This is a genomic window from Nonomuraea sp. NPDC049649 (assembly GCF_040675175.1).
Taxonomy (GTDB): domain Bacteria; phylum Actinomycetota; class Actinomycetes; order Streptosporangiales; family Streptosporangiaceae; genus Nonomuraea.
In genome coordinates this window covers 1-56,855 of the sequence record NZ_JBFAOH010000031.1, presented here as the reverse complement: position 1 = coordinate 56,855, position 56,855 = coordinate 1, and the positions used below count along the sequence as shown (strand labels likewise).

The following is a 56,855-nucleotide window of genomic DNA, read 5'->3' as shown; positions in this document are numbered from 1 at the left end:
GCCCGGCACATGCGCACGTCCAATCTGATCGGCATCGCGGTGTCTATCTCGGTCTGCCACATCTCGCCATAGTCCTTGGGGATCGTGAAGCGGATGGTGTCGTGGTGCGCGTTGAACAGCAGCAGGAACGAGTCGTCGGTGATGGGCCGGCCGCGCCGGTCGGGTTCGGTGATGGCCTCGCCGTTGAGGAAGACGGCCAGGGACTTGGCGTAGCCGACGTTCCAGTCGCTGTCGGTCATCTTCTCGCCCGACGGGGTGAGCCAGGCGATGTCGCTGAGCCCCCGTACCGGCTTGCCGTAGAAGAACCGCCTGCGGCGGAAGACCGGGTGTTTCTTGCGCAGCGCCGCCAGGCTCTGGGTGAACTCCAGCAGCAGCCAGTTCTCCCTTATGTCGGACCAGTCGACCCAGGTCAGCTCGTTGTCCTGGCAGTAGCCGTTGTTGTTGCCCTGCTGGGTGCGGCCCAGCTCGTCGCCGTGGGAGAGCATCGGCACCCCCTGCGACAGGAACAGCGTGGTGAGGAAGTTGCGTTTCTGCTGCTCGCGCAGCGACTCGACGGCCCAGCCCGCCGGGCCTTCCTCGCCGCAGTTCCAGGACCGGTTGTCGTCGGTGCCGTCGCGGTTGCCCTCCTTGTTGGCCTCGTTGTGCTTGTGGTCGTACGAGACGAGGTCCTGCAGCGTGAAGCCGTCGTGGCAGGTGACGAAGTTGATCGAGGCGGCCGGGCGGCGGGTGTCGGCCTGGTAGAGGTCGCTCGACCCGGTGAAGCGGGAGGCGAACTCGGGCATCGTGGCCGGCTGGCCGCGCCACAGGTCGCGGATGGTGTCGCGGTAGCGGCCGTTCCACTCGGTCCACCGGGACGGGAAGTTGCCCACCTGGTAGCCGCCCGGCCCGACGTCCCACGGCTCAGCGATGAGCTTGACCTGCGACAGCACCGGGTCCTGCTGCACCAGGTCGAAGAAGGCGCTCAGCCGGTCGACCTCGTGCAGCTCGCGGGCGAGCGTGGAGGCCAGGTCGAAGCGGAACCCGTCGACGTGCATCTCGATGACCCAGTAGCGCAGCGAATCCATGATCATTTGCAGCACGTGCGGCGAGCGCATGAGCAGGCTGTTGCCGGTGCCGGTGGTGTCCATGTAATAGCGCTTGTCGTCGTCGACCAGCCGGTAGTAGTCGGGGTTGTCGATGCCCCGGAAGCTCAGCGTCGGCCCCAGGTGGTTGCCCTCGGCGGTGTGGTTGTAGACGACGTCCAGGATGACCTCGATGCCGGCCTCGTGCAGCGCCTTCACCATCGCCTTGAACTCCAGCACCTGCTGGCCCCGCTGCCCCGTGCTGGAGTAGCGGTTGTGCGGCGCGAAGAAGCCGATCGAGTTGTAGCCCCAGTAGTTCGCCAGCCCCCGTTCCTCCAGGACGTGGTCGGTGACGAACTGGTGGACCGGCATCAGCTCCAGCGCCGTCACGCCCAGCTTCGTCAGATGATCGATGATCACCGGGTGGCCCAGCGCGGCGTAGGTGCCGCGGATCCGCTCGGGGATCTGCGGGTGGCGGATGGTCAGCCCCCGCACGTGCGCCTCGTAGATCACGGTGTCGTGGTACGGGGTCGCGGGCGGCCGGTCGTGACCCCAGCCGAAGAACGGGTTGATGACGATCGAGCGCGGCACGTACGGCGCCGAGTCGAGGTCGTTGCGGGTGTCGGGATGCCCGAACCGGTACCCGTACACCGCCTCGTGCCAGCGGACGCCGCCCTCGATGGCCATCGCGTACGGGTCGAGCAGCAGTTTCCTCGGGTTGCAGCGCAGCCCCCGCTCGGGCTCGTAGGGGCCGTGCACCCGGTAGCCGTAGCGCTGGCCGGGGCCGATGCCCGGCAGGTAGCCGTGCCAGATGAAGCCGTCGACCTCGGTGAGCTTGACCCGCTGCTCGCGGTTCTCCTCGTCGAACAGGCACAGCTCCACCGCGTCGGCGACCTCGGTGTAGAGCGAGAAGTTCGTGCCGGCGCCGTCGTAGGTAGCCCCGAGCGGGTAGGGATCTCCCGGCCAGATTTCGATCATCGAGGCTTCCTCCCGGTCCCTCCCATGTTCTGTCCCCCCGCCCTACCGGACAAGCCCGGTCTCGATACCCGATAACGCGACCAGTACCTTCCCCGCCTTTCCCCCCGATCACCTCACGGACGGAGACGGAGCGCAGACAGCGAGGTTTGACCTGGGCTTGACCGGCTACATACCGCTCTTATGGGTGGGTTCAGAAAATTTCTGCTGCGCGGCAACATCGTCGAGCTGGCCGTGGCCGTCATCATCGGCGCCACGTTCAGCGGGCTGGTGGAGGCCCTGGTCCGCGACCTCATCACGCCGCTGATCGGGGCCGTCACCGGAGGGCGGCAGCCCGACTTCGCCGACTACTCGTTCACCGTGAACGGCAGCGAGTTCAAGTACGGCGACTTCCTCAACCACCTGATCACCTTCCTGATCATCGCGGCGGTGGTCTACTGGCTGGTGGTGCTGCCGATGACCCGGCTGATCAGCCTCTTCGACCGCGACAAGGCGGCCACCACCAAGGAGTGCCCGGAGTGCCTGGGCGAGGTCCCCATCCAGGCGCGGCGCTGCATGCACTGCACGAGCGAGCTCGTACCCGAGACGGAGAAACCCGCCGCAACGGGATAGGCGACGCCACGCGGGCGATCGGCGGTCAGGTCGCGGATTCGGCAATGTTCCTGCTCGTACCCATCAAAGTGCGTCCGGGGTCCGACAAGATGGACGGGTGAGCGTTGAGTTGATGGTGTGGGACGAGCCTGTGCCCGTCTCCAGAGACCAGGCGCGGGCCACTTACCTGGAGGCCCGGAAGGGCGAACCCCTCCAGGGAGAGACGCCGAAGATCGCCGAGGAACTGCCGGGAAACGTCACCGTCCACGGAGACCACGTGCTGGTGACGATGGACCTGGAAACCATGGACGAGATGTCGGCCCAGGTGTTCGAGATCGCTCGCACCCACGGGCTGGTCTGTTACGACCCGCAGCGCGACCTCGTGCACAACGTGGCGCCGCTCGGGGTCTACCAGGGCATGCAGCTCCACACCGGCGACGGGCTGGTGGTGCGCGATCCCGATCTGGGCCTGGTGCACGACGTGCTCGGCACCATGTCGCCGCAGAACCCGTTCGTGGCGCTGGTCAACTACGGCCGCCACTTCATCCAGGTCTCGCCCGGCTACGAGCTGGAGTACAAGGAGAAGTCGATGGTGCGCGCCGACGTGGCCGAGCTGGAGGAGGTGCGTCGCGCCTTCCACGAGTACGCGACCGGCGAGCGGGGCTTCCTCAGCCGCCACTCCTGGTCAGCCGTCTGACCTGGTCGGGGCCGCCGAACCGGGCGTAGAAGTGGCCGCGGGCCAGCCGGACGACCGGGGTGACGGCGCCGACCAGGAGCAGCGTCAGCAGCGGCGCGAGCGTGATGCCGAGCACGAACCCGGCGAGCACGTCGTGCGGGTAGTGGACGCCGACGAACACCCGGGAGAACGCCATCACGGCGGCCAGCGGCACCACCACCCAGCCGATCGCCCGCCAGGCCAGCATGAGCGTGCCCGCGGCCCCGGCGGCGATCACCGAGTGGTTGCTCGGGAACGACCAGTCGTCCAGCGGCGGGCAGGCGGCGATCGTCGGGATTCCGCCCCGGCACGGCCGGTCCTCGCGGATGACCAGCTTCAGCAGCTCGCTGAAGATGTAGGCGCCGACGATCGCCGCCGGCCCGGCGATGGCGATGGCCAGGTCGCGCGGGGGCGCGTGGCGCTCCCGCCACCAGCAGACGACGAACAGCGCCGCGAAGATGAACAGCCCGGCGTCGGTGCCGATCTCGGCCAGGGTGTGCACCCAGGCCGGGGTGGCGAGGGCGAAGTCGACGATATCGCGGTACACGGGTGTCCTATCCGTTAACAGGTGATGGACCAGATGTTACGAGGAGATGAAGCGCACCGCCTCCACCTCGGGAAACAAGATCGTCCCGTTGCCGCGCCCGGCGTGACCCCTGCCCGGACCGGGTACAGAGGCAGGCGTGATCGGAGAGCACGTGATCGTCGGCTACACGCACGACGCGGGCGGGCGGGAGGCGCTGGCCCTGGGCAGCACCATCACGCGGGTCACCGGCGGCGAGCTCACGGTGGCCGCCGTCTACCCGCCCGGCAGCCCGGGGCGGGCGGTGGAGGCCCAGGCCAACCTGGCGGAGGCCGGGGTGGCGCTGGAGGACGTGCCGTCCGAGTACATCGCCTTCGAGAGCCGGGGCGCCGGGCGCGGGCTGGGCGTGCTGGCCAGTCGCATCAAGGCGGATCTGATCGTGGTCGGGTCGGCGAGCGGCGGGCAGCACGGCCGCATCGTCCTGGGCAGCACCGGCGACCACCTGCTCCACCGGTCGCCGCAGGCGGTCATGATGGTGCCGTCCGGCTACGTGCCGGCCGGCGGTCCGTCCCGGCTGACGCTCGCGTACGTGCACCGGCCGCAGTGCGACGAGGCGGTGCCGCGGGTGGCCCAGGCCGCGCTCCGGCTGGGCGTCCCGCTCCGGCTGATCACCTTCGACCTGCGTACGGACGACCCCGGGCGCATCCGCGACGACCTGGCGCTGGCGGTCCGGCTGGCCTGGGAGACCACGGGCATCGAGGCCGAGCCGGACGTCGCCGAGGGCCACGACCCGGCGGCCGCGATGGAGGCGGCCGGCTGGCTGCCGGGCGAGCTGCTGGTCTGCGCGGCGAGCGAGGACGCCGAGCCGCACCGGGTGTTCCTCGGCGAGGTGGCGATGAAGCTGCTGCGCGCCGCGTCGATCCCGGTCACCGTGCTACCGCGCGGCTTCTCCTGATCGTCCGCTCGTACAGCTCCAGATAGCGGTCCGCCATGACGGCGGGCGAGAAGCGGCGCGCGGCCTCGCGGCGGCACTCCTCCGGGTCGATCTCGTCCACCCGCAGGATCCACTCGGCGAGCTCCTCCTCGGTGTCGGCGAGGCTCGACGACGGCGGTGCCGCCCAGTTCGTCCCACTGGATCGGGAAGAGCGATGCGCGGGCGGAGGCGTAGAGCCAGTCGCGGTCCTCGCCGCCGACGGAGCCGACCCAGGCTGCGCGGTCGCCGTCGAGGTAGGGCGCGACGTGGTCGTGGACGAGGTCGATGTCATCGCGGCGGCGCAGCTCCGCCGCCACGCGCGCCTGGTGGGCGTGGGCGATGCCCATGACCTGGTTGTACGGTTTCTGCAGGTGAGGGAATTGGCCCGTGGCGTAGACGCTGATCAGCTCGTCCACCTCGATGGTGCTCTCGCCCACGGAGGCCGGCACCACGTGGACGCCGCGGGCGCGCAGTTCGGGGATGAGGGTGGCGACCACGTTCTCGATGCCGCCGTAACCGGGGGGCGGCACGGGCAGCCAGGGGCCGGAGTTCAGCAGGATCCTCACGCGACGTCCTCCTCTAAGACGAGGGAGGCGAGCGGGGGGCGTTCGGCCACGGCCATGTCCACCAGCTCGGGCTGACCGTCCAGGGCGAAGCGCAGCATGGTGTGGGCGGGCTCCTCGGCGGAGACCAGGCGGCCCTGGCGTTCCAGGCGGGACCAGGCGGTGAGCATGATCTGCCCGGCCATCCGGCCGAGCGCGTGCACCGACTGGTGGGTGTGGATGCGCACGCCCAGGTCCACCTGGGCCATCGCGTCCAGGCCGACGAGTTCCAGCAGGTCCACCAGGAGCCCGAACTCGACGCCGTACTCGGTGACGAAGGGGACCTGCTCCAGCGACTCGCGGCGGCCCGCGTACTCGCCGCCGAGCGGCTGGGCGAAGCCGGACAGCTCCGGCCAGAACATGTTGAGCAGCGGGCGGGCCACCAGCTCGGTCACACGCCCGCCGCCGGGGCGGGGCACCCCGTCGTCGCCCGTGTACGGGCGTTCGTAGGCGCCTTTCACGAAGTGGATGTCACGGTCCACGAGCAGCGGCCCGAGCAGGCCGGTGACGAAGTGCGAGCCGAAGTCGCGCAGGTCGGCGTCCACGAACACGACGATGTCGCCGGACGTGGCGGCCAGGCCCTTCCAGAGCGCCTCGCCCTTGCCGGTCAGCGGCGGCAGCTGGGAGAGCACCGCCTCCTGCGCGACGACCCGGGCGCCGGCCGCGGCCGCGCGGGCGGCGGTGGCGTCGGTGGACAGGGAGTCGACCACGACGATCTCGTCGACGAGGTGCGCCCGCTCCACCAGGTCGCGGCGGATCTCGGTGACGATCTCCCCCACCGTCGACTCCTCGTTGTGGGCCGGCAGCACCACGCTTACCGTGGTGCTGCCCTTGGCCAGCAGGAGGGCGTCGACCGGCCATTCGGCGGCCGTGCTGAAGTGGGGCCCGTACCACTCCCGGACCCTCGCCAAGGCCCCCAGATCTGTTTCCATGCAGTCAACCCCGATCTTTGGAGGTCAGGTCGGCGACACCTTCCCCTGCGATGACTCTTCGAACATGTTCGTTTGTTCTCCGAGACAGGTGGGATATGCCGGGTTATGTCTCCCGACACCACCCGGGTGGGCATCGTCGGAGCCGGTAATGTCGCCGCCCGTCATGCCCACGTCCTATCAGGTTTCCCCGACGTGACGATCGCCGGGATCGCCCATGGAGCGGCTGTCGCACGAGAGCATCGCCCTGCTCACCGCCCTGAGCTGCTATCGGGTTCGTCCGCAATGCTCCGACCTTCAGCCCAGAGCTGAAGCGGACTTTGCCGCGTAGCGGGACAGGGCGAGCCGATTCGCCGTCAAGGCGAACCGCGTCTTGACGGTTCAGGCCGGGCGGTTCTGCTGCTCGATGTACTGGCGCAGGACGCTGATCGAAGCGCCGCCCACGCTCCCCGCGAAGTAGGAACCCGACCACAACTTGTTCCCCCGGTTGGGTGCCAGTGAACACCGGATGCCGGAACTACTTCGCGTCGGCGTCCGGGAAGCGGAGAGGGCCGAAGGTCGGCGACATTCCGGTGAAGTGGTCCCGCCGCCTCCCGTCCGAGCCCTCCAGCGTCACTGTGATCAAGGACGCGGCGGGCCGGTACTTCGCCTCGTTCGTGGTCGAGGCCGCCACCGACCCGCTGCCGGATAGCGTCGCCGAGGTGGGCATCGATCTGGGGCTGACACACTTCGCGGTGCTGTCGGACGGCCGGAAGGTCGACAACCCCCGGTTTCTGCGCCGCGCCGAACGGCTGCTGCGCAAGTCGAAGGGGTCGAACAACAGGAAAAAGAAGGCCGTCGTCAAGGTCGCCCGCGCCCACGCGAGGGTGGCTGATGCGCGCCGGGACTTCACGCACCAGCTCTCCACGACGATCATCCGCGACAACCAAGCGGTGATGGTGGAGGACCTGTAGGTGAAGGGCCTGGCCCGCACCCGGCTGGCCGGGTCCATGCCGCTGAACGTCCGGGCCTGGGCCTGCCCGTGCGGGGCGGCACACGACCGGGACGTCAACGCCGCGCTCGACATCCTCGCCGCCGGACGGGCGGAGAGGCTGAACGCCTGCGGAGGGACCGTAAGACCCGCCGCCTAGCGGAGGGCAGGACCCGGTGGAACAGGAAGCCGCAGAGGTGCCGCACGCGCGGCACGGCCTGAATCCCCGGCCTGCACTGCGGGCCGGGGAGCGCGTCAAGCCGGCACGTGATCACCGATGTGGTCGGCTTCGCCGCGGGCCCCCGCCTGCTGGCCCAGCTCGCGAGCCGTGAGCGGCACGCCCTTCAGGCCGTGCTCAGCGATGACGTCCACGACCAGGGCGGCTGACCAGCTGAAGTCGCCGGACCCGTGCCCGCGCAGGGTGAAGGGGTCGAAGTACTCGTGGAAGCCGGACGTCGTGACCGCGCTGATCATGCCGTCGGCGAGGATCGCGGCCAGGTCGGGCCGGCGGTCCTTGAGCCCCTGCCAGACCAGCCAGGCCAGATTGATCCAGCTCGGCCCCCGCCAGTAGCGGACCGGGTCGAACTCGGGGGCGGCCGGGGCGAAGCTCGGCAGCACGCCGTCCTTCAGGCCGAACAGGTCGAGCCCGGTGCCGATGAGGGCGTTGGCCACGTCGCGGGGCAGCCCGGGCAGGATGAGCGGGGTGAGACCGGCGGCGCTGCCCGAGCGGATCAGGCACCCGGTGATGGCGTCGCGGGGGTGGAACAGGCCGTCCTGGTAGAGGTGATCCACCATCGCGGCGGTGATCCGCTCCGCCTCGGCGCGGTGCGGCGCGGGGTCGTGGCCGAGCACGGCCGCGATCTCGGCCAGCGTGTGCTCGGCCATCCCGTACGCGGTGTTGAAGAGCGGGTCCTCGACCTGGAAGGCGCAGGTGCCGCGGTAGCCGGTGTCGCGGTAGGCGCGGGCGAGCGCGATGTAGCGCTCGTAGTCGCGGTCGGTGGGCCGCTCGGCCGGGCTGATGTGGGCCAGGTCGCGGCGGCACACGCCGTCGGGCATCGGCTCGACGGCGTTGAGCGGCAGGTCCCAGCACGGACTGTTGTCCATGCCGGACTCCCAGGGGTGCACGATCGAGATGAGCCCGTCGATGCCGCGCCGCTGCGTACGCAGGAACTCCTGCTGCGCGACCAGCCGCGGGTAGATCCGGGCCAGGAAGCCGTGGTCGGGCTCGGCCAGGTGCGCCCGCCAGGCGGCCATCGCGTGGACGGGCGGCTGCACGATGCCGGAGGTGGCGTAGCCGGACGGCGACCGCGTCGCCCAGAACTCGGGGCCGGGGAAGTAGGCGGCGTCCGGCACCGCCGGGTTGAACACGATGTGCGGCACCCTGCCGTCCTCCCACTGGGCGCCGAAGAGGCTGAGCAGCTCCGTCCTGGCCCGCCGGGGCGACCAGCGGGCGTGCCCGATGGCGATGAAGGCGGAGTCCCAGCTCCACTGGTGGGGGTAGAGCGTGCGGGAGGGGACCGTGTAGCTGCCGTCCCAGTTGGCGATCAGGACGCGCAGCGCGTCGCGGAGGATCATAGATATTTCCTGATGAAGGCGGCTGTCTGGGGAAGAACGATCTCGGGCTCGCCGCGCAGGCGGCATTCGAGCGCGAGATAGCCGTCGTAGCCGACGGCGTCGAGCGCGGCCAGCTGGGCGGCCCAGTCGAGGTGACCGGTGCCCGGCTGGTTCCGGTTGGAGTCGCTGATCTGCATGTGCGCGAGGTAGGGAGCGGCCTCGGCCAGGGAGCGGCAGGGGTCGTCCTCCTCGATGTTCATGTGGTAGGTGTCGCCGACGACTCTGATCGAGTCCATCGAGCAGTACGAGACGGCCTCGCGCAACGTGTTGACCATGTGGTTCTCGTACCGGTTGAGCGGCTCCAGCATGATCAGCACACCGTTGCGCTGGGCGTGCTCGCCGAGGATGCCCAGCGCCTCGGCCAGCACCTCGCGGTCCTCCTCGGGGCTGCGCGGCGGGGTGAACGGCGGCAGCCGGAGCGAGAACCGGCCCCAGGAGGCCGGGGTCATGACGCCGATGCCGCCCAGCTCGCCGATGACCGACAGCTGGGAGCGGAGCTGCTGGATGGCGTCCGTGCGCTTGGCCGGGTCGAAGTCGCCGATGAAGTGCGGCATGTCGACGCAGACGGTCGGCATGACCACGCCGTCGGCCTTGGCGCGTTTCAGCTCGGTGAGACGGCCCGCGAAGTGGAAGTCGCCCTTGCCCCGGAGCTCGATGGCGTCGAACCCGGCCTCGACGGCGAAGGCGAACTTCTCCTGCAGAGACCTTCCCGGCAGGAGTTGCTCCTGGGCGGCGAGCTTCACTGTGACTCCTCGAAGGTGAACACGAGCTGGAGCACCTCGGACTGGTGCTCGTCGATGAGGTCGAAGGCGGCCGGAGCGTCGTCGACGGGCACGACATGGCTGACGAGGTCGCCGACGTCGAGCTCGCCCCGGTGCACGACCTCCATGAAGGTGCGCTGGAGCCGCTCGACGTCCCACCGGTGCGCCAGCCAGGAGGCGACGCCGCCGATCTGGGAGGAGACGAGCTGCACCTGGTTGTGGTGGAACTCCTCGCCCAGCCGGAGCCCGGCGCCCTCACCCTGGTAGAAGCCGGCCGCGACGACCCGGCCGCCGCGCCGCACGGTGCGGATGGCCTCCTGCAGACCGTGGTGGCTGCCGCTCAGCTCGATCGCGGTGTCGGCGCCCTCGACCCGCTTGCGCGTGAACTCGGCGACCGACCCCGCCCGCACGTCGAACGTCTCGGCGGCGCCGTACTTCCTGGCCAGCTCCAGCCGGGCCGGGATGGCGTCGGCCGCGACCACCCAGCCACCGCTGAGCACCGCCAGCCGGGTGGCGAGCAGGCCGATCACGCCCTGACCGAAGATCGCGACCTGGTCGCCGAGGTGGATGTCGGCGGCGTGCACGGCGTTGAGCGCGATGGCGCCGACCCGGGCGAAGACTCCGTGCAGCGGCGTCGCGCGGGGTGGCATCACATGGCCGGCGAGCCGGTCGGCCGGGACGACTGCCTCGGCGCGGTGACCCCAGATCCCCCAAACTATGTCGCCGACGGTGAGCTCGGGCGCGGCCTCCACCACCTCGCCGACCTCCTGGTAGCCCCAGCCGGTCAGCGGGTAGGCGTGCGTCCGGCCGTCGAGGAAGAGGCGTCGCTCGGTGTCCCGCTTGCGGTGCAGGTAGGGGTTGGTGCCGCGATAGGCGGTGAGCTCGGTGCCCGCGGAGACGCCCGAGTACATCGTACGAACGCGCACGCTGCCCGGCACGAGCTCGGCGGGCGGCTCCAGGGCGGCAGAGACGCGGCCCGGTTCTTCGAAGGTGATGACGCGCATTCCCCAACACTTACGCTTATTGATCAGTCAAAAGTCACGGGTTTAGTACTTCTCAGCACTCGATAGTCGTGCTCGGATCACTCTAAAGTCTACGACCCTCATGAGAGAAGCTTTGGTAAAAGGGGTTTCAGCCATCCAGTTTTGGAAAGTGACCATACCCCCTTTTTAGGACATGTCGGTCCAAGCAGGGGCTCCCGGCGCCGGGACCAGCCGGAACCGCCCCACCCGATGATCGGAATCCGATCAGATTGATCCCTTTCCGCGCTGTCTGCCGCGTCTGCCACTGACCAGGTTTTCGCCGAGGCCGGGCACTCGCTTTAACGCGCCGGGCACGCCCGGATCGCCGCCCGACGTTGCGCGACCTGATCGGCGGGTAAGTGGCGGCATATCCCCGAGCGGAGGAGCGCGCACATGCCGAAGAAGGTGACCGCCGTCCTCTCCGTCGCATTCCTGTCGGCGACCTGCCTGACGGCCTGCGGTGGCGGCAACGAGCAGGAAGCGGGCAACAAGATCACCGTCTGGACCGAGGAGAACCTCGAGGACCGGATGGCCGTCCAGGAGCAGATCATCGAGGAGTTCACGCGGCGGACCGGCATCCAGGTCGAGCTCGTGGGCATCGCCGAGGACCAGTTCAGCCAGGTCATCACCACGGCCGCGGCCGCGGGCGACCTGCCCGACGTGATCGGCGCGCTGCCCCTGGCGTCCGTCCGCGAGCTGGAGGCCAACGACCTGCTCGACACCGAGACCCCCGGCAAGATCGTCGATCAGCTCGGCCGCGACACGTTCTCCGCCCGCGCGCTGGAGCTCGACACCGGCGACGGCGAGCTGCTCGCGGTGCCCAGCGACGGCTGGGCCCAGCTCATCCTCTACCGCAAGGACCTGTTCGAGAAGGCGGGCCTGCGGCCACCGGACACCTACGAGACGCTGGAGGCCGCCGCGGCCAAGCTGAACACCGGCGGCGTCGCCGGCATCACGCTCGCCGTCGCGCCCAAGGACTCCTTCACCGCGCAGAGCTTCGAGCACGTGGCGCTGGCCAACGGCTGCGAGCTCGTGGACGACGCCGGAAACGTCACGCTCGGCTCGCCGCAGTGCGTCCAGGCGTTCGCGTTCTACACGAACCTGGCCAGGAAATACTCGGTCAAGGGCAGCCAGGACGTCGACTCCACCCGGGCCACCTACTTCGCCGGCAAGGCCGCCATGACCATCTGGTCGTCGTTCATCCTCGACGAGCTCGCGGGGCTGCGCAACGACGCGCTGCCGAGCTGCGAGCAGTGCCGCGGCAACCCGCAGTGGCTGGCCGAGAACACCGGCGTGGTGACCGCGCTGAAAGGCCCCGCCGGGAGCGCCCCCGCCCAGTACGGCGAGATCGTCTCCTGGGCGATCATGCGGGACTCCGCGACGGACCCGTCGGCCCGGTTCGTCTCGTACATGATGAACGAGGGCTACGAGCGGTGGCTCGGCATGGCGCCGGAGGGCAAGTTCCCCACCCGCACGAACTTCGCGGAGAAGTGGGAGGCGCTGGAGGCGGGCGTCGACACCAAGAAGCCGCTGGGCGACATCTACCCGCCCGAGGTGCTCGACGCGCTGCGCACCGCCCCCGACACGTTCGACCGCTGGGGCATCCCGCAGGGCCAGGGCAAGCTCGCCGGCGCGGTCATGGGCGAGCTGCCCGTGCCCACCGCGCTGAGCGCGGCCGTGGCCGGCTCGATCACCCCGCAGCAGGCGGCGGCCCAGGCCACCCGCGAGGTCGAGACCATCAAGCGCGGGATCCGCGAATGAGGCGCGGGCGCACCCTGCCCGAGCAGGAGGGCAGGGCGGGGCTGACGCTGATCTCCCCCACGCTGGTCATCACCCTGGTCGTGGTGGTCGTGCCGCTGCTGTGGGCGATCATGCTGGCGTTCCAGGACGTACGGCTGATCAACATCCGCCAGGCCGGGATCTTCGGCAACTACACGCTGGAGAACTTCACCTACGTGCTCACCGAGCCGGGGTTCTGGTCGGCCCTGGTCAACACGCTCGTCTACACGGTGGCGGGCACGGTGCTGTCGATCGCGATCGGGCTGGTGGCGGCGCTGGCGCTGCGCGACCGGTTCCGCGGGCGGACGCTGGTGCGGGCCTCGATCCTGATCCCGTACGTGGCGCCGGTGGTGGCCGCGACGTTCCTGTGGGAGACGATGCTCAACCCGCAGTACGGGATCGTCAACACCTGGCTGGCCGAGCCGGTCGCCTTCCTCACCCAGGCTCGCGGCACGTTCCTGGGCGTCGAGGTGCCGGTGGCGCTGCTCACGGTGATCGCCTTCGAGGCGTGGCGGTACTTCCCGTTCGCGTTCCTGTTCATCCTGGCCAGGGTGCAGGCGCTGCCCTCGGAGCTGGAGGAGGCGGCGCTGGTCGACGGGGCCACGCCGACCCAGCGCTTCCGCCACGTGATCCTGCCGCAGCTCTGGCGGATCATCGCGCTGCTGTCGGTGCTGCGGTTCGTGTTCACCTTCACCAAGTTCGACGACGTCTACCTGCTGACCGGCGGCGGGGCCGGGACCGAGGTCGTCAGCGTGCGGGTCTACAACTTCCTGACCGCCCGCGGCGACCTCGGGGCCGCGGCCGCGCAGGCGATCGTGCTCGCGGTGGTGATGGTCGTCTTCCTCGTGCTGTATCTGCGGTTCTTCGGCGGGAGTGAGCGCGATGAGCAGGGATAGGTTCGAGCGGGCGCTGCTCGGGGTGCTCCGGCCGGTGGTGATCGCGGTGCTCTTCCTGGTCACCGCGTTCCCGTTCGGCTACATGGTCATGCTGTCGTTCCGGGACGTGCAGGAGCTGATCCTGGATCCCGGGTCGTTCTGGCCGCGGGAGTTCACCCTCGCCACGTACGCGGACGTGCTCGGGCCGCAGGGGTTCCTCACCTTCATGCGCAACAGCGGGATCGTGGCCGTGGCGTCGGTGGCGGTCACGCTGCTGATCTCGATCCCCGGGGCGTACGCGGTCGCCCGGCTGCGGTTCTTCGGGCGGCGGCAGGTGCACTTCCTGTTCCTGGCCGTCTACCTCTTCCCGGCCATCGTGCTGGCCATCCCGCTGTTCGTGCTGTTCACCATGCTGGGGCTGCGCGGGTCGCTGGCCGGGCTGATCCTCGTCTACATCGCGCAGACCGTGCCGGTCGCGGTATACATGCTCCGCAACTACTTCGAGACCGTGCCCCAGAGCGTGGAGGAGGCGGCGGCGATCGACGGCTGCGGGCGGCTGTCGACCATCTGGCGGGTGGTGCTGCCGCTGTCGAGGCCCGCGCTCATGGCCACCGGTCTCTACGCGTTCATGATCGCCTGGAACGAGTTCCTGTTCGCCCTGCTCTTCCTGGTGGAGAAGCGGGGAAGCTGGACCGTCTCCCTCGGGCTCTCGCAGCTGGCGGGCAGCATCGAGATCCCGACGACGGTGCTCATGGCAGGATCTGTGGTGCTGACACTACCCATCGTGATCATCTTCTTCGCCAGTGAGCGGCTGCTGACGGAGGGGCTCACGGCGGGGGCGGAGAAGGGATAGACCATGCTGACGGCAGGGCAGATCCTCCAGCTCATCCGCGACCGCACCTGCCGCACCCGCAAGGAGCTGATCGAGTTCACCGGGCTGTCGCGGTCGACCGTCACCGACCGGGTGGACCGGCTGATCGAGGCCGGTTACATCCACGAGTCCGGCGTCGGGGTCTCCGGGGGCGGCCGGCCTCCGTCGGTGCTCGACGTGGACGCCACCAGCCGCCTGGCCCTGGTCGCCGACCTCGGGGCCAGCCACGCCCGGGTCGCGCTGACCGACCTGGCCGCCCGGCCGCTGGCCGAGGAGCACGTCGAGATGCGCATCGACCGGGGCCCCGAGGCCGTGCTGACCTGGGTTCGGGAGGCGTTCCAGCGGCTGCTGGACACGACCGGCCGCCCGCCCCGGCAGGTGTGCGGCATCGGCGTGAACCTGCCGGGCTCGGTCGACCACGCCTCCGGCCGGATGATCCGGTCGTTCCTCATGCCCGGCTGGGACGACCACCCGATCACCGAGGAGCTGCGGGCCGGGTTCCGGGTGCCGGTCCTGGTGGAGAACGACGCCAACGCGATGGCGCTGGGCGAGTGGTGGTCGTCCTGGCGCGGCTGCGCCTCGCTCGTCCTGGTCAAGGTCTCCACGGGGATCGGCACCGGCATCGTGCTGGGCGGCCGGATCTACCGGGGCGTCGAGGAGGCGGCCGGCAACCTGGGCCACGTCCGGCTCTCCGAGACCGACGACCGGGTCTGCACGTGCGGCTCGCGCGGCTGCGTGGCCTCGCTCGCCAGCGGCCAGGCGATGGCCGCCGACCTGGGCCTGGCCACCAGCCGCGACGTGGTGCGGCTGGTCGGCTCCGGCGACCCGGCGGCCATGGCACGCGTCCAGGAGGGCGGGCGGACGCTCGGCATCGTGCTCGCCACCGCGGTCAGCCTGCTCAACCCCGGCGTGCTGGTGCTGGCGGGCGACATGGCCGAGGCCGGCGAGCACTATCTGACGGGCATCCGGGAGAGCGTCTACCGCAGGAGTCTCCCGTACACGACCCGGAACCTGAAGATCGTCACCAGTTCGCTGGGTGCCCGGGCGGGCGTCGTCGGCACCGCGGTGCTCGTCATGGAGCACGTGCTGTCGCCGCAGGCGGTGGACGCCGCGCTGGCGCGCGCCGGCGCCGTCACCTGAGCGCCCGCTCCAGCTCCGCCCTGGCCTGTACGAGCGAGGGCCCGTACCAGGTGAGCAGCCTCCCGCTGACCGGCACCGAGCGCAGGCCGGGGAAGCACTCGGGGCCGTCGGTGTCGCTGAACGCGTACGGCTCGTCGGGCAGCACCACCAGGTCCGGACGGGCGGCCACGAGCTCGTCCAGCGGGATCTTCGGGTAGCGCTCGGGATGGCCCGCGTACAGGTTGTCGACGCCGAGCCGGGCCAGCACGTCGCCGGTGAAGGTGTCGCGGCCGACGACCATCCAGGGGCGCCGCCAAATGGGGATGACCGCGGTCCGCCGCGGGCCGCGGTACGGCTCGCGCCAGACCTCCTCGGCCCTGGTCAGCCAGGCGGGGACGGCGGTCCGGCAGGCGTGGGTGAACATCCGGGCCAGCGAGCTGAAGGCCTGGTCGAGCGTCTCGATCCTGGTCACCCAGACGGGCACGCCCGCCGCGCGCAGCGCCTCGATGTCGGGGGCGCGGTTCTCCTCGGCGTTGGCGAGCACGACGTCCGGGCGGAGCCGCAGGATGGCGTCGAGGTCGGGGTTCTTGGTGCCCCGCACCCGGGTCACGTCCAGGCCGGGCGGGTGCGCGCACCAGTCGGTGGCGCCGGTCAGGGCGCCCGGCAGGGTGGCGGCGACGGATTCGGACAGCGACGGGACGAGCGAGACGATCCGCGACACCGTGCCCGGAACCGGAACCGGGACTCCTGTGTCATCTTGCTTGTCAGAATTGTCATCCGTAAAGACAGACATTCTCACCACACACCGCGTCTCCTGCACTTAGAATCTTGGAAAGTTTCTCATCTCCGGATGTGGGGGGCCGCCGGTTGGAGCCAGAGTCCGCGGGGTTCGATCCGAACACGCCCAACGTCGCGCGCATGTACGACTACTACCTCGGCGGCAAGGACCACTTCCCCGCCGACCGCGAGGCGGCCGAGAAGATCCTCGCCCTCGTGCCGGAGGCGAGAGTCGCCGCCCGGGCCAACCGCGCCTTCCTGGGCCGGGCCGTACGCCACTTGGCCCAGTCCGGCATCCGCCAGTTCCTCGATATCGGCACCGGCCTGCCCAGCCAGGGCGCCGTGCACGAGGTGGCCGACAGCGTCCTGGGCACCAGCCGGGTGATCTACGTCGACATCGACCCGGTCGTCATGGTGCACGCCAGGGCGATGCTCGACGGCCGCGACAAGGTCGCCGTCCAGGGTGACGTCCGCAAGCCCCAGCAGATCCTCGACCACCCGGAGGTCCGCCGGGTCATCGACTTCCGGGAGCCGGTCGCCGTCCTGCTGCTCGCGGTCATGCACTTCGTCCAGGACTCGGAGAACCCGCGCGAGATCATCGCGACGCTGCGCGAGGCGATGGCCCCCGGCAGCTACCTGGTCCTGAGCCACGCCGCCAGCGACTCCCGGCCGGACGCCGTCGAGGGGGGCACCGAGGTCTACAAGAAGTCCACCTCGCAGGTCGCGCCGCGCGACCGGGCCGGGATCGAGGCCCTGTTCGAGGGCTTCGAACTGCTCGAACCCGGGCTGGTCTGGCTGCCGCAGTGGCGGCCCGACGACGGCGACACGATCGACTTCCTCGACGATCCCACCGCCTCGCTCGGGCTGTGCGGGGTCGGCCGCAAGAACTGACCGGCCGTGGCGCGCAGAGCCGCCGCCGCGGCCGGGACGCCGGCCGCCACCGTCCTCCTCGTGGCGGCGGTGATGTTCGCGGCCTCCTACGGCGACACGGCCTTCAACCGCTCCGCCGACGGGACCTTCCAGGATCTCGTCTTCTAGACGTTGCGGCGGTACTGGCCGCCCGCCTCGAAGAGCGCCTCGGTGATCTGGCCCAGCGAGCAGACCCGGGCCGCGTCCATCAGCACCTCGAAGGCGTTGCCGTCGGACATGGCCGCCTCGCGCAGCCTCGCCAGCGCGGCCGGGGCCTCGTCGCGGTGCCGCTCGTGGAAGGACTCCAGCCGCTCCAGCTGCGAGCGCTTCTCCTCCTCGGTGCCCCGGGCCAGCTCCAGCTTCTGCGGGACATGATCGTCGCCGTCGTCGCCGTTGCGGAAGGTGTTCACCCCGATGATCGGCAGTGACCCGTCGTGCTTGCGCGTCTCGTACAGCATCGACTCGTCCTGGATCTTGCCGCGCTGGTAGCCGGTCTCCATCGCGCCGAGCACGCCGCCCCGGTCCGACAGCCGCTCGAACTCGCTCAGCACCGCCTCCTCCACCAGGTCGGTCAGCTCGTCGATGATGAACGAGCCCTGCAGCGGGTTCTCGTTGCGGGCCAGGCCCCACTCGCGGTTGATGATGAGCTGGATCGCCATCGCCCGGCGCACCGACTCGGCTGACGGGGTGGTGACGGCCTCGTCGTAGGCGTTGGTGTGCAGGCTGTTGCAGTGGTCGTAGATGGCGATCAGGGCCTGGAGGGTGGTGCGGATGTCGTTGAAGTTCATCTCCTGGGCGTGCAGCGACCGCCCGGAGGTCTGGATGTGGTACTTGAGCTTCTGCGACCGCTCCCCCGCGCCGTACCGCTCCCGCATGGCGATCGCCCAGATCCGCCGGGCCACCCGGCCGAGCACGCTGTACTCGGGGTCCATGCCGTTGGAGAAGAAGAACGACAGGTTGGGCGCGAAGTCGTCCACGTCCATGCCGCGCGCCAGGTACGCCTCGACGTAGGTGAAGCCGTTGGCCAGGGTGAAGGCGAGCTGGCTGATCGGGTTCGCGCCGGCCTCGGCGATGTGGTAGCCGGAGATCGACACCGAGTAGAAGTTGCGCACCTGGTTGCGGATGAACCACTCCTGGATGTCGGCCATCATCCGCAGGGAGAACTCGGTGGAGAAGATGCAGGTGTTCTGGCCCTGGTCCTCCTTGAGGATGTCGGCCTGCACGGTGCCGCGCACGGTCGACAGGGTGCGGGCGCGGAGCTCGGCGGCCTCCTGCTCGGTCGGCTCGCGGCCGTGCTCCTCGCGGAAGCGATCGAGCGCCTGGTCGACGGCGGTGTTGAGGAAGAAGGCCAGGATGGTCGGCGCGGGCCCGTTGATGGTCATCGACACGGACGTGTTCGGCGCCGACAGGTCGAAGCCGTCGTAGAGGACCTTCATGTCGTCGAGCGTCGCGATCGACACCCCGGACGTGCCCACCTTGCCGTAGATGTCGGGCCGCAGGTCGGGGTCGTTCCCGTACAGCGTCACCGAGTCGAACGCGGTCGACAGCCGGGTCGCCGGCTGGCCCTCCGACAGCAGCTTGAAGCGCCGGTTGGTGCGGAACGGGTCGCCCTCCCCGGCGAACATCCGCGTCGGGTCCTCGTCGTCGCGCTTGAACGGGAACACGCCCGCGGTGAACGGGAACCGGCCCGGCAGGTTCTCCGAGCGCAGCCAGCGCAGCAGCTCGCCGTGGTCCTCGAAGCGGGGCAGCGCCACCCGCGGGATCCGGTTGCCGGACAGGGTCTCGCGCCAGAGCGGGGTGTGGATCTCCCGGTCGCGCACCCGTACGACCAACTCGTCCGCGCTGTAGCGGGCCTTGGTCTCGGGCCAGCCGGCCAGCAGCGCCCGGCTCTCGCCGGTCAGCTCGCGCTCGGCCTGCTCGCTCAGGCGGGCCAGCCGCTCGTCCTCCTCGCCGAGCAGCGCCCGCACCGCCTCCAGCTGCTGGCGGCGGCGCGCCACCTCGGCCTGGGCGCGGGTCTCCTCGTGGTACGAGCGGACGGTCTCGGCGATCTCGGCCAGGTAGCGCGTCCGGGAGGGCGGCACGATGGCGGCGGAGGCCCGCGAGGTGCGGCCCTCGACCGGCGGCAGCAGGCCGGGGCCCGCCTGCAGTCCCTTGTCCATCAGCAGGCGCTTGATCTCGTGGTAGAGCGCGGTGACGCCGGCGTCGTTGTAGCGGGCCGCGATCGTGCCGAAGACCGGCATGTCCTCGGGCCTGACGCCGAACGCCTCCCGGTTGCGCACCATCTGCCGGCGCACGTCGCGCAGCGCGTCCTCGGCCCCGCGCCGCTCGAACTTGTTGATCACCACGGCCTCGGCGAAGTCGAGCATGTCGATCTTCTCCAGCTGGGACGCGGCGCCGAACTCGGGCGTCATCACGTAGATCGGCACGTCCACGTGCGGCACGATGCCGGCGTCGCCCTGGCCGATGCCGGGCGTCTCGACCACGACGAGGTCGTATCCGGCGGCCCGGCAGGCGGCGATCACGTCGTCCAGGCAGGGCGGCACCTCGCTGGGCGCGCCCCGGGTGGCGAGTGAGCGGAAGTAGGTCTGCGGGCTCAGGCTGTTCATCCTGATCCGGTCGCCGAGCAGCGCGCCGCCGCCGCGCCGGCGCGTCGGGTCGATGGCGACGACCGCGATGCGCAGCTTGTCGTCGTTGTCCAGCCGGAACCGGCGGACCAGCTCGTCGGTGAGCGAGGACTTGCCCGACCCGCCGGTGCCCGTGATGCCCAGCACCGGGGCGTTCCGCCCGGCCGCGCGCAGGCCCTCGACCAGCTCCGCCGGTGCCCGGCCGGCCTCGATCAGGGTGATCGCGCGGGCGAGCGCCGCCTGGTCGCCGGAGACGACGGCCTCCACCGAGGGCGGGTCCTCCAGCGCGACGTCGCACTCCTCGATCAGCTTGTTGATCATCCCGGGCAGGCCCAGGCGCTGGCCGTCCTCGGGCGAGAAGATCCGGGCGACGCCCCGGGAGTGGAGCAGCTCGATCTCCTCGGGCACGATCACCCCGCCGCCGCCCCCGTACACCCTGATGTGCCCCGCGCCGCGCTCGCGCAGCAGGTCCACCAGGTAGGTGAAGAACTCCACGTGGCCGCCCTGGTAGGAGCTGATGGCCACGCCCTGGGCGTCCTCCTGGATCGCGGCGGTGACGATCTCGTCCACCGACCGGTTGTGGCCCAGGTGGATGACCTCGGCCCCCTGCGTCTGGAGGATCCGCCGCATGATGTTGATCGCCGCGTCGTGGCCGTCGAACAGCGCCGCCGCTGTCACGAACCGCACGGGGTTCACCGGTACATGCACGCCTGCTCACTCCTTCTTCGCCGGGCCTGTCACGAAGATACTAGGACGTCCTACTATTTCCCAGGCTTCCCGGGGTAGGGGTGCGGCATGCGTGCGATCACATTGGTGCCGGGCAAGAAGGGCACGCTCGGCGTGACAGAGGTCCCCGACCCCCGGCCCGGACCAGGTGAGCTGCTGGTCCAGGGGCTGGCCCTGGGCATCTGCGGGACCGACAGGGAACTGGTCTCCGGCGAGTACGGCTTCCCCTCCGACGGGCCGATGGTGCTCGGGCACGAGTCGCTGGGCAGGGTGCTGGAGGCCCCCGACGGGTCCGCGTTCTCCCCCGGCGACCTGGTGGTGGGCGTGGTGCGCCGGCCCGACCCGGTGCCCTGCGGGGCCTGCGCCCGGGGCGAGTTCGACATGTGCCGCAACGGCCGCTACACCGAGCGGGGCATCAAGCAGCGCGACGGCTACGGCAGCGAGAAGTGGACGGTCGAGGCGGACTACGCGGTCAAGGTCGACCCCGCGCTGGGCGAGCTGGGCGTGCTGGTCGAGCCTGCCTCCGTGCTCGCCAAGGCGTGGGACCACATCGGGCGGATCGGCTCACGGGCCTGGTTCGACCCGGAGAAGGTGCTGGTCACCGGGGCCGGGCCGATCGGGCTGCTGGCGGCGATGATGGGCCGCCAGCGCGGGCTGCAGGTGCACGTCCTGGACCAGGCGGAGGGCGGGCTCAAACCCGAGCTGGTCGCCGGGCTGGGCGCGACCTACCACTCGGGCGACAGCCTGGACGCGATCGGCGGCTACCTGCCCGACATCATCATCGAGGCGACCGGCGCGGGGCCGCTGGTCTTCGAGGCCATGCTGAAGACCGCGGCGGCCGGGATCGTCTGCCTGACGGGCGTCTCCAGCGGCGGGCGGCTCATGCGGGCCGACGCGGGGCAGATCAACCGCGACATCGTGCTGGAGAACGACGTGGTCTTCGGCACGGTCAACGCCAACCTGCGCCACTACCGCGACGCCGCGAAGGCCCTGGAGAAGGCGGACCGCGACTGGCTGGACTCCCTCATCACCCGCCGGATCCCGCTGGAGGAGGCCGAGGAGGCCTTCGAAAAGGGCCAGCACGTCAAGGTCGTCATCTCGCTGGCGTCCTGACGGTCAGGTCTTGGGATCGTAGGGGCGGCGGCGGCGCGGCGCCCCGGCGGGGACCGGCTCGCGGCCCGGGGTCTCGTCGGGCATGACGTACTGGGGCCCGATGCGCTCGATGTCCGGCTGGGCCGGTGGCGCGTTCCACGGCCCGCGACGGTGATGGCCGCGGCGGCGGCCCGCCAGGCGGAAGGCGATGGCCACGGTGCCGGCCACGATGATGAGCAACAGCGCGATCGGGGTGCCGATCAGGTCCAGCGGGTTGCTCGCGGGGTCGGCGCGCTCGCGTAACGGGAACGGCTGCTCGGTCCTCAGGATGCCGTCCTGCTCGGCGCGGGCCTTGACGACGCGCGGCAGCCCGTACCCCACGACCTTGTCGGTGTCGCGGACCTTGCGCTTGAGCCAGACCCGGTCGACGTTCGCCTCGATGGTGTGGATCTTCTCGCCCTTGACCCGCTCGACGATGCCGACGTGGTCGATGCCCTTGTAGTCCTTGCCGCCCTTCCAGTCGAAGAAGACCAGCGCGCCGGGCTCGGGCTCCTGGGTCCAGGCGCCCTGCTGGATGAACCAGACGGCGTGGGAGGGGGTCCAGGCGAACTCGCCGACGTACTCGCTGATGCCGGCCTTGTCGGCGGCCCAGGCGATGAACATGTCACACCAGGGCGCGTTCTTGTACTGGGGATCCTGGACGCGCTCGGCGTACCAGTGGCCGAACTTCGTGTGCTGGCCGGCCTTCTCCCGGTACCCGAGTTCCTTCCGGACCGTTTTGAGTAACTTCTCCGCGATCGGGTCCAGCGCGACTCCCCCCTGAGACATGGCAGATCACGATGGACTGTAATCGCGGCATCCCGGATGTGCGCGTGACACCCGCAAAGTGTCAAGCTATGGGACGATATTTCGGTTGTGAGGCAGCTGAGACCCGTGGTGCTACGCGCCCGCGCCCACCCGGAAGACCTGGTCGTCGCCCGCGCCCGGGGCGACGACGTCGGCCACGATGACGGTCACGTTGTCCGGCGAGCCTCCCTCGTTCGCCAGGTCGATCAGCCTCTGGACGGCCGCCGCCGGGTCTGTCACCGTGGTCAGCACCTCGTGCAGGACCTCGGGCCCGAGCACCGTCGTGAGCCCGTCCGAACAGAGGAGATAGCGATCGTCCGGGTCGGCCTCCCGCAGCGCCAGGTCAGGCTCGGCCCTGCCCTCACTGCCCAGCACGCGCAGCACCATCGACCGGCGCGGATGGACGGCCGCCTCGTCCTCGGTGATGCGCCCCTCGTCGACCATCGACTGGACCAGCGTGTGGTCCTTGGTCATCTGGTAAAGCGCCCCGTCGCGAAGCAGGTATCCACGAGAATCGCCCAGGTGGGCCAGCGCGAACCGGTAACCGTCGAAGAGCATCGCGGTCACCGTCGTGCCCATCCCCCGGCGCGCCGGGTCGATCTCGGCCAGCTCGACAAGCCTGCGCGCCGCCTCGCGGACCGCGCCGTCGAGCGCCGCCTCCAGATCGGCACCCGTCTCGGGAAGCGTGGCGTCCAGCTCGCGCATGACGGCGATCGCCGCCGCGCTCGCCAGCTCGCCCGCCGCATGCCCGCCCATCCCGTCAGCCACCACGAGCAACCGGCCGCTCGCGTACCCGGAATCCTCATTCTGTTCCCGGCGGCGGCCCACGTCTGATCCGGCGGCATAGCGGATGTTGTGCTTCATACCCCGCAGTAAATCACTGGTTGAAAGCCTTCACAAGCAGATGCGCTGAAGACTCGGTTGAACTATGGTGGCCTTCATGAGCCACGACCCGACCCTGACCGCCGGGGACATCGCCCGGCTTGCCGGTGTCGGTCGGGCCGCCGTCAGCAACTGGCGCCGGCGGCATGACGACTTCCCCTTGCCCATCGGCGGCACGGCCAATCAACCCCTCTTCTCGCTGCCGCAAGTCGAGGCGTGGCTACGCCGCTATGGGAAGTCCTACCAGTTGTCGCCGGGTGACCGGGCATGGCAGCGCCTGAAAACCGCGGGCGATTTGCGGCTCGGCGAGGCGGTGGCCGAGGCGGGAGCCCTTCTGACCTCGGGTGAGAGCGATCTGGACCCCGAGCAGGCGCGGCTGGTCTCGGAGCTGGCCGACCACCACGACGCCCTGACCGCGTACGAGTTCCTCGTCGAGCGCTACACGGAGGCCCACTCCCGGCAGCTGTCGGTCACCCGCGACGACATCGCCGCCCTGATGGTCGCCCTCGTCGGCGAGGCCCGCACCGTCCTCGACCCCGCCTGCGGGGTCGGCACCCTCCTGCTGCACGCGGCCGGGAATCCCGCCGCCGGGGGCCGGCGGCTGCTCGGCCAGGAGCTGAGCGGCAGCTCGGCCTCCATCGCCGCCACCCGCCTGCGCCTGCGCGGCGCCGACGTCACCGTCGCCGCGGGCGACTCTCTGCGGCACGACGCGTTCGCCGGGGAGAAGGCCGACGCGGTGATCTGCGACCCGCCGTTCAACGAGCGCGCCTGGGGCTACGAGGAGCTGGTCGGCGACCCCCGGTGGGAGTACGGCCTGCCGCCGCGCGGCGAGCCGGAGCTGGCCTGGGTGCAACACTGCCTGACCCACGTGAAGCCGGGCGGCCCGGTCGCGATCCTCATGCCGGCCGCCGCCGCGAGCCGCAAGGCCGGCCGGCGCATCCGGGCCAACCTGCTGCGCGCCGGGGCGCTCCGGGGCGTGGTGGCGCTGCCCGGCTGCGACCTGTGGCTGCTGCGCCGCCCGGCGCCGGGCGAGCGGCCGCCGTCGGACGTGCTGATCCTGGACGCCGCCGGCGACCCGGCCGCGGTGGAGCCTGCCTGGCGGGCCTACCTGCGCGACGGCTCGGGCCAGACCGTGCGGATCATCGACCTGCTGGCCGACGAGGTCGACATGACCCCCGCCCGCCACCAGCGCCGCGAGGACCTGGGCCGGGCGTTCGCCGAGACCCGCGACCGGTTCCTGGCCGCCACGGCGACACCGCCCGACCTCAGGGTGCTGGAGCAGCCGCTCGACCAGCCCGTCACCACGGTCGGCGACCTCATCAAGGAGGGCCTGGTGTCGGTCGCGCAGGCGCCGCCCCGGATGGCCGTCGGCGACGGCGACCTGCCGGTGCTGACCGCCGACGACGTCGCCACCGGGGCTCCCCCGTCCGGCCGCACCACCAGCGGGCAGGGCGTGGTCGCGGTCCAGCCGGGCGACGTGGTCGCGTCGTACTCGTCCGTACGAGTGATCTCCGACGGCGGCGGGGTGCTGGGGCCGCAGCTCACGCTCTACCGGGTCGACGCGCGCAGGCTCGACCCCGACTTCCTGGCGGGGTTCCTGCGCGCGGCCGGCAGCCGCGCGTCGACCGGCTCCAGCAGGTTCGACGTGCGGCGCACCCGCCTGCCGCGGCTGCCGCTCAAGGAGCAGCGGGCGTACGGGGAGGCGTTCCGGCAGCTCGCGGTGCTGGAGGACGCGCTGCGGGAGACCTCGGAGCTGGGTCATACGCTGATCCGGCTGGGCCTCGACGGGCTCACCGACGGCCACCTGCACCCGCAGTCCTGACGGTGTAGCTTTTCCCCGGAAGGGCGCAGGAGGGGGTCATATGGTCATCGGTGACCGCTATGTGCTCGACGACCTTCCCCTCGGCCAGGGCGGCATGGGCGCCGTCTACGCGGGCCACGACCGCCACCTGGACCGCAAGGTCGCGGTCAAGCTGCTCCGCCTGCCCGGCGGCCACGACCAGGAGCTGGAGCACCGCTTCATCCGCGAGGCCCGCATCCTGGCCCGGCTCGAACACCCGGGCGCGCCCGTCCTGTACGACTTCGGCACCCACGAGCAGCGTCTTTACCAGGTGATGCAGTTCATCGAGGGCGTCACGGTCGCCGACGTGGTGAGCGAGCACGGGCCGCTGCCGGTGCCGTGGGCCGCCGCCATCGCCGCCCAGGCCTGCGCCGTCCTGTCGGCCGCGCACACGCTGTCGATCTGCCACCGCGACCTCAAGCCGACCAACCTCATGCTCTGCCCCGACGGCAGCGTCAAGGTGCTCGACTTCGGCCTGGCCATGCTCCGCGACGCCGACGTGACGACGTTCACCCGGATCGGGCAGATCCTGGGCACGCCCGCGTACATGGCCCCGGAGCAGATCCAGCACGGCGTGGCCGAGCCCCGCAGCGACCTCTACGCCCTGGGCTGCGTCCTGCACGAGATGCTGACCGGCAGGCAGCTCTTCACCGGGCCGACCGACTACGTGGTGTTCGAGCGGCAGGTGAAGGAGCGGCCGCCGGCCATCCCGGGGCTGCCCGAGGGGCTGAGCGCCCTGCTGGGGCGGCTGCTGGAGAAGTCGCCCGCCGACCGGCCCGCCGACGCCGACGAGCTCTACCGGCTGCTGGAGCCGTTCGCGGTGGCGCTGCCGATGCTGCCGGGCTTCCTCACCTCCTCGCCCAGCCCGGGGCGGATGTACGCGCGGATGGTGGGGCGGGTGCTCAGCTAGCGGCGGAGCCGCTTCTTCACGGCCAGCGCGGCGGCGAGCAGCCACGGGCCCAGCGTCATGGCGGCACAGCCCAGCGCCCACCAGAAGCCCCACGTCCCCGGCCCCGCGGCGATCTCGGCGGCCGTCCAGGCCAGCAGCCCGGAGACGACCGGCAGCAGGAAGAAGCCCAGCCACGCGGCCACCACCAGTAGCCCGCCCAGCCACACCCAGCGGAACCAGCTCCCGGCCCGCACGTCGGCCGGATCGGCCCCGGCCAGCTCCGCCTCCTGCTCGGGAGTCAGCCGGCCGAACGCCCGGCGCAGCATCAGCGACTTGACCCGCCACAGGTCCTTGCAGCCCAGCCGGGTGACCAGCACCGCGTACAGGTCCGTACGGAGAAAGACCATGCACTGCCAGGCGATCTGGAACAGCAGCACGAACGCCCAGGCCGCGAGGAACGGCGAGGCGGCGACGAGCTGCCCGGCGAGCAGCACGGCCAGCATCACCGCGTCGGCCGCCAGCCCCGCCAGCAGCGGGCCGTACCGCTGCCGCCGGGGCACCGACCACAGCTGCGACAGGTCGGTCTCGAACACCAGGAACGCCATCCGCCGGTCCACCCCGAACCGCGCCGGGATGTCCAGCGACCGGGCGGCCAGCCAGTGCCAGCACTCGTGCACGGCCACCAGGGCGAGCTGGAAGACGTAGAGCAGGATCACGCTGAGCCCGGCGTCGTCCAGGGTGAAGGCGTCCTGCGCGGGCACCGGCCGCAGCGACGGCACCAGGACGAGCGCCGCCACGTCGAAGATCGCCGCCAGCCCGTACACCGTCCAGGCCACCCGGCCGAACAGCGGCCTGGCCAGCCACGCGGGCACCCCGCGCAGCCACCGGCGGCCCTGCACGGGGGCGGTCGCGACGGGCGCCCGCTCCCCCTCGTCGAGGAAGCCCAGGTCGCGCAGCGTCTCCACGAACGCGGGCACGTCCACCGGCTCGCCCGCGAACTCCTCGGCGCGCCGGGCGGCCTCCGTCATGCTCGCGCCGTCGCGCAGCGCCGCGATCACCACGCCGCCGACCGCCGGCATCGCCACGAACGTGCCGCTCTCCGGGTCGCCGACGAGGACCTCGTCGCCCTCCTCGACCAGGCTGAGCGGGCGCAGCGCCACCGTCTGACCGCTCATCGCGGGCACACCGGGCAATCGGGGTCGCGGGTGAACGGGTGCCTTGCCGGCACCAGGCCGTCGCGCTGGTCGAGCCGCACGTACACCCCGGCCGCCTGCGGCTCCTCGAAGCCGGTGAGGTAGCGCATGGCCTCGTAGGCGACCAGCGAGCCGACCTGCATCGCCAGCGGCCCGATGAGCAGGTTGCTCAGCGACAGCCGGTCGCGGACCCGCTCCACGAAGCCGGGGCCGCTCGCCTCGTCCGGCGAGGGCCGGTCGCTCCAGTCGCACCGCACGCAGGCGCTCCGCCCCGGCGACACCGAGTAGTACACAACCTCCGAGTGGGTGATCCCGCCCACCACCAGCGGCACCCCGGCGCTCACTGCGGCATCGCTGATCCACAGGTTCGCGTCCGGATGCCCGTCGAGGCCGCCCGCCACCAGGTCCACGCCGTCGACCAGGTCCTTCAGGTCCTCGGGGCCGGAGATCCACCGGTCCACCGGGCGGACCTCGATCCCCGGGTCGAAGTCACGCACCCACGCCGCCGCGCACTCGACCTTGGACCGGCCGATGTCCGCGTGGTGGTAGAGGAACTGCCGGGCGAAGTTGCGCGGCTCCACGTCGTCCCGGTCGACCAGCGTGAGCCGCCCCACGCCCAGCCCGGCCAGGGCCTGTACGACCGAGGAACCGCCGCCGCCGACCCCCAGCACGAGCACGTGCGAGCGGCGCAGCCGGTGGACGAACTCGGCGCGCGACCGATCCAGCCGGGCGTAATTGCCGAAGAAGGCCAGGTTCGAGAAGTGCCGGGCGTCCAGGTCCGGATCGCCGAGCGTGCGGTGGGCGGCCTGCTCCACCAGGCCCAGCGAGTCCAGCGCCCCGACCGCGCCCCGCACGTCCTCCTCGCCCAGCTCCACGCCGCCCTCGGCGAGCCGGTCCCGCAGCTCGGGCACCGTGCACGGGCCGCGCTCCAGCGCGGCGAAGAGCGCCGCCACCTGGCCCTCCTCGTCGGCCAGCGTCACCACCTCGCGGGGGTCGCTCATGACGTACAGGTCGCCGCCGCGCGACTCCCACGCGCATTCCTTCAGCGCAATCCGCACTGTTCCTCCTCGCAGACGAAAAGCGGGTGGGAACGGGGACACCGTTCCCACCCGGGAGCGCTCAGGCTCAGACGGCGAGGGCAGTCGCCTTGACCGCCTCGACCTTGCGGACCTCGATCTTCATGGGGACCTCCTTCCGTTGCGCTCGAACGCGATTGATCTTGACGAGCCGCGCCATAGAATCGCCACAGACCGGCCACACGTGTGAGCGGAGGGCATTGGCGACCGCGGCGTTCGGCATCCTCGGGCCTGTCGTGGCCCGGACGGACGGCCGCGAAGTCCACCTCGGCGGCAAGCCCCGCGCGGCGCTGGCCGCCCTGCTCCTCCACGCCAACACCGTCGTCTCCCGCGACCGGCTCATCGCCGCCCTCTGGGAGGAACCGCCCGCCTCGGCCGTCGCCAACGTCCAGACCCACATCACCCAGCTCCGCCGCGCCCTGCCCGGCGCCCGGCTCCTCACCAGAGGTCCCGGCTACCTCCTGGAAGCCGGCCCGGACGAGGTCGACCTGCTCGCCTTCGAGGACGAGACCCGGCTGGCCCGCACCGCACCCGACCCCGCGGTAGCCGCCGCCCGGCTCGAACGGGCGCTGGCGCTGTGGCGCGGGCGGCCCGCCGAAGACGTCCGGTTCGGCCCCGCCATGACCGCCCGGCTGGCGGAGCTGGAAGAACGGCTGGCCGAGGCGCGCTCCGACTGGGCGCAGACCCGGCTGGACCTCGGCATGCACGCCGAGGTGATCGGCGACTTACGGGCCTTCGCGGCCGAGCAGCCGCTGCGCGAACGGGGGTGGCAGCAGCTCATCCTGGCGCTGTGGCGGTCCGGGCGGCGCGGCGAGGCGCTCGACGCCTACCGGCAGGCACGCGACACCCTGGTCACCGAACTCGGCCTCGAACCGGGGCCTGAGCTGCGGCGCCTCCAGTCCGCGATCTTATCGGGCGCGGAACCCCCTCCCCCGGCGCCCGTCGTGGCCGCTCCGGCCAGGAAGGACACGGTCTGTCAGCTCCCCGCGGACATCGCCGACTTCGTGGGCCGGGAAAGCGAACTCGAAACACTGTTGACCGCGCTCCGCCCGGCCGACACCACAGTGCTGCCCATCGCTGCGATCATCGGGCCGCCCGGTATCGGCAAGAGCACTCTCGCCGTGCGGGCCGCGCACCTGCTGCGTCCGTACTATCCCGACGGCCAGCTCTACCTGCGGCTGTCCGGTGCCTCGACGCCCAGGGAGCCGGGGGCGCTCCTGGCCGAGTTGCTGCGGGCGCTGCGGGTGGAGGGCGGTGTCATGCCCGAGAGCACCGAGGAACGCGCCGCGCTGTTCCGTTCGCTCCTCGCCGACCGGGCCGTGCTCGTGGTCCTGGACGACGCCGCCGACGGGCCGCATGTACGGGACCTGCTCCCCGGGACACCGCGGAGTGCCGTGCTGGTGACCAGCCGGGGGCCGCTGACGACGCTGCCCGGCGCGGTGACCGTCCAGCTCGGTACGCCCTCCGAGGACGAGGCGCGGGAGCTGCTGGAGAGCCTGGCGGGCCTGGCCCGGGTGCGGGCGGATCCGGCGGCGGCGCGGACCATCCTGCTGGCCTGCGGGCTGCTGCCGCTGGCGATCCGGATCGCCGGGGCGCGGCTGGCTGCCCGGCCCGCCTGGCCGCTGAAGGCTCTGGCCGCCCGGCTGGCCGAACCCGGTGCGCCGCTGGACGAGCTGGCGCTGGCCGGGCAGGATCTGCGCGCCCACTTCGCGATGGCCTACGAGGCTCTGCCCGAGCCTGCGCGGCGGGCGTTCCGGCTGGTGGGGCTGGCCGGGCTGGAGAGCTCGGCCGACTGGTCCGTGGCCGCGCTGATGGGCGTGCCGCCTCGGGAGGCCGAGACCGCCGTAGAAGCGCTGGCGCTGGCCGGTGGCACGGGTGCGCGTCGCCTCGGCCGCCTACCCACCGCCCAACATCCCCCCGCTGAACCCGCCGTCTCCGGATGGCGGGGCAGCCGAACAGGGGTGTGTCTGGTTGCTGGCGGAGCGGGAGACGTTGGAGACGGCTGTCGAGGTGGCCGCGCCGGGGCAGGCGGCTGAGTTGGCGCATCGGCTGATGCCGTTTCTGGTGGCGCATGGGTTTGTGGATGAGGCGGTGCGGCTGCTGGAGGGCGTGGCTCGGAGGACGGCGGGCACCGATACGGAGCTGCTGACCCGGTTGCTGCTGGCCGATATCGCGCTGGATCGGCGGCAGTTCCGTGCGGCGGGTCCTGAGTTGCGGGTGTTGCTGCGGGAGTTCGAGGGGCGGGGGGAGCGGCATGCGGCTGCTTATGCGCTGGTGGGGCTGGCTGCTTGTGACTTGATGTCGGGGGCGACGGCGGGGGCGGTGAAGCGGGCTGCCGAGGCGCTGGGGTGGTTCGAGGCGGCCGGGGATGCGAACGGGGTGTTGCAGAGTCTGATCACGTTGAGCGGCTGCCATCTCGAAAGGGGCGAGTACGAGGCGGCGGAGTCGGTGTGCGTGCGGGGGCTCGGGCTGGTGAGGGAGCGCTCTCTCGCGGAGTACGGGGCGAAGTTCCGGCGGGCGCTGGGCATCGCGGCGTTCAAGAGGGGGCGGGTCGAGGAGGCGATCCGGCAGTACGAGGAGAGCCTGGCGCTCGCCCGGCAGCTCGGATGGGGGGCCAACGAGCGGATCACGCTGCGCCGGCTCGGGGAGGCGTACGGGGCGCTGGGCCGTCTTGACCTGGCCGCCGAGACTCTGGAGCGGTGCCGGGGGATGTTCGTGACGGCCGGTGACTCGTACGGGGAAGGGCTGACCTGCTACACGCTGGGCGAGCTCAGCGTGCGGCGGGGACGGCGGGCGGAGGCGCTGGAGAACTTCCGGCGCTGCCTCGAACTGGTCACCGAGCCGAGCTGGAAGGACCGCGCAGCGACCCGGCTCCGAGAGCTCTCCCAGCCCTGAGATCGCTCTCTTCATAACGCCTATCGTTACCCAACAGCCGTTGACAGGCCCCCTCTCTCTGGCCGAAAGTTTTCGGAGAGCGCTCTCTCATCTCTCTCAAAGGCTCCCAGTCCCGGAGGGCTTCCATGACTCCTCGTTTCCGGCGTATCGCCGTACCCTTGATCACCGCGTCGCTGCTCGGCTTCGCCACCGCCTGCGGTGGCGGAGGCGGCGGCGGCGCGACGGGCGCCGACGCCGCGCCCGCGGAGAAGATCAAGCTGACCATCAACCTCTTCGGCGACTTCGGCTTCAAGCCGCTCTACGAGGAGTACAAGAAGACCCACCCGAACATCGAGATCGTCGAGAACGTCACCCAGTTCAACGACCACCACAACAACCTGGTCAAGCGGCTGGCCACCAACGCCGGCGCCGGCGACATCGAGGCCGCCGAGGTGGGCTACATCAGCACCTTCACCGCCCAGCCGCAGAGGTTCGTCGACCTCAAGGAGTACGGGCTCGACAAGCGCGAGAGCGAGTACCTCGACTGGAAGTGGCAGCAGGGCCTGAGCAAGGACGGCAGCCAGCTCCTCGGCCTCGGCACCGACGTCGGCGGCCTGGCCATGTGCTACCGCAAGGACCTGTTCGAGAAGGCCGGGCTGCCCAGCGACCGGGACGAGGTCGGCAAGCTCTGGCCCACCTGGGAGGAGTACATCGCCACCGGCAAGAAGTTCGCCGAGGCGAAGGTCGACGGCGCCAAGTTCGTCGACTCCCCCGGTGAGATCTTCCGCGCGATGGTGAACCAGGCGCCGGTCGGCCTCTACGACGCCCAGGACAACATCATCGTCGACTCCAACCCGGACGTGAAGAAGGCCTGGGACCTGTCCAACCAGATCACCGCCGAGGGCCTGAGCGCCAAGCTCGCCGCGTTCTCGCCGCCGTGGAACACCGGCTTCGCCAAGGGCTCGTTCGCCACGATCATCTGCCCGGCCTGGATGACCGGCTTCATCCAGGAGCAGGCCCAGGACGCCGCCGGCAAGTGGGACATCGCCGCCGTGCCCGGCGGCTCCGGCAACAGCGGCGGCTCCCACCTGATGGTGCCCAAGCAGAGCAAGCACCCGAAGGAGGCCGCCGAGCTGATCGACTTCCTGACCTCCAAGGAGAACCAGGCCAAGGTCTTCAAGGAGGAGGGCACGTTCCCGTCCATTCCGGAGCTGTACGACGACCCGTCGATCCAGTCGTTCACCAAGGAGTTCTTCGGTGACGCCCCGATCGGCCGGATCTACTCCGAGGCCGCCAAGGCGCTCAAGCCGCAGCACCTCGGGCCGAAGGAGGCCGAGGTCCGGGTCGCCATCGGCAACGGCCTCGGCCGGGTCGAGCAGGGCAAGCAGACCCCGGACGAGGCGTGGGCGCAGGTGCTCGAGGACGTCAAGAAGATCAAATGAGCGCTCTCCCTCTCCCGCTAGGGCGGAGGCGTAGGACGAGCGTGCGGCACACCCTCGACACGAGGGTGTCGCCGTACGCCTACGTGGCGCCCTTCTTCCTGCTGTTCGGCGCGTTCGGCCTGTTCCCGCTCGCCTACACGGCCTGGGTCAGCCTGCACGAGTGGACGCTCCTGGACGAGGAGCAGACCTTCGTCGGGCTGGGCAACTACGGGACGCTGCTGAGCGACGCCTACTTCTGGAACGCCACCTTCAACACGCTGTCGATCGGCTTCCTGTCGACGGCGCCGCAGCTCGTGCTGGCCATCTGGCTGGCGCACCTGCTGAACAGCAAGCTGCGTTTCCAGACCTTCTTCCGGATCTCGCTGCTGGTGCCCAACGTCACCAGCGTGGTGGCCGTGGTGGTGATCTTCAGCCAGCTGTTCGGGCGGGACTTCGGCCTGATCAACTGGGTGCTGTCGTGGTTCGGCGTCGGCCAGATCGACTGGGCCGCCGGCACCGCGACCTCACACGTCGCCCTCTCGGTGATGATCATGTGGCGGTGGACGGGCTACAACGCGCTCATCTTCCTCGCCGCCATGCAGGCCGTGCCGCGCGAGCTGTACGAGGCCGCGACCCTGGACGGGGCCGGCCACCTCAGGCAGCTGGTCAGGATCACCGTGCCGATGATCCGGCCGACGATCATCTTCGTGGTCATCGTCTCGACCATCGGCGCCATGCAGGTCATCGCCGAGCCGCTGCTCTTCGGCTCCAGCAGCGGAGGCGGGATCGTCACGGGCGGGCCGGACCGGCAGTTCCAGACCCTGGCGCTCTACGTCTACGAGCACGGGTTCACCCGGTTCGACTTCGGCTACGCCTCGGCCGCCTCCTGGGTGATGTTCCTGTTCGTGGTGGCCGTCGCCGGCGTCAACTACCTGGTGACCCGGCGGGTGAAGGGCGGTGTGATATGAGGCTGCGCTATCTGACCCTGACGGCGGTCGCGTTCTTCTCCGCGTTCCCGCTGTACTACAGCGTCGTCGTGGCCTCGCGGCACAACTCGGCACTGGCCGAGGTGCCGCCGCCGCTGCTGCCGGGCGGGAACTTCTTCGCGAACGTGGCCCGGGTCTTCGACACGGTGCCGTTCGGGCTGGCGCTGCTGAACTCGTTCATCGTGGCCGGGTCGATCTCGGTCGCGGTGATGTTCTTCTCGACGCTGGCCGGGTTCGCCTTCGCCAAGCTGCGGTTCAGGGGCAGGAACATCATGCTCGTGATCACGGTCGCGACCATGATGGTGCCCGCCCAGCTCGGCATCATCCCGCTCTACATGCTCATGATCAAACTGGAGTGGACCGGCACCAACTACGCGCTGATCGTGCCGGCGCTGGTCAACGCCTTCGGCGTGTTCTTCATGACGCAGTACCTGAGCAGGGCGCTGCCGACGGAGCTGCTGGAGGCGGGGCGGGTCGACGGCTGCACGACCTGGGGGCTGTTCTGGCATGTCGTGCTGCCCGCCGCCCGGCCGGCGGCGGCCGTGCTGGGGATGCTGACGTTCATGTCGGCCTGGAACGACTACTTCTGGCCGCTCGTCGTGCTCACCCCGGACAACCCGACGGTCCAGGTGGCGCTCTCGACGCTGGCCAGCGGATACGTCAACGACTACGTGCTGGGCCTGGCGGGCACGGCGGTGGGGACCCTGCCGCTCGTCATCGTCTTCGCCCTGTTCGGCAAGCAAATCATCGGTGGAATCATGCAAGGAGCGGTCAAGGGATGATCTTCCCGGAGAACTTCGTCTGGGGTGCCGCAACGGCTTCCTACCAGATCGAGGGGGCGGTCAAGGAGGACGGGCGGGGCCAGTCGATCTGGGACACCTTCTCCCACGCCCCCGGCAACGTGGTGGACGGCGACACCGGCGACGTCGCCTGCGACCACTACCACCGCTACCGCGACGACGTGGCGCTGATGCGCGAGCTGGGCCTGGGCGCCTACCGGTTCTCGGTGGCCTGGCCGCGCGTCCAGCCCGACGGGCGCGGACCGGCCAACCCGCGCGGGCTGGCCTTCTACGACCGGCTGGTGGACGAGCTGCTGGAGTCCGGCATCGCGCCGTACCTGACGCTCTACCACTGGGACCTGCCGCAGGCGCTGGAGGACCGGGGCGGCTGGACGGACCGCGACACCTCGCTGCGCTTCGCCGAGTACGCGGCCGTCGTCCACGAACGGCTGGGCGACCGCGTACAGAACTGGGCGACGCTGAACGAGCCGTGGGTCTCGTCCTTCCTCGGCTACGGCAACGGCGTGCACGCGCCGGGCCGCAAGAACCCGGCCGACGCCCTGCGCTCGGCCCACCACCTGCTCCTGGGGCACGGCCTGGCCGCGTCCCGGCTGCGGGAGGCGGGCGCCGGCAGCATCATGCTGGTCGTCAACTCCTCCCCCGTGCTCACCCCGGCCCAGGTCAACGACCCGGAGGCGGTGCCGAGCGAGGAGGACGCGGCGGCCGTCGACCGGGTGCACGCGCTGCTGACCCGGCAGTTCCTCGACCCGGCCATCTACGGCCGCTACCCCGAGGCGGTGCTGGCCGCGGCCGAGCGCAACGGCGGCACCGGCCACATCCTGGACGGCGACCTGGAGCTGATCAACGCGCCGATCGACCTGATCGGGATCAACTACTACAACCCGTGCGTCGTCGAGGCGGGGCCGGGGCAGCCCGCGGACGCGGCCTGGCCGGGCTCGGAGGACATCCGGTTCTGCCCCGCCGACGCGCCGGTCACCGCGATGGGCTGGCCGATCGTGCCCGACGGCCTGTCGCGGCTGCTGGTGCGGCTGTCGAAGGACTACCCGGACGTGGGCCTCATGGTCACCGAGAACGGCGCGGCCTTCGACGACGTGGTGGAGAACGGCCGGGTGCACGACGCGGACCGGGTGGCCTTCCTCCAGGGGCACCTGCGCGAGGTGGGCCGGGCCATCGAGGCGGGCGCCGACCTGCGCGGCTACCTCGTCTGGTCGCTGCTGGACAACTTCGAGTGGGCGGAGGGATACCGGCGCCGGTTCGGCATCGTGCACGTCGACTACGCGACGCAGGCCAGGGTGCTGAAGGACAGCGCGCTCTGGTACCGCGATGTCATCGCGGCCAACCGGCTGTAGATTCTTCTCCGTGTTCTTCCCTCTGATGCTGCCATGAGACGCCCGACACTGGAGGCGGTCGCCGCCCGCGCGGGCGTCTCTCGCGCCACCGCGTCCCGCGTCGTCAACGGCCAGACGACGGTGGCCCCGCATATCCGCGAGGCCGTGCTGCGCGCCATCGACGAGCTGGGCTACGTGCCCAACTCGGCGGCGCGCAGCCTGGTCACCCAGCGCACCGACTCGATCGCCCTGGTCGTCTCCGAGCCGCCGACCCGGGTGTTCTCGGAGGATCCGCTGTTCGCCACGGTGATCCGCTCGGCCAGCCTGGAGCTGGAGAGGGTCAACAAACAGGTCGTGCTCATGCTGGCCTCCTCGCCCAAGAGCCACGCCCGGGTGGAGCGTTACATCGCGGGCGGGCACGTCGACGGGGTCATGCTGATCTCCATGCACGGCGCCGACCCGCTGCCGAGCGCGCTGTCGCGGCTGCGCGTGCCGGTCGTCTCGTACGGGCGGCCCGCCGTTCCGATCGACATCCCGTACGCGGACAACGACAACGTGGGCGGGGCCGAGCGTGCCGTGCGGCGCCTGGTGGAGCAGGGGCGGCGACGCATAGCGACCATCGCCGGGCCGCAGGACATGATCGCCGGCCAGGACCGGCTCACCGGCTACCGCAACGTGCTGCGCGACTCCGACCGCCGCTCGATCGTCGCGATGGGCGACTTCACCCGCGAGTCGGGCGCGGTCGCCATGCGGCAGCTCCTGGGCGACGATCCGCAGCTCGACGCGGTGTTCGTGGCCAACGACCTGATGGCGGTCGGCGCCCTGCAGTCGCTGCGGCAGGCGGGCCGGCGGGTGCCCGACGACGTGGCCGTGGTGGGCTTCGACGACATCGAGGCGGCCCAGTACACCGAGCCGCCGCTGACCACGGTCCGCCATCCGGTCATCGAGCAGACGGCGGCGATGGTGCGGCTGCTGCTGACCCTGTTCGAGGGTGGCCCGGCCGAGCCGGTGATCCTCCCGACGGAGCTGGTGATCCGCGAGTCGGCCTGACAGGGCCCTTGACAGGCCATCTCTCCGCGTATGACAGTCGGGCACCGAAAACTGTCACGCGGAAGGTTGCCCCAGATGAAGAAAACCGCCATAGCCGCGGCGTTATGTCTCGCCGCCGCCCTGCTGCCCGCCGGCGCCGCGGCGGCGGACGTGACCGGCCCGCCGGTGGTGAACGCGCCGGTGTTCAACGACCCGGTCGCCGACTCCGGCACGCCCGGCACGCCCAGCGCTCAGCAGTCGGCCGTCATGGACCAGCTCATCAGGCTGATCCGGGCCGCCAGGGCGGGCGGCGAGATCCGGTTCGTGATGTTCGAGTTCACCGAGGGGCAGCGCTCCACCGAGGTGGCCGACGCGCTGATCGCCGCGCACGGGCGCGGCGTCAAGGTCAAGGTCATCCTCAACGGGTCCGACAAGAACGCGCCCGTCGCCGCCCGGCTGCGCTCCGCGCTCGGCGGCTCGGAGAGCGCCGCCTCCTACGTCGTGAGCTGCCCCGCCGGGCGCGGCTGCATCGCCAGGAACTACCTGCACAGCAAGTTCGCCACGTTCTCCGGCATCGAGGCCGGCGGCGTCGCGCACGACAAGGTCGTCTTCGTGACCTCGTCGAACCTGACCGACTGGTACCTCTACAACTCCTACAACGACGCCTACACCTTCACCGACGCCACCGTCTACGACGGCTACCACCGCTACTTCGACGACCTGCGCACCGGCCGCAACCGCGCGCCCGACCCCGGCTACTTCTGGGCCACCCCGACCGGGTCCAAGCACAAGGCGCTGTTCCTGCCCCGGGCCAAGAACAGCGGCGACCACATCGCCAACGTCCTCAAACTCGTCGAGTGCGGCTACCGCGACACCGACGGCGTCAAGCGCCAGACCGACGTCCGGCTCGCGCTGACCGCCTTCAACCAGCACCGCAAGGCCATCGCCCAGGAGCTCGTCCGGCTCCGCGGCAAGGGATGCTGGGTGGACGTCGTCTACTACCAGAACAACATGGACGACACCATCCGCGCCGAACTGGCCAAGACCGCCTCCAACGGCCTGCGCATCCAGGTCACCCCGTGCCGCTTCACCGCCGGCGACCGCTCGGCCGTGCCGCACACCAAGCTGATGATGACCGACGGCTTCTACGACGACGACATCACGCCCCGCGTCTACACCGGCAGCGCCAACTTCACCCACCTGGAGAACGCGGACGACTCGATCGTCCGGGTCTCCGGCCGTGACGTGCACGACCAGTACCTGTCCTACTTCTACAAGATCCGCGACACCTGCCGCGCCCGCACCTGATCAGGCGGCGGAGACCCGGCCGAGGAAGGCGTCGAGATTGGCCCTCGTACGGTCGATCTGCTCGTCGAGGGTCAGCGACTCCTCCAGGCGCTCGCCGAACTCCGGCTTGCGCTTGCCTCGCACGTACAGCGAACACCCCAGATCGGCGCAGATGTAGGCGCCGACCGAGTCGGCGTCGCCGCGCCGCCTGCGGGCGGTCAGCAGGGCGACGCCGCTGCCGGTGTGGGTGGTGAGGCAGAGCGAGCACATGCTGCGGCGCTGATGGCCGTGGCGCGCGGTGACGAGGCGGAGCGCGACGCCGAACGGGCGGCCGTCGTGCTCGGCCACCAGGTAGGCGCGGTCGGGCGCCTTCGGGTCGCGCCAGCCGAGGAAGTCCAGGTCGTCCCAGGGCTGGGCGGGCAGGTCACGCGGCACGTGCAGACGCTTCGCCTCGCCCTTGGTGCAGTTCACGAACGACGTGCGGATCTCGGATTCGGACAGCGGCCTCATGAATTTCAGGCTATGAGTCCCGGCAACCCATTTTCCCCGGGTGGATCTCGACACGGATGTGACCAAAGGGTGCCATGGTGGTGCGGTCCCTTCCACCCCCACCGATAGGGAGACGGATCGTGCCGAAGCTCGCCGTGGTGGCATCGGTCATCGGCCTCGTGCTCCTGTCCGCCGCCGCACCCGCGCAGGCGGCCGAGAAAACCCTGACGGTCGCGTACACCTGCTCGGGCGGGCCCTTCAGCAACACCACGCTGAACGTGCCGATCACCGTGCCCGACACCGCGAACGGATCGTTCCCGGCCAAGTGGAACATCCCCCAGCTCACCCTGCGCACCGCCGCCACCGCCGCCACCCAGGTCCGGGTCGAGGGCGCGCTCACGGTCACCGGCGGCACCCACCCGGGCCTGACCGCGACCGGCGGCAGCGTCCCGGTGGGCGCGACCACGGTGCCCGCGACGCCGGTCACGAGCACCGTTCAGGCCACCGCGGGCGGCCAGGTGACGATCAAGCCCTCCGCCGAGGCCGGGAGCCTCAGGCTCTCCCTCGCCGACGTCCCCGGCGATGTGACCTTGTGCACCACCACGAGCAGCGAGAGCGTCACCGTCACCGTCGGCGGCTCCGACGACCCCGGCGAGGTGGTCGACTACACCTGCCGTCCCGCCTCCGGCGCCACCCAGACCGTGCGGATCCGGACCATGCTCACCATGCCGGCCGCCAACCCCAAGGTCGGCGAACAGTTCACGATCGGGTGGAAGGGCGTCTACGTGCAGGGCGGCGAGCTGGAAGCCCCCAACGGGCTGCCGACGAGCGGGCTCAAGATGTACGCGTACGCGTCGATTTCGGGGATCTCCCAGCTCACCTCCGCCACCGGGGTCGGCGACCTGGCTGCCGTCACCGTCGGTGAGCCGATTCCGCTGCCGGGGTCGGTGGAGATGAAGACGACCCCGAAGCAGGCGGGCACCGGAACCGTGAAACCCGCCTCGGTCAACTTCGGGCTGCGGCCTGCTGAACCCCTGATCGAGTGCGAGCCGGCGAACCCGAACTCCCTCAAGACATATCCGCTGACCATCGGGAACGGCTCCGCCTCCCCCTCGGCCTCGGCCTCACCCACCGTGACCGCCACCGCCACCAAGACCACCTTCGTCACCGTGAACCCCACCGTGGACGACGAGCCCGAACAGCCCCGCAAGTCGATCACCCCTAGGGAGGGAGTGGCCACGGGGGCGGGCGGCGACGCGGGGCCGGACGGCCGGCTGTTCATCCTCGCCGGCTCGGCCCTCATCCTGGCGGCCGGAGCAGGCGGACTCTTCCTCCGCCGCCCCCGGTCGTCGTCCTCTGGCCTCTGACCCGGCTCGGCGATTCGTCACCCCGGAGAGCTGTTCGCAGCGCGGTTCCCCATTCACGCGAGGGCCACGTTCTTGGCCCTCGCGCAAGCAGGCGCTTCGCGCGCCCCTGCTCGGACTGTGTTCTGCGGGGAGCCGAGCTCCCCGCACCCCTAGCCGGGGCCTTCCGGCCCCGGACCCCGGCGCGAGGCGAGTTCCGAGAGTGAGATGAGTTGTCCAGGAAACGTGAACCTAGGGTGCCGAGCGAGCCAAGAAACATGAACCTCAGAAGCCGAGCAACCCGGACAGAACCCCGGATACCGAGCAACACGATGGAGACAGCGGCTTCGGTCTGGAGGTCGGACCCGGACATGACCTCGGATACCTGAAAATCGTAAATCCCGGACGCCCCGCACGAAACCCGGGAAACACGAACCCGGGACGTCGAGCATCCCGTGAGCCATAACCCCGGTTGCCGCTCAGCGACCGGGCCCGCCGTCAGACCACGACCGGCGTCACCGCCCACGGCCCGCCACAGCCCACGTGCTCGGAGCCGGAAGTGGATGTTGCCTTGTACCGTGGTGCCGAAGCAGCCGTCCACGCTGGGAGCAGCCGCATGCGCTGGCAGGTCCATTCGGAAGAACCGCTCTACACCGACCGCTGGCTCGACATCCGGGTGGCCGATGTGGAGTTGCCGGATGGAAGGCATCTCGACCACCGGCTCATCCGCACGGCGCCCGGAGCCGGCGCGGTCGTCACCGACGAGTCGGACCGGGTGCTGCTGATCTGGCGGCACCGGTTCATCACGGACACGTGGGGCTGGGAGATCCCGATCGGCAAGATCGACGAGGGTGAGGAGCCGATCGCGGCGGCCGCCCGCGAGGTCGAGGAAGAGACGGGGTGGCGGCCCGGCCCGCTGCGGCCGATGCTCTACACCCAGCCGACGAGCGGCATCTCCGACTCCGAGCACCACATCTTCCGGGCCGACACCGCCCAGCACGTCGGGCCGCCCACCGAGCCGTGGGAGGCCGAGCGCATCGAGTGGGTGCCGCTCTCGGAGATCCGAAGGCTGATCGACAAGCGCGACATCGTGAGCGGGACAAGCATGAACGCGCTGCTTTACCTGCTCACTGAGGCATAGGCACCGCTCATCCCGGACGCTCTCATCGCCAGGACGCCCCCTGCATGCCCACTGACAAGAACTACTGCAACTGACTGAGGCCATGCCGTCCATGCCTCACCCGAGCGCGTTCTCAAGGCGACTAGTGATCTTGGCCCGCAAAAGACCCGGGCGGAAGTCGGCCGAGTCCGGGGTCCGGGGCCGGGGGCCCCGGCCAGGGGTGCGGGGAGCTGGGCTCCCCGCTAAGCACAGCCCGAGCTCCGGAGCGCGAAGCGCGTCCCCCGCGAGGACCTTGCCATTACCTGGACCGTCCCGGTCAACAAGAACGATTCCTGCCGATTCGTCCCACGTCATTGCCGGGCGCGGAAGGCGCGGGAGATCCTTGATGCGCGCTGAGCACCACCCCCCCGGTCAGGGCGGACCAGCGGCGTCGAGCCAGGTCAGACGCGGAAGACGCGGAGTTGGAGTGCCAGGGTGGCGTAGTAGCCCGTCAGCGTGGTCAGTTCGAAGAGGGTCGGCTCCGGTAGCAGGGCGTACTCTTCGTCGTCCAGGTCCCCCTTCGTCACCAGGGCGCGGGTGACGCGGAGGACGGCGGCCTCCTCCGGGTCCTCCAAAGACAGGGACTCGCCCGTACGAATCGCAGCGAGCTGATCGGAGGAAAACCCCAGATCGGCGGCGATCTTCTCGTGGACCTGCTGTTCGAAGGCGCTGGACCAGTGGGCGGCGACGACGAGGATGGCGAGTTCGCGGCACCGGTCCGTCAGCGACGAGCGGTAGCGGATGGCGGCGCCCAGTTCCTGGAGGGGGTCGCCCAGGGCGGGGCTGAGGAGCATGGCGTTGAAGGGGCCGATGAGCGCGCCCTGGTCGTCGAGCATGGAGGCGCCGCGCGGGCCGGCGTTGATGCGGTCGTAGAGGGCGCGGGCGTCGGGGTCGAGCTGGGCGGGCGGCATCGGGCGGAGGCGCTTCACCGCACCGATGCTAGCCCGCCCCGGCAAGGGTCAGGTGGTGCGGAGCCAGGCGGTGGTGTCGGGGGGCAGGAGGCGGTCTTCCAGGCGGCCGCTGGCCAGCAGCACCTCGCCGTCCGGGAGGGGGACGGGTTCGGGGCCGAGGTTGGCGACGCAGGTGACGCCGGATTCGCGGGTGAAGGCGAGGACGCGGTCGTCTCCGGACGGGAGCCAGTGGAGGGTGCCGTCGCCGAGCAGGGAGCGGCGCAGGCGCAGGCCGGTGCGGTAGAGGTTGAGCATGGAGTCGAGGTCGGCGAGCTGGGCTTCGGCGGTGAGTTTGCGCCAGTTCTCCGGCTGGGGCAGCCAGGGTGACGGCCCGCCGAAGCCGAACGGCGGTTCGTCGCCCGACCAGGGCAGGGGGACCCGGCAGCCGTCTCGGCCGGGGTTGGTGCCGCCGGATCGGGCGTACATGGGGTCTTGGCGCAGTTCGTCGGGGAGGTCTTCGACTTCGGGCAAACCGAGTTCCTCGCCTTGGTAGACGTAGAGGCCGCCGGGGAGGGCCATGGCGAGGAGGGCGGCGGCGCGGGCGCGGCGGTAGCCGAGTTCGGGGTCGGAGGGGGTGCCGTGGAGTGCGCCGCCGTGGGCGAAGCCGGTGTCGGCGCGGCCGTAGCGGGTGACGGGCCGGGTGACGTCGTGGTTGGACAGGACCCAGGTGGGCGGGGCGCCGACGGTGGCGTGCGTGGTGAGGGTGAGGTCGATGACGCGGCGCAGTTCGTGCGGGTCCCAGGGGCAGGACAGGAAGTCGAAGTTGAAGGCGGTGTGGAGTTCGTCGGGCCGCAGGTAGCGGGCGAGGCTTTCCTGGTCGGGCAGCCAGAGTTCGCCGATGAGGACGCGGTCGTCGTAGGAGTCGGCGACGCGGCGCCAGTGGCGGTAGACGTCGTGGACGGGGTCGAGGTCCTGCCAGGCGGTGTCGGATTTGTAGAGGAGGGCGGCGGAGTCGACGCGGACGCCGTCGACGCCGCGGTCGAACCAGAACCGCAGCACGTCCTCGAACTCCTGGTGGACTTCGGGGTTGTCCCAGTTGAAGTCGGGCTGTTCGGGGGCGAACAGGTGGAGGTACCACTGCCCGTCCGGCACCTGGGTCCAGGCGGGGCCGCCGAAGATGGACTGCCAGTCGTTGGGTTCGTCGCGGAACCAGAACCGGTCGCGGGCGGCCGGGTCGGCGAGCGCCTCCTGGAACCAGGCGCTGGCGGTGGAGCTGTGGTTCGGCACGACGTCGATGATGATTTTGAGGTCCAGCTCGTGGGCCTCGGCGATCAGCTTCTCGGCTTCGGCGAGGGTGCCGAAGACGGGTTCGATGCCGCGGTAGTCGGCGACGTCGTAGCCGCCGTCGGCCATCGGCGAGGGGTACCACGGGTTGAGCCAGATGGCGTCGGCGCCGAGGTCCTTCAGGTAGGGCAGGCGGGACCGGAGCCCGGCCAGGTCGCCGACGCCGTCGCCGTTGCCGTCGGCGAAGCTGCGCAGGTAGACCTGGTAGATCGCGGCCCCCCGCCACCACGTGTTCGACATGCTCATCCCTTGATAGATCCGGCGGTGAGGCCCGCCATGATGTGACGTTGGAAGACGAAGAAGACGATGATCGTCGGGATGCTCGCGACGACCAGGCCGCCCATGACGGCGTTCTGCGTGACCATCCCGGCGGTCTGCGACAGGCCGACGCTGAGCGTCATCTTGTCGCTGTCGGTCATGACGAGCAGCGGCCAGACGAAGTCCTTGAACGAGGTGACGATGGTGAAGATCGACACCACGCCGAGGATGGGCCGCGACACGGGCAGCACCACCGACCAGAGCACCCGCAGGGCGCCGGCGCCGTCGATCTGCGCGGCCTCGATGAGTTCGCGCGGGATCGAGTCGAAGAACCGTTTGAGCAGGAAGATGTTGAACCCGTTGGCGGCGGCCGGGAACCAGAGCCCCCAGGGGTTGTTCAGCAGTCCGAGGTCGACGACGGTGACGTAGAGCGGGATGAGCACGACCATGGCCGGGATCATCAGCGTGGCCAGCATCGCGCCCAGGATCACCCCGCCGAACATGGGCCGCAGCTTCGACAGCGCGTAGGCGGCCGACACGTCGACGGCCATGCAGAACGCCCACCCGCCGAGCGAGTAGTAGGCGGTGTTCCACAGCAGCGTGCCCAGGTCGAACAGGTCCCACGCCTCCAGGTAGGCGTCGAGGGTGGGGTCGGCGGGGAAGAGCGTGGGCGGCATCTGCGCCATCTCCTCGCCCGTCTTCATCGCGCCGGTGATCATCCAGTAGAGCGGGAAGACGAAGACCAGCGTGAAGCCGGCCACCACGGTGATCAGCACGGCCCAGTAGATCCGCCGTCCCCACCGGCTGTTGAGTTCCAGCGGGGAGACGAGGGTGCGGTGCCGGGCCTCGATCGGCCGCGACCGGCGCCGCGCCGCCCGCCGTCCGGCGACCGCCCGCGCGCCCACGGAGATCATCGGGTGTCCTCCCGGGTGAGCCGGAGCTGGAAGGCGGCGAAGACCAGCAGCACGATCATGAGCATCATGCCGAGCGCGCCGGCCGCGCCGTAGTTCTGGTACGTGAACGCGTACTGGAACATCAGGTACGCGACGGTGACGGTGGAGCCTTCCGGCCCGCCGCCGGTGAGCATGTACGGCTCGATGAACACCTGCATGGTGGCCACGATCTGCAGCATCAGCAGGAGCAGCAGAATGAGCCGGGTCTGCGGGATGGTGACGTGCCTGACCCGTTTCCACAGGCCGGCCCCGTCAAGCTCGGCGGCCTCGTACAGCTCGGACGGGATGTTCTGCAGGGCCGCCAGGTAGATCAGGGTGGCGGTGCCCATGTTCATCCAGGTCGAGACGATGACGAGGGAGAAGAGCGCGGTGGTCGGCGAGTCGAGCCAGGCCAGGCCGGGCAGGTGCAGGACGTCGAGGATCTGGTTGAAGAGCCCGGGCCCCGGGTCGAAGAACCACCTGAACAGCAGCACCGCGACGATCGGCGGCAGCATGACCGGCAGGTAGACGACGAACCGCAGGTAGGCCCGGGCGTGGCGCAGCTCGTTGAGCACGAGCGCGACGGCGAACGGCACGACGTAGCCGAAGACCAGCGCGAGTACGGTGAACTCCAGGGTGGCCAGCCAGGCCCCGCCGAACGCCGGGTCGTTGACCGCGTACCCGAAGTTGTCCAGCCCCACCCAGGTCGGCGGGGAGATCAGGTTGGTCTCCTGGAAGCTCAGGACGAACTCCCTGATCATCGGATACCAGGCGAACACCGCGAAGCAGAACAGCGCCCCGCACAGGAACCCGTAGGCCGTCAGGTTGCGCCTCAGCACGGCCATCCGATCAGCCCTTGGCCGCCAGCAGGGCGTTCACCTTGGTCTCGGCGTCGGCCAGCAGCTTGTCGAGGTCGGCGTCCTCGCGGCTGAGCACGCCCGACATGACCACGTCGAGGATCGCGTACAGCTCCTGGGCGTGCGGCGGCTCGGCCTTGGGCGGGGTGCCGGCGGCGGCCCGCACGTAGCCGGCGTAGTTCCCGACGGGCAGGGTGGCGTGCTTCTCGCGTTCGGCCTGGATGGCCTGGCCGGTGGGCGAGTCGCCGTAGACGTCGTTGTCGGGGACGCCGACGGGGTTGCCGTTGGCCTTGCCGCGGGCGAAGTCGAAGCGGCCCTTGCCGACGGTGTTGAACCGGAAGTCGATCCACCGCATGCCGGCCTCGGCCTCGGCGGGCGTCGCCTTGGGGTTGATCATGAAGGCTTCGCCGCCGCTGAGCGACGCCTTGGCCTCGGGGAAGCCGGTGATGCCGTAGTCGGTGGCGCTGCCCCGGAACTTGTTGACCACGTCGGTGACGACGTCGGGGGCGCCGAGCATCATGCCGACCTTGCCGCTGCCCATGGCCATCATGAGCGACTCCCAGCCGACCAGGAGTTTGCTGCCCATGCTGTCGTCGACCCAGCGCATGTCGTGCAGGGTCTGCAGGACGGCCTTGCCTTCGGGCGAGTTGAAGGCCGCCCTTTTGCCATCGGGGGTGCCGTCGGGGGTGAGGATGCTGCCGCCGCGCCCGTAGATGGCCTGGGTGAAGTGCCAGCCGCCGGTGTTGCCGCCGGAGTACTCGCCGTAGCCGACGTGGCCGGGGCCGAGCGCGGCGATCTTCTTGGCGGCCTCGCGGACCTCGGCCCAGGTGGCGGGCGGGGCGTCGGGGTCGAGGCCGGCCTCGGTGAAGAGCTTTCGGTTGTAGACGAGGCCGACGCTGTAGTTGACGTTGGGGACGCCGTAGACCTTGCCGTCGTGGGTGACGAGCTCGCGGACGTCGGTACGGAGGTCGTTCCAGTTCTTGATCTCGCCGGTGTACGGGGTGATGTCGAGGGCCTGGCCCTGCCGGATGACGTCGTCGTAGTTGGTGACGGGGACGACGAAGACGGTCTCCATCTGGCCGCCGGCGAGCTTGGGGCCGAACGTCTTGGGGTCGAAGCAGGGCTGCTGGTCGGTGCTCTTGACCGTGACGCCCGGGTTCGCCTTCATGAAGGCGGCCACGTCGTCGTCCCAGGCCTGGCGCTCCTTGGGCGCGGACTTGGCGGGCTGGCAGGCGACGGTGATGGTGACCTCTTCGGCCCCGCCGGCGGAGGGAGCCTGCTGGCCGGAGCCGCAGGCGGCGAGTCCGAGCGCGGAAGCGACTAAGAGCCCAGCGGATCTCTTCATGATCTGACCCTTCTGATGCGAGGTGCCCACACCATAGGATCAGCGACTTATCTACGCAATATTCAGACGGAAGATTGCAAGATAACGACTACGTCACGTACGGACTCGCGCCGTGGAGGCGCGGACCACCAGCTCCGGCTCGAACAGCAGCTCGTCCGCGGGCACCACGGCCTTGTCGATCTGCGCGACCAGCAGGTCGACGACGGCCCGGCCCATCGCGTCGATCGGCTGGCGAACCGTGGTGAGCGGCGGCTCGGTGCAGTTCATCAGCGCCGAGTCGTCGAAGCCGACCACCGACACGTCGCCGGGCACGCTCAGCCCGGCGCGGCGGGCTGCCCTGATCGTGCCGAGCGCGAGCAGGTCACTGGCGCACACCACCGCGGTGACCCCGCGCCCGATCAGCCGGGCGGCCGCGGCGTGCCCGCCCTCCAGGGAGAACATGGTGTGCTCGACCAGCTCGGCGTCGCCGCCCGCGGCCTGGAACGCCTCCAGCTTGCGCCGCGACGGCACGTGGTCGCGGGGGCCGAGCACCATGCCGATCCGCTCGTGGCCGAGCGCCCGCAGATGGCCGGTCGCGATCTCGGCGGCGACCACGTCGTCGCAGGACACCTGGGGGAAGTCGAGGTGGCCGACGGCGGCGTTGACCAGGACCGTGGGCAGCTTGCGCTCGTGCAGCAGCTCGTAGTGGCCGTGCGCGGCGTCGGCCTGCGCGTACAGCCCGCCGGCGAACACCACGCCGCTGACCTGCTGCTGGAGCAGCAGGTCGACGTAGTCGGCCTCGGAGACGCCGCCGACCGTGCGGGTGCAGAGCACGGAGGTGAAGCCCTGCTGGGCCAGCGCGCCGCCGACCACCTCGGCGAACGCGGGGAAGATCGGGTTCTGCAGCTCGGGGAGCACCAGGCCGACCAGGCGGGCCCGGTCGCCGCGGAGCTGGGTGGGGCGCTCGTAGCCGAGCACGTCGAGCGCCGTCAGCACGGCCTCGCGGGTCGCGTCGGACACCCCCGGCTTGCCGTTGAGCACGCGGCTCACGGTCGCCTCGCTCACTCCGACCTTCTTGGCCACCTCTGCGAGTCGTCGCGTCATGACGCAAACTATACGTTGCCTAACGCAAGCCGTTGCAAGTACTTACGTGATACGCACATCTTCATCCATTTCTTGCGCAAATCAGTCGAGATATTGCTCGCATCTGCCGGAAAGCCTATGGTGCGGCCAACTGTTCTCCTGCGAAGGGCCACCCCCCATGCGCGCACTCTTAGCCGCTCTGACCCTCCTCCTGGGACTCCTCGCCGCCCCCATCCCCGCCGCCGCAGCCGAGACCGACCTCGCCGCCGGCAAGACCGCGACCGCCAGCAGCTTCACCGACGTCTACCGGGCCGCCAACGTCACCGACGGCGACACGGCCACCTACTGGGAGTCGGCCAACGGCTCGTTCCCGCAGTGGATCCAGGTCGACCTGGGCGCCACCGCCACGCTGACCGGTCTCACGCTGAGGCTGCCGGACGGCTGGCCCACCCGCACCCAGACCATCACCGTCCAGGGAAGCACCGACGGCACCGGCTTCAGCACGCTCGTGGCGCCGGCCCCGTACGGCTTCACCCCGACCGCCACGGTCGCGCTGAGCGGCGAGGCCCGCTACGTCCGGCTGCTGATCACTGCGAACACCGGCTGGCCCGCCGCCCAGCTCGCCGAGTTCGAGGTGTACGGGGAGCGCGGCGACGGCCCCGGCCCCGATCCGGACCCGCCGGGCACCGACCTGGCCGCGGGCAAGCAGATCTCCGCCTCCTCCCACACCCACACCTACGTCGCGGCCAACGCCAACGACGGCGACCTCGGCACCTACTGGGAGGGCCAGGCCTACCCGAACACGCTCACCGTGGCGCTCGGCGGAGACGCCGACCTGACCTCGGTGGTGCTCCGGCTGAACCCGGACGCGATCTGGGCCAAGCGCACCCAGACCGTCGAGGTGCTCGGCCGCGAGCAGGGCGAGTCCGGCTTCACCCGGCTCGTCGCGCCTGCCTCGTACACCTTCGACCCCGCCACCGGCAACCGCGTGACCATCCCGGTCACCGCGCGGGCCGCCGACGTGCGGCTGCGGATCACCGCCAACTCCGGCGCGCCCGGCGGGCAGGTGGCCGAGCTCCAGGTGTTCGGCACGGCCGTCCCTCTGCCCGACACCTCCGACCTGGTCGCCGACGTCGGCTGGACCCCGGCCAACCCGGCCCGCGGCGACACCGTCACCTTCACCGTCGCCGTCAGGAACCAGGGCACGATCGCCACGGGCGCCGGCCCGCACGGCATCACGCTCACCCTGCTCGACGGCTCCGGCGCCACCGTCCGCACGCTGACCGGCTCGGCGAGCGGCGTCATCGCCCCGGGCGCCACCACCGCCCCGGTCTCGCTCGGCACCTGGACCGCCGCCGACGGCCGGCACACGGTCCGCGTCGTGCTCGCCGCCGACTCCGCGGAACTGCCGGACCGGCGGGACAACAACACCAGCGATCATCCGCTGTCGATCGGCCGGGGCGCGACCATGCCGTACGACACGTACGAGGCGGAGGACGCGGCCATCGGCGGCGGCGCCACCCGCATCGGCCCCAACCGGACGATCGGCGACCTGGCCGGTGAGGCGTCCGGCCGCCGCGCCGTGACGCTCGGCAGCACCGGCGCGTACGTCGAGTTCACCAGCAAGGCGCCCACGAACACGCTCGTCACCCGCTTCTCCATCCCGGACGCGCCCGGCGGCGGCGGCATCGACGCGACGCTGAACGTCTACGTCGACGGCGCCTTCCACAAGACGCTCAACCTGACCTCGCGCTACGCCTGGCTGTACGGGCCCGAGGCGAGCCCCGACAACAACCCCGGCTCCGGCCCGCCGCGGCACATCTACGACGAGGCCAACCTGATGCTGGACACCACCGTCCCGGCCGGGAGCAAGATCAGGCTGCAGAAGGACGCGGCCAACACCTCCACCTACACGATCGACTTCGTCGACTTCGAGCAGGTCTCCCCCATCGCCAACCCCGACCCGGCCAAGTACGCAGTGCCGTCCGGGTTCGGGCACCAGGACGTGCAGAACGCACTCGACCGGGCCCGCATGGACAGCGCGCTCGCCGGCGTCTACCTCCCGCCGGGCGACTACCAGACGTCCGGCAAGTTCCAGGTGTACGGGAAGGCCGTCAAGATCGTCGGCGCCGGGCCCTGGTACACCCGGTTCCACTCGCCGTCCGGGCAGTCGAACACCGACGTCGGCTTCCGGGCCGACGCCACCGCCAACGGCTCGACGTTCGCGAACTTCGCCTACTTCGGCAACTACACCTCGCGCATCGACGGGCCGGGCAAGGTGTTCGACTTCTCGAACGTGGCCGACATGACGATCGACAACCTCTGGGTCGAGCACCAGGTCTGCATGTACTGGGGCTCCAACACCGACAACATGACGATCAGCAACGCACGGATCAGGAACGTGTTCGCCGACGGGCTCAACATGACCAACGGCAGCACCGGCAACCACGTCACCAACGTGGAGACCCGATCCACCGGCGACGACAGCTTCGCGCTGTTCTCGGCCACCGACAACAACGGGGGTGAGCAGCACGGCAACGTCTACGAGAACCTGACCTCGCTGCTCACCTGGCGGGCCGCCGGGGTCGCCGTCTACGGCGGGTACGGCAACACCTTCCGCAACATCTACGTGGCCGACACGCTGGTCTACTCCGGCATCACGATCAGTTCGCTCGACTTCGGATACCCGATGCACGGCTTCGGCGCGAACCCGCCCACCCGGTTCGAGAACATCTCGCTGGTCCGGGCCGGCGGCCACTTCTGGGGCGCGCAGACGTTCCCGGCCATGTGGCTGTTCTCGGCGTCGAAGACCTTCCAGGGCATCCGGGTCAGCAACCTGGACATCGTCGATCCCACGTACAGCGGGATCATGTTCCAGACGATGTACGACGGCGGGCAGCCGGTGAACCCGGTCACCGACACCGTGTTCACCGACGTGTCGATCACCGGGGCGCGCAAGAGCGGCGACGCCTTCGACGCCAAGTCCGGCTTCGGCATCTGGGCGAACGAGATGCCGGAGGCGGGTCAGGGCCCGGCCGTCGGCTCGGCCACCTTCCGCAACCTGCGCATGGCCGGCAACGCGCAGGACATCAGGAACACCACCTCGACGTTCACGCTGAACATCGAGTGATCACAGGTCCGCCCTGGTCGGCAGGCCCTCCCAGTCGCTGGCGCAGGAGATCGCGGCGGCGCTCAGCTCCGTCCCGCGCCGCAGGCGCTCCGGCGGGGTCAGGCCGTCCAGGGCGGCGCTGATGTAACCGGCCACGAACGCGTCGTCGGCCCCGCAGGTGTCGACCACCGGCGTCTGCGGGGCCGGGACGTCGTAGCGCATCCGGTCGGCCCGCACGCTCGCCCCCTTCGCGCCGCGCAGGACCACGACCTCCCGCTCGGCGGTGAGCGCGGGCTTGACCAGGTCCAGCTCGTCCTGGCGGACGAAGAGCAGGTGGGACTGGCGGGCCAGCTCGGTCAGCACCTCCTCCGCCTCCCGTACCGACGGCCACAGCTCGGGCCGGTACTCGACGGTGAACGAGATCGGCACCTCCGCGCTCTTGGCCGCGCTCACGGCCGCCAGCACGGCGTCGCGCGGGTCCCTGCCGAGCGCCGCGGTGAGGCCGGTCACGTGGAGCATCCCGGCGGCGCCGATCCGGTCGATCGGCACGTTGCCCGGGGACAGCTTGGAACCGGCCGCGCCGGTGCGGTAGTGGGTGACGCGCGGCTCGCGGCCCACCCGGCACTCGCGCAGCAGCAGCCCGGTCGGCACCCCGTCGCTGACGCGCATGTCGGCGACGTCGACCCCCTCGCCGCGGAGCACCGTCAGCACGCGCGCCCCCAGCTCGTCGGAGCCGACCTTGCCAAGGTAGGCGCACCGGTGGCCGAGCCGCGCCAGGGCCACGGCCAGGGTGAACTCGGGGCCGCAAAGGTCCAGCCTGGCCTCGGTCTGGTGACGGACCTGGCCGCTGGAGACCACGCCCAGCGCCTCTCCCATGGTGTAGACGTCGGTCATGAAACCCGAGCCTAGCGGTCGACTCACCGCAAAACGGATTTTCATTCTATTGCCGCAGGTCGCCGTCGTGATCAAAAATTTCCCGTAACTTTAGCGAACCTATGCCCCGTACTGTGGCTCTAAGCAGTAAGGAAGGGCGCCAGTCATCCCGGGCAGGCGCCAGACAAGAAGGGCGCCGGTCATCCCGGGCAGGCGCCACAAGATGTACGGGGAGAAGCACCCTCATGCGCAAAATCGCCGTAGGCTTCGTCGCCGCCGTCGCCGGCGGGACCATGCTGTTGTCGGGCGGCACCGCCGTCGCCGCCACGAAGGCGCCTACCGTCAAGATCCGCGATATCTCGCCGAGCCCTGTGGTCGTCTGGGGCCATAAGACGACCACGGCCAACTTCAAGATCGACGCGCACCGCTGGGCCAAGAAGGTCGAGCTCACGGTCGAGCCGGTCAGCCCCCGCGCCCGCACCATGCGGGCCAAGGAAGTCAAGCGGCTGAACAACTGGCGCTTCGCCGTGCCGTTCACCTCGCACGACCCCGAGGGCAAGTGGCGCGCCGTCGCCGTCGCCTTCGACAAGCGGGGCAAGCGCATCGCCAAGGACACGTCCTACTTCCACGTGGACGTCCGCAAGGTCCGCGTCAAGGCCGACACCCGGCTGACCCTCGACGCCTCGCCGTCGCGCGTCCGCAAGGGCAAGGCCGTCAGCCTCTCCGGCCGGCTGGTCTACCAGCAGGGCAGGAGCTGGCGTGCCGTCAACCGCGAGAAGGTCGACATCTACTTCCGCGCCGCCGGCACCCGCGCCTGGAAGTGGGTCAAGTCCGACCGCACCGACCGGTGGGGCAAGTTCTCCGTCAAGGATCGCGCCCTCCGCAGCGGCTCCTACAAGGCCGTCTTCAAGGGCGACCACAGGCTGGACAAGGCCACGAGCCGTACCGAGAACGTGCGCGTCTACAACTGGCGCCGCTAGTCGGCAACACTGATCAGCAGCACTGATCAGAAGGCCCGGCCGGACTCCGGCCGGGCCTTCGCCGTCCCCGGTGAGATCCGGGATCCTGCGGGTAGCGTCCCGTTATGGCAGAGGACTTGCTGCGCGAGTACGACCCGTTCGACATCTTCGACGCCGAGGCGGCCCGGCTCGACTGGTTCTTCTCCGAGCTCGACGAGGAGGGCTGGCGGCGGCCGTCCCGCGCCGCGGGCTGGACCGTACGCGACGTGCTCGGCCACCTGGCGGGCGAGGAGCTCTACAACCAGGCCTGCCTCGACGGCACCCTCGACGAGCTGGTGCGGCTCATGGAGGACGAGGGCATCGCCGGCTACAACGAGTTCAACGAGTGGTGCGTCCGGCAGCGGCGCGACGTGCCTGTCGGCGAGGTGCTGCAGGAGTGGCGCGACAAGAACGGCGACACCCGCCGCCGGATGCGCGAGCTAGGCCGCGACGCGATGCTGGAGACCCTGGCCGGGCCCTACCCGGTGGGCGAGCAGACCTTCCACTACGACTCCGAGTACGCCACGCACGCCGACGACGTGGGCGCCCCCGTCCGCCCCGACGAGGAGGACGGCCGGACGCTCTGGCGGGTCGCAGTGGGCCGGTTCGCGCTCGGCGAGCAGGACCGGAGCGTCCAGGTGGAGCAGACCGCCGAGCAGATCTGGGTGCACGCCGGCGACGCCGAGGCCGCCCTGTCCTATCCCGACTTCGTGGAGGCGACGGTGGGCCGGCTGCCCGAAGGCCGCGGGCTCACCCCGCGGCTGGCGTCGGCGCTGCGCTGTCTCGCCTGAACCCCTGAGAGGAGTGCGTCTCTATGTGGCTGCGCAACCGTGAGGGAACGGAGCCGTTGACCGCCCGCAGCCCCTACGGCGCACGACGGGCCCTGTCGATCGGCGCGCTCGTGGTGGGCACCCTGGCGGCGATCTTCTTCGTCGTCCAGGCGATGCGCACCGGCGAGGCCGTGTGGGCGTGGGAGGCGGCCATCGCCGCGGCCGTGGCGATCATCGCGGCGATCGACCTGCTCGTCATCCGGCACCGCCTGCGCTCAGGCCAGCGCGACCGCCAGCACCAGTAGCACCACGGTCAGCACGACGACCACGGCGACGACCCAGCCGCGCGGGTGATGGCTCTTCCCTGCCCCCACCCCCGACACTTTCCTCGCCAGCCTCGGGTCGTCGCGCACGAGGGCGTCCTCGATCTCCTCGAGAATGCGTCGTTCCCGCTCCGACAGAGCCATCGCCATCACCACCGCTTCCACCGCCGGGGTCCCCGCCCGTCTACCCAGCGACAGGCTGTTCAGTACGGTGCTTTCATGGTCAGCTTCCCCCGATCGCGGCGGCGGCGATCGCCCTGGGCGAACCCGGCGCGAGCGCGGTCACGAACACGTAAGGTAGCCGCATGAATACAGCCACCGAGGTCCTGCGCCGCGTGTTCGGCTACGACACGTTCCGGCCGGGGCAGCAGGAGATCATCGAGCATGTGGCTGCGGGCGGCGACGCGCTCGTGCTCATGCCGACCGGCGGCGGCAAGTCGCTGTGCTACCAGATCCCCGCGCTGGTCCGGTCCGGGGTCGGCGTGGTGATCTCGCCGCTGATCGCGCTCATGCAGGACCAGGTGGACGCGCTCACCGCGCTCGGCGTGCGGGCCGGGTTCCTCAACTCGACGCAGGACTTCGACGAGCGGCAGCTGGTCGAGGCCCAGTTCCGGGCCGGCGAGCTCGACCTGCTCTACCTCGCGCCCGAACGGCTGCGGCTGGAGTCCACGGTGCGGCTGCTGAAGCAGGGCCAGATCGCGCTCTTCGCCATCGACGAGGCCCACTGCGTCGCCCAGTGGGGCCACGACTTCCGGCCCGACTACCTGGCGCTGTCCGAGCTCCACACCCACTGGCCCGAGGTGCCGCGCATCGCGCTCACCGCCACCGCCACCCCGGCCACCCACGCCGAGATCGCCGACCGGCTCGGCCTGCGCGAGGCGCGCCACTTCGTCGCGGGCTTCGACCGGCCCAACATCCACTACCGCATCACCGCCAAGAGCGAGCCCAAGCGGCAGCTCCTCGACTTCCTCCGCACCGAGCACCCCGGCGACTCCGGCATCGTCTACTGCCTGTCGCGCTCCTCCGCCGAGAAGATCGCCGCCTTCCTGGTGGAGAACGGCGTCCCCGCGCTCCCTTACCACGCCGGGCTCGACGCCCGCACCCGCGCCCACCACCAGGCCCGCTTCCTGCGCGAGGACGGGCTGGTCGTGGTCGCGACGATCGCCTTCGGCATGGGCATCGACAAGCCCGACGTGCGCTTCGTCGCCCACCTCGACCTGCCCAAGTCCATCGAGGGCTACTACCAGGAGACCGGGCGGGCCGGGCGCGACGGGCTGCCCGCCACCGCGTGGATGGCGTACGGGCTGCAGGACGTCGTCCAGCACCGGCGGATGGCCCTCGAAGGCGACGAACAGCACCGCCGCCGCCAGGCCCGCCATCTCGACGCGATGCTGGCCCTCTGCGAGACCGTGACGTGCCGGCGGGCCATGCTGCTCGACTACTTCGGCCAGAAGGCCGACGGCCCGTGCGGCAACTGCGACACCTGCCAGACGCCGCCCGAATCCTGGGATGGCACCGTCCCCGCCCAGAAGATCCTCTCCACCGTGCTCCGGCTGGCCCGCGAACGGGGGCAGAAGTTCGGCGTCGGGCAGATCGTCGACATCCTCCTCGGCAAGAAGACGGCCAAGGTGCTGCAGCACGGCCACGACTCGCTCACCGTCTTCGGCATCGGCACCGAGCTGGGCAACGCCGAATGGCACGGGGTGGCGCGGCAGCTCCTCGCCCAGGGCCTGCTAGCCGTCGAGCCCAACTACGGCGCCCTCGTGCTGACCGAGGCCAGCGCGGCGGTCCTCCGCGGCCAGCAGCAGGTCCACCTCCGCCGCGACCTCCGCCGGGCCCCCAAGCCCGCCGCCTCCGCCAAGTCCCGGCCGGTGGTCGAGCTGCCGGAGGAGGCGGTGCCGGTGTTCGAGCGGCTGCGGGCCTGGCGGGCGGCGACGGCCAAGGAGCAGGGGGTTCCGGCGTATGTCATCTTCCACGACGCGACCCTGCGGGAGATCGCCACACGGATGCCGGGGTCGTTGGAGGAACTGGGCACGGTCAGTGGGGTAGGCGAGAACAAACTCGCGAAGTACGGGGAACAGGTGCTGGCGACCTTGGCCGACTCCTGATCTTTGTTCGGTGGGGCTTGAAGGCAAGGTCGTTGTCTGAAGATGCGCTTCGTGTGAACGGACAAGGTCCTCGTCTGAAGGCGCTCCACGCGCGCCGGGCTCGAAGGCAAGGTCCTCGCTTGAAGGCGCGCTCCGCGCGTATCGGCTCGGGCTGTGCTCAGCGGGGAGCCGAGCTCCCCGCACCCCTGGGCAAGGGCCTCCCGGCCCCTGCACCCCGGGCGTGGGGCGTTGCAGTGGTCTCCTGTTGACCAGTGCGGGTGAGGTCGAGGGTGGGCGGGATGAGCGACACGGTGCCGGTTGGGGTGCTCGGACCAGGTCTCGTGGGACACGCTCGGGGCGACGTCGGCGAGCCGGGCGCCATCTTCGGCGAGTGCCAGCGCGGCCCGTTCGGCATCGGTGAACGACGCCTTCCCCTGCGTCTTGCAGCTTGAATGTCACCACCCAGGCCCGTGTGTCACCCTGCGGAGCCACGTGTCACCGCTAGCAGCTCGCGTGTCACCACTCGCGGCCCGCGTGTCACCATTCCTAGCCCGCGTGTCACCACTCGCAGCTCGCGTGTCACCACTCGCAGCCCTTATCACCCCTCGTGATGCAGATCGTTGCTCAGTGCCGAGTGGCTTCGTGGGCACCTCGCGAGCAAGGGGCAACTGTGGATCTTCGACGGATCAGACTGCCCGGAGCCAGCGTTCGAGGGTTATGAAGTCGTCGTCGGTGAGGCCGCGGGGCGACGGGACGTGATGGAGAAAGGACCGGCCCGGATGGTGGGCGGACACCCAGTCCCGATCGGCGTCGGTGATCTCGTCGTCGACCCAGGCGAAGGGACGCTGGTCCGCCCACGCCACCAAGGTCCTGGTCTTCCAGCAGGGCCGCGTCCAAGATCGTGGTGTATGAGAATGAAGCCACTCTGCGATCTGGTGCTATTTAAGCAGCAATAGCATCAACTGTCACATTTGTATCATTATTGTCTTGTTCATCCTTTTTCTCGATGGCTTTGCGGCACTCGGCCAGCACCTCCAGCCCGAGATAACGCCGTCCT

At 70.4% G+C, this 56,855-nt stretch carries 50 protein-coding genes and 2 pseudogenes (1 of these 52 running past the window's edge); 28 read left to right on the top strand and 24 right to left on the bottom strand.

Going from position 1 to position 56,855, the window contains the following annotated elements:
* On the bottom strand, positions 1-2,039 hold the 5' portion of the coding sequence (gene glgX, locus AB0J42_RS28890) for a glycogen debranching protein GlgX (protein ID WP_364299852.1). The gene continues 55 nt to the left of window position 1, outside the view; the window shows 2,039 of its 2,094 coding nt (coding positions 1-2,039); the start codon lies at positions 2,037-2,039; its stop codon lies off the left edge, out of view.
* A gap of 180 nt (positions 2,040-2,219) precedes the next feature.
* On the opposite strand from glgX, the gene mscL reads away from it, so the two are divergent.
* Together mscL and AB0J42_RS28880 are read left to right on the top strand one after the other, a co-directional pair.
* A complete protein-coding gene (gene mscL, locus AB0J42_RS28885) occupies positions 2,220-2,648 on the top strand; it encodes a large conductance mechanosensitive channel protein MscL (protein ID WP_364299850.1) in 429 nt (142 codons plus the stop codon).
* Positions 2,649-2,745: 97 nt separating this feature from the next.
* Entirely contained in the window at positions 2,746-3,324 is a 579-nt protein-coding gene (locus tag AB0J42_RS28880) for a hypothetical protein (RefSeq protein ID WP_364299848.1), read from the top strand.
* On the opposite strand, the gene AB0J42_RS28875 is transcribed toward AB0J42_RS28880, so the two are convergent.
* Positions 3,296-3,889, bottom strand: coding sequence for a phosphatase PAP2 family protein (locus tag AB0J42_RS28875; RefSeq protein ID WP_364299846.1), 594 nt, complete (start codon positions 3,887-3,889; stop codon positions 3,296-3,298). The genes AB0J42_RS28880 and AB0J42_RS28875 overlap by 29 nt on opposite strands.
* Positions 3,890-4,025: 136 nt before the next feature.
* On the opposite strand from AB0J42_RS28875, the gene AB0J42_RS28870 reads away from it, so the two are divergent.
* Positions 4,026-4,820 carry a universal stress protein gene (locus AB0J42_RS28870; protein WP_364299844.1) on the top strand — a complete coding sequence of 265 codons (795 nt, stop codon included), beginning with the start codon at positions 4,026-4,028 and terminating at the stop codon, positions 4,818-4,820.
* Here the strand turns inward: AB0J42_RS28870 and AB0J42_RS28865 are convergent.
* The 3 genes and pseudogenes from AB0J42_RS28865 to AB0J42_RS28855 all read right to left on the bottom strand — a co-directional run.
* A complete protein-coding gene (locus AB0J42_RS28865) occupies positions 4,792-4,920 on the bottom strand; it encodes a hypothetical protein (RefSeq protein ID WP_364299842.1) in 129 nt (42 codons plus the stop codon). The two genes, AB0J42_RS28870 and AB0J42_RS28865, sit on opposite strands and share 29 nt — an antisense overlap.
* Before the next feature lie 480 nt (positions 4,921-5,400).
* Positions 5,401-6,372, bottom strand: coding sequence for a glucosyl-3-phosphoglycerate synthase (locus AB0J42_RS28860; protein ID WP_364299840.1), 972 nt, complete (start codon positions 6,370-6,372; stop codon positions 5,401-5,403).
* Between the two features lie 378 nt (positions 6,373-6,750).
* Positions 6,751-6,843: pseudogene (locus AB0J42_RS28855) on the bottom strand (transposase); the annotation flags it as partial.
* A 47-nt stretch (positions 6,844-6,890) separates the two neighbouring features.
* Here AB0J42_RS28855 and AB0J42_RS28850 point away from each other — a divergent pair.
* Positions 6,891-7,499: pseudogene (locus tag AB0J42_RS28850) on the top strand (transposase); the annotation flags it as partial.
* A gap of 95 nt (positions 7,500-7,594) precedes the next feature.
* On the opposite strand, the gene AB0J42_RS28845 reads toward AB0J42_RS28850, so the two are convergent.
* Genes AB0J42_RS28845 through AB0J42_RS28835 form a run of 3 tightly spaced genes read right to left on the bottom strand, consistent with a single transcriptional unit; the run spans position 7,595 to position 10,718 of the window.
* Entirely contained in the window at positions 7,595-8,914 is a 1,320-nt protein-coding gene (locus tag AB0J42_RS28845) for a hypothetical protein (protein WP_364299838.1), read from the bottom strand.
* Positions 8,911-9,696: a sugar phosphate isomerase/epimerase family protein gene (locus AB0J42_RS28840; protein ID WP_364299836.1), complete on the bottom strand. Its 786-nt coding sequence runs from the start codon at positions 9,694-9,696 to the stop codon at positions 8,911-8,913. Before AB0J42_RS28840 ends, AB0J42_RS28845 begins: the two co-directional genes overlap by 4 nt.
* Positions 9,693-10,718 (bottom strand): zinc-binding alcohol dehydrogenase, encoded by a 1,026-nt coding sequence (locus AB0J42_RS28835; protein WP_364299834.1) that lies wholly within the window; start codon positions 10,716-10,718, stop codon positions 9,693-9,695. Before AB0J42_RS28835 ends, AB0J42_RS28840 begins: the two co-directional genes overlap by 4 nt.
* Positions 10,719-11,129: 411 nt before the next feature.
* Between AB0J42_RS28835 and AB0J42_RS28830 the strand changes: the two genes are divergently transcribed.
* From AB0J42_RS28830 to AB0J42_RS28815, 4 genes are read left to right on the top strand one after another with little or no spacing between them, the layout of a single operon-like run.
* Positions 11,130-12,497: an extracellular solute-binding protein gene (locus tag AB0J42_RS28830; RefSeq protein WP_364299832.1), complete on the top strand. Its 1,368-nt coding sequence runs from the start codon at positions 11,130-11,132 to the stop codon at positions 12,495-12,497.
* Positions 12,494-13,411, top strand: coding sequence for a sugar ABC transporter permease (locus AB0J42_RS28825; RefSeq protein ID WP_364299830.1), 918 nt, complete (start codon positions 12,494-12,496; stop codon positions 13,409-13,411). Before AB0J42_RS28830 ends, AB0J42_RS28825 begins: the two co-directional genes overlap by 4 nt.
* Complete coding sequence (locus AB0J42_RS28820; protein WP_364299828.1) at positions 13,398-14,243, top strand: carbohydrate ABC transporter permease; 846 nt, start codon at positions 13,398-13,400, stop codon at positions 14,241-14,243. The genes AB0J42_RS28825 and AB0J42_RS28820 overlap by 14 nt, the downstream gene beginning before the upstream one ends.
* 3 nt (positions 14,244-14,246) lie before the next feature.
* On the top strand, positions 14,247-15,401 hold the full coding sequence (locus AB0J42_RS28815) for an ROK family transcriptional regulator (RefSeq protein ID WP_364299826.1): 1,155 nt from the start codon (positions 14,247-14,249) through the stop codon (positions 15,399-15,401).
* Here the strand turns inward: AB0J42_RS28815 and AB0J42_RS28810 are convergent.
* Entirely contained in the window at positions 15,394-16,173 is a 780-nt protein-coding gene (locus tag AB0J42_RS28810) for a helical backbone metal receptor (protein WP_364299824.1), read from the bottom strand. The genes AB0J42_RS28815 and AB0J42_RS28810 overlap by 8 nt on opposite strands.
* A gap of 59 nt (positions 16,174-16,232) precedes the next feature.
* Between AB0J42_RS28810 and AB0J42_RS28805 the strand changes: the two genes are divergently transcribed.
* Together AB0J42_RS28805 and AB0J42_RS28800 are read left to right on the top strand one after the other, a co-directional pair.
* Positions 16,233-17,048, top strand: a complete 816-nt coding sequence (locus tag AB0J42_RS28805) for an SAM-dependent methyltransferase (protein ID WP_364299822.1) — start codon at positions 16,233-16,235, stop codon at positions 17,046-17,048.
* Positions 17,049-17,054: 6 nt separating this feature from the next.
* A complete protein-coding gene (locus AB0J42_RS28800; protein ID WP_364299820.1) occupies positions 17,055-17,195 on the top strand; it encodes a hypothetical protein in 141 nt (46 codons plus the stop codon).
* On the opposite strand, the gene icmF is transcribed toward AB0J42_RS28800, so the two are convergent.
* Complete coding sequence (gene icmF / locus AB0J42_RS28795) at positions 17,192-20,398, bottom strand: fused isobutyryl-CoA mutase/GTPase IcmF (protein ID WP_364299818.1); 3,207 nt, start codon at positions 20,396-20,398, stop codon at positions 17,192-17,194. The genes AB0J42_RS28800 and icmF overlap by 4 nt on opposite strands.
* An 87-nt stretch (positions 20,399-20,485) precedes the next feature.
* On the opposite strand from icmF, the gene AB0J42_RS28790 reads away from it, so the two are divergent.
* Positions 20,486-21,529, top strand: a complete 1,044-nt coding sequence (locus AB0J42_RS28790; RefSeq protein ID WP_364299816.1) for a glucose 1-dehydrogenase — start codon at positions 20,486-20,488, stop codon at positions 21,527-21,529.
* A gap of 3 nt (positions 21,530-21,532) precedes the next feature.
* On the opposite strand, the gene AB0J42_RS28785 is transcribed toward AB0J42_RS28790, so the two are convergent.
* Together AB0J42_RS28785 and AB0J42_RS28780 are read right to left on the bottom strand one after the other, a co-directional pair.
* On the bottom strand, positions 21,533-22,336 hold the full coding sequence (locus AB0J42_RS28785; RefSeq protein WP_364299814.1) for a CHAP domain-containing protein: 804 nt from the start codon (positions 22,334-22,336) through the stop codon (positions 21,533-21,535).
* Between the two features lie 111 nt (positions 22,337-22,447).
* Complete coding sequence (locus AB0J42_RS28780) at positions 22,448-23,218, bottom strand: protein phosphatase 2C domain-containing protein (RefSeq protein WP_364299812.1); 771 nt, start codon at positions 23,216-23,218, stop codon at positions 22,448-22,450.
* Positions 23,219-23,294: 76 nt separating this feature from the next.
* On the opposite strand from AB0J42_RS28780, the gene AB0J42_RS28775 reads away from it, so the two are divergent.
* Entirely contained in the window at positions 23,295-25,058 is a 1,764-nt protein-coding gene (locus AB0J42_RS28775; protein ID WP_364299810.1) for an N-6 DNA methylase, read from the top strand.
* A gap of 40 nt (positions 25,059-25,098) precedes the next feature.
* A complete protein-coding gene (locus tag AB0J42_RS28770) occupies positions 25,099-25,986 on the top strand; it encodes a serine/threonine-protein kinase (RefSeq protein WP_364299808.1) in 888 nt (295 codons plus the stop codon).
* Here the strand turns inward: AB0J42_RS28770 and AB0J42_RS28765 are convergent.
* Positions 25,983-27,140, bottom strand: a complete 1,158-nt coding sequence (locus tag AB0J42_RS28765) for a hypothetical protein (RefSeq protein ID WP_364299806.1) — start codon at positions 27,138-27,140, stop codon at positions 25,983-25,985. The two genes, AB0J42_RS28770 and AB0J42_RS28765, sit on opposite strands and share 4 nt — an antisense overlap.
* Positions 27,137-28,216, bottom strand: a complete 1,080-nt coding sequence (locus AB0J42_RS28760; protein WP_364299804.1) for a ThiF family adenylyltransferase — start codon at positions 28,214-28,216, stop codon at positions 27,137-27,139. Before AB0J42_RS28760 ends, AB0J42_RS28765 begins: the two co-directional genes overlap by 4 nt.
* 218 nt (positions 28,217-28,434) lie before the next feature.
* Here AB0J42_RS28760 and AB0J42_RS28755 point away from each other — a divergent pair, with 218 nt between their 5' ends.
* The 8 genes from AB0J42_RS28755 to AB0J42_RS28720 all read left to right on the top strand — a co-directional run bounded on the left by AB0J42_RS28755 (position 28,435) and on the right by AB0J42_RS28720 (position 37,980).
* A complete protein-coding gene (locus AB0J42_RS28755; RefSeq protein ID WP_364299802.1) occupies positions 28,435-30,270 on the top strand; it encodes a BTAD domain-containing putative transcriptional regulator in 1,836 nt (611 codons plus the stop codon).
* A gap of 55 nt (positions 30,271-30,325) precedes the next feature.
* On the top strand, positions 30,326-31,129 hold the full coding sequence (locus AB0J42_RS28750; protein ID WP_364299800.1) for a tetratricopeptide repeat protein: 804 nt from the start codon (positions 30,326-30,328) through the stop codon (positions 31,127-31,129).
* Positions 31,130-31,287: 158 nt separating this feature from the next.
* On the top strand, positions 31,288-32,550 hold the full coding sequence (locus AB0J42_RS28745) for an ABC transporter substrate-binding protein (protein ID WP_364299798.1): 1,263 nt from the start codon (positions 31,288-31,290) through the stop codon (positions 32,548-32,550).
* 41 nt (positions 32,551-32,591) lie between these two features.
* Positions 32,592-33,497: a sugar ABC transporter permease gene (locus AB0J42_RS28740; protein WP_364299796.1), complete on the top strand. Its 906-nt coding sequence runs from the start codon at positions 32,592-32,594 to the stop codon at positions 33,495-33,497.
* Positions 33,494-34,297, top strand: a complete 804-nt coding sequence (locus AB0J42_RS28735; protein WP_364299794.1) for a carbohydrate ABC transporter permease — start codon at positions 33,494-33,496, stop codon at positions 34,295-34,297. Before AB0J42_RS28740 ends, AB0J42_RS28735 begins: the two co-directional genes overlap by 4 nt.
* Entirely contained in the window at positions 34,294-35,664 is a 1,371-nt protein-coding gene (locus AB0J42_RS28730) for a GH1 family beta-glucosidase (protein ID WP_364299792.1), read from the top strand. The genes AB0J42_RS28735 and AB0J42_RS28730 overlap by 4 nt, the downstream gene beginning before the upstream one ends.
* A gap of 33 nt (positions 35,665-35,697) precedes the next feature.
* Complete coding sequence (locus AB0J42_RS28725) at positions 35,698-36,693, top strand: LacI family DNA-binding transcriptional regulator (protein ID WP_364299790.1); 996 nt, start codon at positions 35,698-35,700, stop codon at positions 36,691-36,693.
* A gap of 75 nt (positions 36,694-36,768) precedes the next feature.
* Positions 36,769-37,980: a phospholipase D-like domain-containing protein gene (locus tag AB0J42_RS28720; protein WP_364299788.1), complete on the top strand. Its 1,212-nt coding sequence runs from the start codon at positions 36,769-36,771 to the stop codon at positions 37,978-37,980.
* Here the strand turns inward: AB0J42_RS28720 and AB0J42_RS28715 are convergent, their stop codons facing one another.
* On the bottom strand, positions 37,981-38,469 hold the full coding sequence (locus tag AB0J42_RS28715; RefSeq protein ID WP_364299786.1) for an FBP domain-containing protein: 489 nt from the start codon (positions 38,467-38,469) through the stop codon (positions 37,981-37,983).
* 119 nt (positions 38,470-38,588) lie between these two features.
* Here AB0J42_RS28715 and AB0J42_RS28710 point away from each other — a divergent pair, with 119 nt between their 5' ends.
* Positions 38,589-39,815: a hypothetical protein gene (locus AB0J42_RS28710; RefSeq protein ID WP_364299784.1), complete on the top strand. Its 1,227-nt coding sequence runs from the start codon at positions 38,589-38,591 to the stop codon at positions 39,813-39,815.
* 592 nt (positions 39,816-40,407) lie between these two features.
* Positions 40,408-40,932, top strand: a complete 525-nt coding sequence (locus tag AB0J42_RS28705; protein WP_364299782.1) for an NUDIX domain-containing protein — start codon at positions 40,408-40,410, stop codon at positions 40,930-40,932.
* A 419-nt stretch (positions 40,933-41,351) separates the two neighbouring features.
* Here the strand turns inward: AB0J42_RS28705 and AB0J42_RS28700 are convergent, their stop codons facing one another.
* From AB0J42_RS28700 to AB0J42_RS28675, 6 genes are all read right to left on the bottom strand, one after another.
* Positions 41,352-41,879 carry a carboxymuconolactone decarboxylase family protein gene (locus tag AB0J42_RS28700; protein ID WP_364299780.1) on the bottom strand — a complete coding sequence of 176 codons (528 nt, stop codon included), beginning with the start codon at positions 41,877-41,879 and terminating at the stop codon, positions 41,352-41,354.
* Positions 41,880-41,909: 30 nt separating this feature from the next.
* A complete protein-coding gene (locus AB0J42_RS28695; RefSeq protein WP_364299778.1) occupies positions 41,910-43,424 on the bottom strand; it encodes a glycoside hydrolase family 13 protein in 1,515 nt (504 codons plus the stop codon).
* Positions 43,425-43,426: 2 nt separating this feature from the next.
* Positions 43,427-44,356, bottom strand: a complete 930-nt coding sequence (locus tag AB0J42_RS28690) for a carbohydrate ABC transporter permease (RefSeq protein WP_364299776.1) — start codon at positions 44,354-44,356, stop codon at positions 43,427-43,429.
* Positions 44,353-45,219 (bottom strand): sugar ABC transporter permease, encoded by an 867-nt coding sequence (locus AB0J42_RS28685; protein WP_364299774.1) that lies wholly within the window; start codon positions 45,217-45,219, stop codon positions 44,353-44,355. Before AB0J42_RS28685 ends, AB0J42_RS28690 begins: the two co-directional genes overlap by 4 nt.
* Before the next feature lie 4 nt (positions 45,220-45,223).
* On the bottom strand, positions 45,224-46,576 hold the full coding sequence (locus AB0J42_RS28680; protein ID WP_364299772.1) for an extracellular solute-binding protein: 1,353 nt from the start codon (positions 46,574-46,576) through the stop codon (positions 45,224-45,226).
* Positions 46,577-46,669: 93 nt separating this feature from the next.
* Positions 46,670-47,659 (bottom strand): LacI family DNA-binding transcriptional regulator, encoded by a 990-nt coding sequence (locus tag AB0J42_RS28675; protein ID WP_364299770.1) that lies wholly within the window; start codon positions 47,657-47,659, stop codon positions 46,670-46,672.
* Positions 47,660-47,816: 157 nt separating this feature from the next.
* Here AB0J42_RS28675 and AB0J42_RS28670 point away from each other — a divergent pair, with 157 nt between their 5' ends.
* Entirely contained in the window at positions 47,817-50,768 is a 2,952-nt protein-coding gene (locus AB0J42_RS28670; RefSeq protein WP_364299768.1) for a discoidin domain-containing protein, read from the top strand.
* Here AB0J42_RS28670 and AB0J42_RS28665 read toward each other — a convergent pair whose 3' ends face one another.
* Positions 50,769-51,641, bottom strand: a complete 873-nt coding sequence (locus tag AB0J42_RS28665) for a sugar kinase (RefSeq protein WP_364299766.1) — start codon at positions 51,639-51,641, stop codon at positions 50,769-50,771. It abuts the gene before it with no gap.
* A 224-nt stretch (positions 51,642-51,865) separates the two neighbouring features.
* Between AB0J42_RS28665 and AB0J42_RS28660 the strand changes: the two genes are divergently transcribed.
* The 3 genes from AB0J42_RS28660 to AB0J42_RS28650 all read left to right on the top strand — a co-directional run bounded on the left by AB0J42_RS28660 (position 51,866) and on the right by AB0J42_RS28650 (position 53,693).
* A complete protein-coding gene (locus tag AB0J42_RS28660) occupies positions 51,866-52,600 on the top strand; it encodes a hypothetical protein (RefSeq protein WP_364299764.1) in 735 nt (244 codons plus the stop codon).
* 104 nt (positions 52,601-52,704) lie between these two features.
* Positions 52,705-53,409 (top strand): maleylpyruvate isomerase family mycothiol-dependent enzyme, encoded by a 705-nt coding sequence (locus tag AB0J42_RS28655; RefSeq protein ID WP_364299762.1) that lies wholly within the window; start codon positions 52,705-52,707, stop codon positions 53,407-53,409.
* A gap of 23 nt (positions 53,410-53,432) precedes the next feature.
* Entirely contained in the window at positions 53,433-53,693 is a 261-nt protein-coding gene (locus tag AB0J42_RS28650) for a DUF6343 family protein (protein WP_364299760.1), read from the top strand.
* Here AB0J42_RS28650 and AB0J42_RS28645 read toward each other — a convergent pair.
* The gene (locus tag AB0J42_RS28645) at positions 53,664-53,855 is read right to left on the bottom strand and encodes a DUF3040 domain-containing protein (protein ID WP_364299758.1); all 192 of its coding nucleotides are present in this window, start codon (positions 53,853-53,855) and stop codon (positions 53,664-53,666) included. The genes AB0J42_RS28650 and AB0J42_RS28645 overlap by 30 nt on opposite strands.
* Positions 53,856-54,016: 161 nt before the next feature.
* Between AB0J42_RS28645 and recQ the strand changes: the two genes are divergently transcribed.
* Positions 54,017-55,819, top strand: a complete 1,803-nt coding sequence (recQ, locus tag AB0J42_RS28640; RefSeq protein WP_364299756.1) for a DNA helicase RecQ — start codon at positions 54,017-54,019, stop codon at positions 55,817-55,819.
* A 665-nt stretch (positions 55,820-56,484) separates the two neighbouring features.
* Here recQ and AB0J42_RS28635 read toward each other — a convergent pair.
* Complete coding sequence (locus tag AB0J42_RS28635) at positions 56,485-56,661, bottom strand: hypothetical protein (RefSeq protein WP_364299754.1); 177 nt, start codon at positions 56,659-56,661, stop codon at positions 56,485-56,487.
* Between the last annotated feature and the right edge of the window lie 194 nt (positions 56,662-56,855).

Bases quoted from the DNA above. Each gene is read 5' to 3' on its own strand.
- mscL (WP_364299850.1), top strand. From the start codon at position 2,220: ATGGGTGGGTTCAGAAAATTTCTGCTGCGCGGCAACATCGTCGAGCTG.
- AB0J42_RS28860 (WP_364299840.1), bottom strand. From the start codon at position 6,372: ATGGAAACAGATCTGGGGGCCTTGGCGAGGGTCCGGGAGTGGTACGGG.
- AB0J42_RS28845 (WP_364299838.1), bottom strand. From the start codon at position 8,914: ATGATCCTCCGCGACGCGCTGCGCGTCCTGATCGCCAACTGGGACGGC.
- AB0J42_RS28835 (WP_364299834.1), bottom strand. From the start codon at position 10,718: ATGCGCGTCATCACCTTCGAAGAACCGGGCCGCGTCTCTGCCGCCCTG.
- AB0J42_RS28830 (WP_364299832.1), top strand. From the start codon at position 11,130: ATGCCGAAGAAGGTGACCGCCGTCCTCTCCGTCGCATTCCTGTCGGCG.
- AB0J42_RS28825 (WP_364299830.1), top strand. From the start codon at position 12,494: ATGAGGCGCGGGCGCACCCTGCCCGAGCAGGAGGGCAGGGCGGGGCTG.
- AB0J42_RS28820 (WP_364299828.1), top strand. From the start codon at position 13,398: ATGAGCAGGGATAGGTTCGAGCGGGCGCTGCTCGGGGTGCTCCGGCCG.
- AB0J42_RS28815 (WP_364299826.1), top strand. From the start codon at position 14,247: ATGCTGACGGCAGGGCAGATCCTCCAGCTCATCCGCGACCGCACCTGC.
- AB0J42_RS28810 (WP_364299824.1), bottom strand. From the start codon at position 16,173: ATGTCTGTCTTTACGGATGACAATTCTGACAAGCAAGATGACACAGGA.
- AB0J42_RS28790 (WP_364299816.1), top strand. From the start codon at position 20,486: ATGCGTGCGATCACATTGGTGCCGGGCAAGAAGGGCACGCTCGGCGTG.
- AB0J42_RS28785 (WP_364299814.1), bottom strand. From the start codon at position 22,336: ATGTCTCAGGGGGGAGTCGCGCTGGACCCGATCGCGGAGAAGTTACTC.
- AB0J42_RS28780 (WP_364299812.1), bottom strand. From the start codon at position 23,218: ATGAAGCACAACATCCGCTATGCCGCCGGATCAGACGTGGGCCGCCGC.
- AB0J42_RS28775 (WP_364299810.1), top strand. From the start codon at position 23,295: ATGAGCCACGACCCGACCCTGACCGCCGGGGACATCGCCCGGCTTGCC.
- AB0J42_RS28770 (WP_364299808.1), top strand. From the start codon at position 25,099: ATGGTCATCGGTGACCGCTATGTGCTCGACGACCTTCCCCTCGGCCAG.
- AB0J42_RS28765 (WP_364299806.1), bottom strand. From the start codon at position 27,140: ATGAGCGGTCAGACGGTGGCGCTGCGCCCGCTCAGCCTGGTCGAGGAG.
- AB0J42_RS28735 (WP_364299794.1), top strand. From the start codon at position 33,494: ATGAGGCTGCGCTATCTGACCCTGACGGCGGTCGCGTTCTTCTCCGCG.
- AB0J42_RS28730 (WP_364299792.1), top strand. From the start codon at position 34,294: ATGATCTTCCCGGAGAACTTCGTCTGGGGTGCCGCAACGGCTTCCTAC.
- AB0J42_RS28725 (WP_364299790.1), top strand. From the start codon at position 35,698: ATGAGACGCCCGACACTGGAGGCGGTCGCCGCCCGCGCGGGCGTCTCT.
- AB0J42_RS28720 (WP_364299788.1), top strand. From the start codon at position 36,769: ATGAAGAAAACCGCCATAGCCGCGGCGTTATGTCTCGCCGCCGCCCTG.
- AB0J42_RS28715 (WP_364299786.1), bottom strand. From the start codon at position 38,469: ATGAGGCCGCTGTCCGAATCCGAGATCCGCACGTCGTTCGTGAACTGC.
- AB0J42_RS28705 (WP_364299782.1), top strand. From the start codon at position 40,408: ATGCGCTGGCAGGTCCATTCGGAAGAACCGCTCTACACCGACCGCTGG.
- AB0J42_RS28695 (WP_364299778.1), bottom strand. From the start codon at position 43,424: ATGTCGAACACGTGGTGGCGGGGGGCCGCGATCTACCAGGTCTACCTG.
- AB0J42_RS28690 (WP_364299776.1), bottom strand. From the start codon at position 44,356: ATGATCTCCGTGGGCGCGCGGGCGGTCGCCGGACGGCGGGCGGCGCGG.
- AB0J42_RS28685 (WP_364299774.1), bottom strand. From the start codon at position 45,219: ATGGCCGTGCTGAGGCGCAACCTGACGGCCTACGGGTTCCTGTGCGGG.
- AB0J42_RS28680 (WP_364299772.1), bottom strand. From the start codon at position 46,576: ATGAAGAGATCCGCTGGGCTCTTAGTCGCTTCCGCGCTCGGACTCGCC.
- AB0J42_RS28675 (WP_364299770.1), bottom strand. From the start codon at position 47,659: ATGACGCGACGACTCGCAGAGGTGGCCAAGAAGGTCGGAGTGAGCGAG.
- AB0J42_RS28670 (WP_364299768.1), top strand. From the start codon at position 47,817: ATGCGCGCACTCTTAGCCGCTCTGACCCTCCTCCTGGGACTCCTCGCC.
- AB0J42_RS28665 (WP_364299766.1), bottom strand. From the start codon at position 51,641: ATGACCGACGTCTACACCATGGGAGAGGCGCTGGGCGTGGTCTCCAGC.
- AB0J42_RS28660 (WP_364299764.1), top strand. From the start codon at position 51,866: ATGCGCAAAATCGCCGTAGGCTTCGTCGCCGCCGTCGCCGGCGGGACC.
- AB0J42_RS28655 (WP_364299762.1), top strand. From the start codon at position 52,705: ATGGCAGAGGACTTGCTGCGCGAGTACGACCCGTTCGACATCTTCGAC.
- AB0J42_RS28650 (WP_364299760.1), top strand. From the start codon at position 53,433: ATGTGGCTGCGCAACCGTGAGGGAACGGAGCCGTTGACCGCCCGCAGC.
- AB0J42_RS28645 (WP_364299758.1), bottom strand. From the start codon at position 53,855: ATGGCTCTGTCGGAGCGGGAACGACGCATTCTCGAGGAGATCGAGGAC.
- recQ (WP_364299756.1), top strand. From the start codon at position 54,017: ATGAATACAGCCACCGAGGTCCTGCGCCGCGTGTTCGGCTACGACACG.